Genomic DNA, 41,589 nt, shown 5'->3' with positions numbered 1-41,589 from the left:
AATTGCCCATCAGATTTTAAAAGAAGTTAAAGAAAGACTAAATTTTTTGATTAATGTAGGTCTTTCTTATCTTACTCTTAGCCGGTCAGCCAGTACACTTTCGGGAGGAGAAGCCCAAAGAATTCGTTTGGCTACACAGATTGGAGCGGGGCTGGTGGGGGTTATTTATATTTTAGATGAACCGAGTATTGGTTTGCATCAGCGGGATAATACAAAATTGTTGAATAGTCTAAAGACTCTACGTGATTTGGGAAATACATTGATTGTTGTCGAGCATGATGAGGCGACAATAAGAAATGCGGACTACATCGTTGATCTTGGTCCCGGAGCAGGAAAGCATGGTGGGGAGGTGATCTTTAGCGGGGCCTTAAAGGGACTTCTTTCTTCCAAGAATTCCCTTACGGCACAATATCTGCGGGGAGAGTTGAAGATAGAAATTAGGGAAAAACGACGTGCCTATAAGAACGTAAAATTCTTAGAGGTCTTAGGAGCAGAGGAGCACAATTTAAAGAAAATTGATGTTAAAATTCCTTTGGGTGTATTTAGTTGCGTAACTGGTGTTTCTGGATCAGGGAAAAGTACCCTTATTCACGAAATTCTCTTTCGCGCCCTCGCCCAGAGGTTCTATCATTCTAAAGAAAAACCGGGTAAATACCGGCAGATAAAAGGTATGGATTTTATAGATAAGGTGATTGTAATTGACCAGTCTCCGATTGGAAGAACGCCGCGTTCAAATCCTGCTACCTATACCGGAATCTTTACTTATATCCGTGATTTGTTTAGTTTACTTCCTGATTCACGCATGCGTGGATATAAAGCAGGAAGGTTTAGTTTCAATGTGAAAGGAGGACGTTGTGAAGGATGTCAGGGGGATGGAGTGAAGAGAATAGAGATGCATTTTCTTCCTGATATTTATATAGTGTGCGATGTTTGTAAAGGAGCGCGTTTTAATGAACAGACATTAGAGATAAAATATAAGGGAAAGTCAATTCGCGATGTTTTAGAAATGACGGTTGAGGAAGCACTGGAGCTTTTTGCTAACATCCCTAAGATAAGAAATAAACTCCAGATTCTTTACGAAGTAGGCTTGGGTTATATCCAATTGGGGCAATCGGCTACTACACTTTCTGGCGGAGAGGCACAGAGAGTAAAACTGGCGGCAGAATTAGGTAAGAAATCCACGGGAAAAACCCTCTATCTTCTGGATGAGCCAACTACCGGACTCCATTTTGCGGATATTGCTAAACTGCTGCAGGTTTTGCATAAATTAGTAGATATGGGCAATACGGTAGTAGTGATTGAACATAATCTGGATGTGATTAAAACCGCTGATTATATTATTGACCTTGGTCCAGAGGGCGGAGAAAAAGGAGGGTTTGTGGTTATTTGTGGCAGCCCCGAGGAGGTTGCTGATTGTAGCTCTTCCTATACGGGACAATATTTAAAAAAAGTTTTAGGACGTTAGAGGATTAGAATATAGTTCTAAAGGGGATTAATTTTCTTGAGAAAAATATGTTTCTGTGATAGATTAAGCAGTTAAAGATGAAGAATAAAATAATAATAATATTTATGTTCATTCTTTTTATTAACTGTCTTTCCTTTGCAGGTGAGGAAGAAGATTTTGCTTTTGCCAAGAGGACTTTTGAAGATAAATTTTATGAAGTAGCCATAAAACAGTTTGAAACATTTCTTAAAAATTATCCGGAAAGTGGCAAAATTAATCAAGTCCATCTCTTTCTTGCCCAGTGCTATTATCATCTTGATAAATTATTGCCTGCCCTTTCGGAATTAGAGTTGATTGCTAAGAAACAATTAGAAAAGGAACTTACGGAAGCGGTTTTATATTGGTTGGGTGAAGTTTATTTGAAAGGAAAAGATTTCTCTACCGCGAGGGAATATTTTCTTAAAATAATTAATAGTTTTCCCGAATCTGCCTATAAAGATTACGCCTTACATGCTCTTGCCTTGAGTCATTATGATACCGATGATGTCAAAGAAGCAATATTTTGGTGGGATAAGTTGGATACAGATTTACTTAGCGAGGAAATTGCTCAGGAAGTTTTAATGTATAAGGGAAAAGGCTATTTTAAATTGGGTAGATATGACAGTGCAAAGGAATGTTTTTTGTTTTTTATAAATCGGTTTCCGAAGGGAAGGTTTCTTGATGAGGCATATTATTATTTAGGAGAAATTTCTTTCCGTACTTTTGATTATAATGATGCTTTGGATAACTATTCTAAAGTCATACTCCGTTTTCCTCGTTCCTCTTTCTTAGAGATGGCGCGTATTGGTATTGCGTGGGTATATTTAGAAACAGGGCGTTATGAAGAAGCGGAGAAATATTTCAAAAATTTTATTGAAACGAGACAGGGAACCAGTGTTTTAGATTATGCATTTGTAGGTTTGGCGAATACGCTTGTAAAATTAAATCGTTATAATGACGCGATAGATGTATATGAAAAAATAATTAAAGAATTTCCAGAGTCATCTCATGTATTTTCTGCCCATGTGGGTAAGGCAGAATGTCTTTACAGTTTGGCACGTTATAACGAAGCGATAGATTTTTGTAAAGAGGCGATAAGAAGATTTAATCGCCAGCACGAGAAGGACGATTTTTATTACACTATGGGTTGGGCATATCGAAAATTAGGTAAATTGGATGAGGCAGTTCTAATTTTTGAAGACATTGTTCATTATTCAAATGATGAGCAACTTAAAGTTTCCTCTCTTTCTTGTTTGGGTGATATTTATTTGGAAAAAGAAGATTATGTTAAAGCTCAAGAATTTTATGATATTGTTTTGAAAGAGTATCCTGGTAGTCTATATGTAGACTATGCTCAAATGCAATTGGGGCTTATATTCTATAGGATGGAAAGATACGATGCGGCAATTATTGCATTGAGGAATCTCATTTTGAATTTTCCTTCCACTCGATTTAAGGAAGGGGCTAATTATTATTTGGCAATGTCTTATTTTAAACAAAGAGATTATGTTCGCGCAGAGGAAGAATTTGCCAAGCTTTCTAATTCAAGTGCCTATGGCGAGGAGGCGGAGATAAAGCGAGGAGTTTGTTTAATGAATAGTGGTAAATATCGGGAGGCGATTGATTGGTTTAAGAAAATTCGCAGTATTATAAGAACCGATAAACATCTTCTAGCCTTAGATTATTATAATGCTTGGGCATATTATTTTACGGGAAAGGAGAAAGAGTTTCTTAAGGCTATAGATAACATATTGAAACGTTATCCTGATTCAGATTTTTCTCCCGATATTATTTTTTGGCTAGGGGAGTACTATTACCAGAAGAAAGATTTTGTTAAAGCAGAAGAATATTTTGCCCAATTGGTTTCAAGATTCCCTCATGACGATTTGGTAGACGATGTCTATTATTGGTTAGGATGGACAAGCTATCACAAAAAAGACTTTTTGGCGAGTATTAGATATTTCGAAAAAATATTAGATAGCTGCTCTGGTAGTCCCTTTGTACCCGAGGCTTTATATAGAAAAGGGAAAATACTTTGTGAGATGCGAATGTTTAGTGAAGCGGAGGATGTATTTAGACAGTTAGAGAAAAGGTTTCCTGATACGCGGTTTTTCTATCTTGCACTTCAAGAGCAGGCTTCCTTAAAGAAAGATAAAGGAGATTTTGACAACGCTTTAATTTTGTTGCGGAAAGGGGAAACTTGTCCTTTAAAGGACTTAGCTGCATTAATTAGATTTGAAATAGCTTCCCTTCTGGAAGAGAAAAACAATTTAGACGAGGCTCTTACAGAATATCTTAAGATAGTTTACCTTGAGGGCTTGGATAATTTGGAACTTATGGAACAGACCAAAATACGCATTGCGGATATCTTGGAAAAGAAAGGTAGATGGATTGAGGCAGAAGAGATATACAACTACCTACTTAAATCAGAAAATCAGGATATCAAGAATTTGGCCCGCAAACGATTAGAGGGGGTCAGGGAGAAATTGAGGTAAGTTTTGGTTATTTGATATTTGATGATAACTTATAAAGATATAAAAGAGATTGAAAGGAGGATGAAATGGGAGGATTAGGAATGTGGGAAATAGTTCAAAAAGGTGGGCCTTTAATGTATCCTATTATCTTTTGTTCCATTCTTTCTTTAGCGGTAGTTATGGAAAGGCTTTATCATCTTTATCGGGCAAAGATTGATACGCGTGAATTTATGGATAGTATAGCGAACATTTTGCGTAGAAATCGTTTGAGAGACGCTTTGCAGAAATGCGAAGAAACTCCGGGGCCGATAGCGCATATCTTAAAAGCAGGTATCTTGAAACATGGTCGGGCGAGAGCAGAGATAAAAGAAGCGATTGAGGATGCTGCTTTGCAAGAAATACCCCGTTTAGAGAAGAATCTGGGGATTCTGGCAACGGTAGCCCATATCTCTCCTCTTTTAGGTTTATTGGGAACAGTTACAGGAATGGTAAGGTGTTTTCAGATTATTCAGGAAAAAGCTGTTTCTTTAAATCCGATAAATCCCGGTGACCTTGCTGGTGGAATATGGGAAGCACTTCTTACAACGGTAGCAGGGTTAGTGGTTGCTATTCCTACTTTTGTTGTCTATAATTATTTAGTAAGCAGGGTTGATGGTTTTGTTTTAGATATGGAGCGTTCTGCAACAGAATTGGTTAATCTCCTTACCGAGGAGGAGGGAATTAAGAATTTGGCTTCTGGGGTTGCTGGTAAAGGGGAAGTTGAATAGAAAGGAAGGGAGTGATGCGTTTTAGAAGACATTTTGAATGGGAAAAAGGTCAACGAGGAATAGATATTACGCCTCTTGTGGATGTAGTTTTTCAATTATTGATTTTTTTTCTTATAACATCTTCCTTCGTGGTTACTCAAACAGGCATAAAAATAAATCTTCCTAAAGCCATAACCAGTGAAGCACTGCAAGAGGAGACCGTGGTAATTCTTATAAACAAGAATGACTTGATATTTCTAAACGAGAAGGCGGTGACAATAAAAGAATTAGGAAACTATCTTGAGGATTTGCCACGGAAAAAAGCTATAGTCTTGAAAGCAGATAAAAAATCATCCTTAGGTAAGATAGTAGAAATTTGGGACCTCTGTCGAGAAAAGGGTATAGATAAATTAAATATAGCTACGGTCACAGAGGAAGGTAAAAATGGTTCTCACTAAGGAATTTAAAAATTCTATTATCATTTCTTTATTTATGCATATATTTATCTTTTTTATTTTCAATATTCATCTTTTTCCCCAGCGGAAGGAATTGTTTAGAAATGTAGAGGTTTCTTTCTATGGCAATTTGTTAGAAGAATATGGCAATAAAGGAAAGAAAACAAAAGAAGCGACTTCTTTATCTTTGAGAGATAAGTTAGATTCTGTTTTTGAAAAGAAGACCTCTATCCCTTGGGATAATATTGTGTATCAAAAGGATATGCGCTATATCTTTCCTGAAAAACCGTATAAAGAGATGGTGGACAAAAGAAAACATTCAGTTTTTACAGCAAATACGCAACAGGGAGATAAATTTACTTTTTTTTCTCTAAATAATAAAACCGATTCCAAATTGGATTCTTTACCTTTGATTATTAAAGATATATTATCTTCTGATTTGAGTTATCTTGTTATTCCTAAGGGAGAGAATATGACTTTTAAACTACGTTTTTTCATCTCAGAGAAAGGGTTAGTAGAGTTTGTGGAACCGCTTTTTTTCAGCGGTAATCCTGAACTGGATATTTTTGTAAGGAAGGCGGTGAAGGAATGGGTTTTTCTACCACCGGCAAATAAGAGGGGTAGATGGTATGAAATAGATTTTTGTCCGCGGATTATGGCGAGAAGGAATGATTAATATTGACTTTTCTACGGCAATTGGGTTATATTTATTAATGGTTATTTTGCTTATTGGTATTTCTTGGGTTATTTTTGAACAGAGGATTAAGACTAAAGGTTTTTTGCGCCTTTGGCCTAAAAAAAATATTTGGCATTGTTCAATATGTGCATATACATATATAGATAAAGAAACCGAAATTTCTATTTGTCCACGCTGTAAAAGTTATAACAAAAGAGAGAAAATAGAAAGGGGTGATAAATTATGATTACCGAGATAGGTATTACTGCGGGAGATATTTGGCATTACCTTGATGAACACGGACAGACTACACTTTCTACTTTAATCGCAGGGATTGATAAGTCGCGTGATTTAGTATTGATGAGTTTAGGTTGGTTGGCACGAGAAGGTCATGTTATTTTAGAAGGGGAAAGCGAATATCGCATATCTTTACGAAGATAGTTAAAGAGTGCTTCTCAAATTCTTTTTTTTTATTCTCCTAAATACGAGGTAGATTTAGGACTGCATGTTTTTCCTACCGTTAAATATAGACTTATCAAAGAATGTTTATCCGAGAAACTGGGTCTAAAAGACGAGGCATTTATTTCCCCTACCACCGCCACTAAAGAAACGGTTTGTTTGGTACATACCTCGGATTATTTTGAAAAATTGAAATTTGGGCGTTTGTCTCTTGAGGAATTGTTACGTTTGGAGATTCCTATGAATGAGGAAATATTTACCGCATCGTTAATTTGTGTAGAGGGTTCTTATTTAGCCGGCAAATATGCTTTGGGTAATAAGTTGGGTATTCATATTGGGGGTGGTTTTCATCATGCTTTTCCTGACCATGGAGAGGGTTTCTGTGTATTTAATGATATTGCTATTGCGATAAGGAAGTTACAGAAGGAAGGATTAATAAAGAAGGCAATGGTTATTGATTGTGATTTACATCAAGGAAATGGCACAGCTTATATTTTCCAAAGGGATAGTACAGTTTTTACTTTTTCTATTCATCAAGAGAACAATTACCCATTTTATAAACCCGCGGGCAGTTTAGACATAGGTTTAGATGATGGAACAGATGATGGAGGGTATCTAGCTCCTCTTAAAGAAGCAATACCGCCTATTCTTAGAAATTTTAAGCCAGAGATTATTTTTTATCAGGCGGGTGCAGACCCTTATAAAAACGACCAATTAGGAGGACTCAGATTGACCAAAGATGGATTAAGAGAACGTGATGCATTTATTTTTAATCAGGCAAAGGAAAACAATATATCAATTGCGGTTACTTTAGGTGGTGGATATGCAGTGAATATACAGGATACTGTAGGGATACATTGTAATACAATTATAGAGGCACTTAAAGCTTTTGGTTTATACTAAAAGAATGAAAGAGATGAAGAAGAGGGTCCTAGTAGCTATGAGTGGAGGAGTTGATTCTGCGGTAACAGCCTATCTTCTTAAAGGAGCCGGTTACGAAGTAATGGGAGCGACAATTAAGCTTTGGACAGAAGGGAGTTGTGGCTTTGATTCTCCAAATACCCTTGGGGCTCTTAGAGATATAGAAAGTTGTCAAGCAGTGGCGAAAAAATTGAAAATTCCTTATTATGTTTTTGATTTGGAAAATGAGTTTAAAAAATGGGTTATTGAGTATTTCCTAAAAGAATATTCTCGTGGAAGAACTCCTAATCCTTGCGTAATCTGTAATTCGCTTATAAAATGGGGTTTTTTTTTAGAAAGGGCTATGGAAATGAAAGCAGATTTTATCGCTACGGGACACTATGCTAAAATTGGTTTTAGTAGAAATAAGAAAAGATTTATTTTGAAGGAGGCAGAGGATAAAGAAAAAGACCAGTCCTATTTCTTGTTTAACCTTAGTCAGGATAAACTTTCGCGGACAATATTACCCTTGGGAAGATATAACAAATCCGAAGTCCGTAAGCTCGCAGAAGAGCTTGGGCTTTCTGTTTATAATAGAACAGAGAGCCAAGATATTTGTTTTGGTTTTCGTGACAACAAACATTTTTTCTTTTCTAATAATTTTCCGAAAATAAAGCCCGGTTTGATTTTAAATAGAAAAGGCACAGTTTTGGGGAAGCACAAAGGAATAGTTTTCTATACTGTTGGTCAACGGGAAGGATTGGGAATTGGTTGGCATGTGCCTTTATATGTGACCAAGATTGATGCTAAGAAAAATGTGGTGGTTGTAGGCGAGAGGAATGAAGTTCTGCAGAGTTGTCTTAAGGCAAAGAATTTGAACTGGGTAAGCATAGACAAGCCTAAAGATAAAATTAGAGTGGAGGCAAGAATTAGATATAGACATTTAAAAGCACATGCTACATTGTTCCCTAGGGAGGATAATTCAGTAAGAGTTGTTTTTGATACGCCACAGTTTGCAATTACTCCGGGACAGGCGGTAGTTTTTTATAAAAAAGATTTAGTCCTGGGAGGAGGATGGATTGAATAAAACCAGAAACCAGAGACCAGAAAACAGTAACGAGAAATTAGAGAAGCTCAAGAAGATTCTAGAAAAACTTGGTTCGGTAATAATTGCCTATTCAGGAGGGGTGGATTCGTCATTGTTACTTAAAGTGGCAAGGGATACTTTAGGTAAGGATAGTGTTTTGGCAGTGACTGCTTTCTCCTCTACTTATCCCAAGGTTGAATATAGGCAAGCTAAAACTTTAGCTAACCAGTTGGGAGTAGAGCATTTGATTGTTTATACAGAAGAGTTGAGAAATAAGAATTTTCGAAAGAATCTGAAAAATCGCTGTTTTTACTGTAAGCATGAATTTTTTAAAAAGTTAGCTTCTCTTTGCCAAAAAAGAGGTTTTAACAAGGTTATAGATGGAACGAATTATGAAGATAGATTTGACTATCGTCCCGGTTTGAAAGCGCGAAATAAATGGGGCGTATTTAGTCCTCTGGAAAAAGCAGGTTTAAGAAAAGAGGAGATTCGTAGGTTGGCGAAAGATTTACGTCTTCCTAACTGGAACAAACCTGCTCAGCCCTGTCTTGCTTCACGTTTTTCTTACGGCACAGAGATTAATCTTAAAAAATTGAGTATGATAGAAAGAGCTGAGGAATTTCTCCGAGGAAAAGGTTTTAGTCAGGTGAGGGTCCGTTTACATCAGGATATAGTCCGTATTGAAGTAGAAAAAGAAAAAATTTCTAGAATCTTTTCTCGAACCTTGAGAGAAGAAATTGTTAGAAAGTTTAAAAGGGTCGGATTTAAGTACATTGCTTTAGATCTTGAAGGCTATAGAATGGGTAGCATTAGTCCTGATTAATCCTGTTAGAAATTAAACCTCTTGCAAAATATTTTTATTATGGTATGATATAAAAACAAAAGTTTTAAACATCCTTAATTGGTTGGGTTGTTGATAAAAATTAAACGAAATAAGTTTAAGATTGATAATTATTTACTATTTAATAGAAGGTATGAATTATTTAATTAAACAAGCCTCTTGCTTTTAGCAATGTCAGAGGTTAAAGGAAGTATGGTTTGACGGCGTAGCTCAGTCTGGTAGAGCAAGCGGCTCATACCCGCTATGTCGGTGGTTCAAATCCACTCGCCGTCACGAAATTTATAATTAGGCACAAATTGCTGAGGTAACGATTCAAAAACTACTTTCGGTGATTTTAAGATATGCTTAAAGAGAAAATAGAGAAAACTATTTCTAAATTCAGGATGTTAAATAAGGGAGATAAAGTGCTTGTAGGAGTATCTGGAGGCCCAGACTCTGTTTGCCTGCTTTATCTACTTTATAAACTAAAGGAAAGTTTGAATTTGGGATTGCATGTTTGTCATCTTAATCATAAATTACGGGGAAAGGATTCAGATGACGATGCTTCTTTTGTAAAAGATTTTACAGAACGTTTAGGACTTCCTTTCTATGGAGGAGAGATAGATGTAAAGGAAGAGATTAGGAAAAGAGGTTGGTCAGAAGAGGAAGGAGCGCGGTTTTTACGTTACGAATTTTTTTTCCAGAATGCTGAAAATAGAGGGATAAGAAAAATTGCTGTGGGACATACCCGTGATGATCAGGTAGAAACTGTACTTATGCATTTGGTTAAAGGAGCGGGTATCTTGGGGTTAAGGGGTATTCCTCCGGTTAGGGAAGAAAAAAGTTTCTTAATCATCAGACCACTTTTTGAAATTTGGCGTGAGGAAATAATGAATTTTTTGCATCAAGAAAAAATAGGTTATCGTATTGACAAAACCAATTTTTCTTCTCTGTATTTACGCAATCGTATAAGAAATAAACTCATTCCTTATTTAATAAATGATTATAACCCTCGTATTAAAGAAATTTTAGCTAACACTGCGGAGAATCTCGGTTTAATATATGAATATATAAACAAACAGGGCAGACGAAAATTTAATTCCGTGGCGAAGGTAAGGCATGAAGAGATAATGATTATTTTAGATAAGTTTAGAAAACTTCATCCTGTTTTACAGAGAGAAATCTTTCGTTTGGTAATCAAGGAGTTAAAAGGAAATTTGAGGAGGATTAATTATCAGCACTGGAAGGAGTTTGAGGAGCTTTTTCAGAAAAGGTCTACAGGTTCAATGATCGATTTACCTCAAGGAATTTCCGTAGAGAAAGATAAGAAATCATTGATATTCTTTCTAAAAAATTGAAAGTGAGGTATAAAAATGTCTGACGGTCAGAAAACAGCAAGAAATAACAATTTTCTAAGAAGATTTTTGTGGACTTTAATACTGGTTATTTCCGCAATGTATCTATTTAACTTAGGTAAATTGTCTTTAGAGGGTCCGCCTGTAGAATTGAGTTATGGTGAATTCTATCGTATTCTTTTAGATAATCCTCATAAAAAAGAGGTTCGCTCTGCGGTAAAAACAGAAAACATTGTTAGTGGGTTTTTAACCAGTGGTAAGAAATACATTGTTCATGTTCCTGATAACGATCCGGAACTAATAAAAATTTTGCGTGAAAATGTTAATGAATTTGTCATTAAACCCCCGCGCACATTTTTTATCAACCTTCTTTATTCGCTTGGGCCTGTGCTTCTATTTATTTTCTTTCTTTGGTATTTTGGTTATCGTAATGCCCAAGCAGGCGGTTCGCGTATCTGGTCTTTTGGAAAATCTCGTGCACGGTTAATTACCGCCGACCAGAAGAGGACCACCTTTAACGATGTAGCAGGTGTAGACGAAGCAAAAGAAGAATTAAAGGAGATTATTGAATTCTTGAAAGACCCTAAGAGATTTCAAAGATTGGGCGGTAAAATTCCTAAGGGAGTACTTTTAATTGGCCCTCCGGGTACCGGAAAAACTTTACTTGCTAAGGCGGTAAGCGGAGAAGCAGGAGTTCCTTTTTTTAGTATATCAGGTTCAGATTTTGTAGAATTATTTGTGGGTGTGGGTGCAAGCAGGGTAAGAGATCTCTTTGACCAAGCTAAGCGATATGCTAAACAGAGTGGCAAGGGCTGTATTGTTTTTATTGATGAAATAGATGCTGTAGGAAGACAGCGTTTTGCGGGAATTGGAGGTGGACATGATGAAAGGGAACAGACACTTAATGCCTTATTGGTAGAAATGGATGGGTTTAATACAGAACAAGGGATAATTGTGATTGCGGCTACTAACCGTCCCGATGTTTTAGACCCTGCTTTGCTAAGGCCGGGGAGATTTGACCGAGTTATTGTTATCGACCGTCCCGATATCAAAGGTAGAGAGGAGATTCTTAAGGTTCATACACAGAACATAAAGATTGCTTCCGATGTTAATTTAAAGAATATTGCCCGGCAAACTCCTGGTTTCTCCGGAGCAGACCTTGCTAATCTCGTTAATGAAGCGGCTCTCTTGGCTGCGCGAAAAAATAAAGAAGCAGTAGATATGGCGGACCTTAATGAAGCGATTGAACGGGTGGTAGCGGGACCAGAGAAGAAATCACGGGTTATAAGTAAGGATGAAAAATTAAGGATAGCTTATCACGAGGCGGGTCATGCCTTAATTTCTTTCTTTATTGCTGGGCCAACCCGTCCTTTAAAAGTTACCATTTTACCCCGGGGTATTTCTTTGGGGCATACCATGGATTTCCCTTTGGAAGACAAATATTTACATACTAAGAAAGAACTTTTGAGACAAATAACCATCTTTTTAGGTGGGCGTGCGAGTGAAGAACTTATTTTTGAAGATATTTCTACAGGGGCAGAGAATGATTTGAAGCAGGCAACCGAAATAGCCCGGATTATGGTTACCAAATTGGGCATGAGTGAAAGATTAGGACATATAACTTTTGGAAGAGACCAGCAACAGATATTTCTTGGTCGGGATATATTTGAGGAGAAAAATTACAGCGACGCTACCGCTTTACTCATTGACCAGGAAGTAGGTAATATTATTAATACTTGCTATAATCGTGCTAAGGAAGAGTTACATAAAAACAAGGATAAACTTAAAATTTTAGCAGAGGCGCTTTTAGAAAAAGAAGTACTGGAGAAAGAAGAAGTGGAGAGATTGTTAGGAATAGAGGATAATCAAAAAGATGAAGGTAAGACTGCTTAACTTTGAGGATGAAAAAGATTTTTTGCAAAAGATGCATCTCCTGAAAGTAGATAGCATAGGCCAGAAGATTATGTCGGGGAAAGGGATTTTTTACACTTTGGAGATTAAAAATCTAAATTCTCTTTTATGTAATGTTTTAAAACAAGAAATGCTCTCTTTGGGAGGAGAGGTGGCGGTACCTCGTGGTGTAATTACAGGCAAATTGAAAAAGAGCGATTGTTTAGTTATGGGAACCCTTTTACATTATCAGAAACTTATCGATAAACTAAAAATTCAACCTTGGGGCTTAAGAGCATTAGGAGGAAAAATCGAACTCACATTAGCGAATGTTCAGAGGAGAAGATGGGATATAAAAGCAGGTCGGTTTTCTCTCTCTTTGGGTAAACGGACATACCTTATGGGAATTCTTAATCTTACCCCCGATTCTTTTAGTGATGGTGGAAGGTTCTATAGACGACCACAGGAAGCGATTGAGTTTGCTCTAAAGATGGCAGAGGAAGGAGCGGATATAATTGATGTTGGAGGAGAATCTACCCGGCCAGGCGCAAAAACCGTTTCGGAAGATGAAGAGTTGAAAAGAACTATTCCGGTTATAAAAATTTTGAGTAAAAGATTAAAAATTCCTCTTTCCATTGATACCTGTAAGGCAAAGGTAGCAAAAGAAGCAATAGAAGCAGGTGTTTCTATGGTAAATGACGTGAGTGGATTACGCGGAGATAAAAAGATGAGAGAAGTAGTGGCGCATTATAAGGTGCCGGTAGTAATTATGCATATGCGGGGAAATCCTCGAACTATGCAGAGAAATCCTGTGTACGCAGATTTAATTTCCGAGATTATTGATTATCTAGAAGCAGGTATAGATTTAGCAAGCAAGGCAGGCATTTCGGTAGATGATATTATTGTAGACCCAGGGATTGGCTTCGGTAAAACTGTAGAACATAATCTCATTATTTTGAAAAATCTTCATCAATTTAGAGTTTTGGGGCGTCCGATTATGATTGGAACTTCCCGCAAGTCATTTATTGGTAAAGTACTTAATCTTGATGTTGATAAAAGACTTTATGGAACGATCGCTAGTTGTTCTTTGGCAGTAATCAATGGAGCAAATATTTTGCGTGTTCATGATGTCGAAGAAGTAAAACAGGCGGTTAAATTAATTGATGCCGTTATAGAATCTGGAAGATGTCTAAATTAGTTTATTATTTTAGTCCATTTTTCTTAAAATCTCTCTTGGAAATATTTATCCTCTGGGTTGTTTTTTATCAAGTTTTAAATTTTATACGTAGTAGTCGAGTAGTGCAGGCACTTAAAGTGATTATAATTCTTCTGGTAATATTTTTACTTACTCAGCGTTTGGGATTAGAGGTAATTACTTGGATTATCAATAGGATTTTCGCTATTTCTGTAATTGCCTTACTTATTATTTTTCAGCCGGAATTAAGAAACGGACTCATTCGTCTAGGAGGGGGACATTTTTTAGGAATTTTCTTTCGCGAAGAAAAGAAGTGGGAAGGTTTGATTAAAGGGATATTAAAACTTTCTGAGAAAAGAATTGGGGGGTTAATTGCTATACAGCGGGATGTGAGTTTAGAGCAGTATATAGAGACAGGAATTAGACTGGAGTCTCTTGTTTCCTCTGAGATGATCGAGACTATTTTTTATCCGGGTAACCCCCTACATGATGGCGGGGTAATTATTCAGGGGCAAAGGATTGTGGCTGCGGGTTGTTTCTTTCCTGTTTCTACTAACCCTTATCTTTCTAAAACAATAGGAATGCGCCACAGAGCAGCAGTGGGGTTATCGGAAGAAAGTGATGCATTGGTTATTGTAATATCTGAAGAAAATGGTTCCATTTCCCTTGCTCAAAAAGGAATTTTGAGATTGGATATAGATGAAAAAATTTTACGAACTACTTTGAATCAGCTTTATCAATCCCGAGTTGCAAGAAAACCTTGATGACGAGAAAAATTATAGTTTTTGATAACCTGTTTGTAAAAATAATTTCTCTGCTTTTGGCAATTTTTTCTTGGCTATATATTAATAGCGAGATTTCTCAGTCTAAGAAAAAAGAGAAGGTAACTTTAATTTGGGACAAAGAACTCAACTTAGAGATTAGGGAATTACCCATTCGGGCAAATATTAAAGGTTCACCCCCTTCCGGATACATCTTTGTAGAATCTAAAGTAATGGTCAATCCTTCATATTGTAAAGTTGTAGGCAAGAAATTGTATTTAGATAGCGTTAGCCATATTGATACCGAGCCAATAGACATACGTACTTTTATAAAGACTACGGTAGTAAAGACTACCTTGCAATCACTTTCTAATATCATTGTTCCTGAAGGGGAAGTGGAAGTGACTATCCCTGTAGAGAGAGCAAGGCGATAATTATGGTTAAATTAGGAGTTAATATTGACCATATAGCAACCCTCCGTCAGGCACGGAGAGCTAAGGAACCCGATCCAGCATGGGCAGCAGTTCTTTGTGAACTCGCCGGTTGCAATAGTATAGTTGTTCACTTACGAGAAGACCGTCGACATATAAATGAACGGGATTTAAAAATCCTACGCTCTATCGTGAAATCTAAGCTTAATTTAGAGATGTCCATTGTTAAAGAGATAGTAGATATTGCTTGTGAAGTAAAGCCAGACCAGGCAACTTTAGTTCCTGAAAAAAGAGAAGAAATTACAACCGAAGGCGGATTGGATGTCGTAAAATATTTTTCTCAGATAAAAGAAGTAGTAGAGAGATTGCACAAAGAAGGAATTGTAGTAAGTCTTTTTGTTGATCCTTTAGAGTCGCAGATTAAGAAAGCAAGAGAGACGCGGGTGGAATTTGTTGAACTACATACGGGAGTGTATGCTAATGCAAAGGGCGAAATTGAGAGAGAAGAAGCTTTGACTAGGTTAATTCAAGCAACACAAGTGGCTAAAGGTTTTGGTTTAAGGGTTAATGCTGGTCATGGATTGGATTATCTCAATGTGCGTAACATAGCTAAGATCCCCGGAATCGAAGAATTAAATATTGGTCATGCAATTATTTCCCGTGCAGTTTTTGTAGGTTTAGAAAAGGCGGTTAAAGAAATGCTGGAATTATTGAAATGAAGATTGAAACAGGGATAGATTTAATAGAAACAGAGAGGATAAGGAAAGCGTTGAATAGATGGGGAGATAAATTTTTAGAGAGAGTTTTTACTTCCCGTGAAAGAGATTATGTCAGAAATAAAAAATTTTATTATGAAAATTTAGCGGCACGGTTTGCAGCCAAAGAAGCAGTATTCAAAGCATTGGGAAACTCTAAGATTAATTGGCAGGACATAGAAATTCTCAATAATGGGAAGGGAAAACCGCGAGTTTTTTTGAGTAAAAAAGCAAAAGGATTGATAGGAAAAGAAAAGATTCAGCAAATAAAAGTCAGTCTTACGCATACCAAAAATTATGCAATAGCCCAAGCAGTAGTAGTAGTAAAGTAGTAGGTAGTCACTAGGAAGAAGTATTGAGTAATGGATATAAAGAAAGAAATGGTTAAGTTTTTGCCTCAGCGAAATCAAGATACCCACAAAGGGGACTATGGACATGTTTTTGTTCTTGCAGGCTCAAAAGGGTTAACCGGAGCAGCGACATTATGTTCTCTCGCAGTTTTAAGAGTAGGAGCGGGTTTAGTTACCTTAGGAATTCCGGAGAGTCTTAATCCTATACTAGAAATAAAACTAACTGAGGTAATGACTCTACCACTTCCGGAGACAAAAGAGGCAAGTTTAGGTTTTAAAGCAAAGGATAAAATTCTTGATTTTCTTAAGAAATGCGATTGTATAATTGTTGGACCTGGGCTTTCAAGAAACAAGGAGACTCAAGAATTGGCAAGATTTTTATTAAAAAAAATTGATTTACCAATTGTATTAGATGCGGATGGTATAAATGCATTGGAAGGGTATAAAAAAATTCTTGAAGAGATAAAAAGCGATTTAATTCTTACTCCCCACATCGGAGAGTTTTCTAGACTTACAGGTATTTCGATAGAAAAAATTAAAGAAAATAAAATTTCGGTTGTAAAAAATTTTTTGAAAAGTTATAATATGACTCTTGTTTTAAAAGGATATCAAACAATCGTTGCTCAGCAAGACAAAGAAATTTACATAAATAAAACCGGCAATCCAGGGATGGCTAGCGCAGGAAGTGGGGATGTTTTGACAGGAATGATTGGAGGATTTTTAGCTCAAAAAATCTCTCCTTTTGAATCAGCGAAATTAGGTGTTTACTTACACGGATTAGCTGGAGATTTAGCAAAAAAAGAAAAAACCGACTACGGATTGATTGCTTCAGATATTTTAGAAAATATCCCTAAGGCAATAAAAAGATTGCTGGCGTAGCTCAGTAGGCAGAGCAGCGGTTTTGTAAACCGCGGGTTGGAGGTTCGATTCCTCTCGCCAGCTAAAATAGATCTTACAATTATTTTCTTTTGGGCAGGTGGCCGAGTGGACAATGGCACCAGACTGTAAATCTGGCGGCGTAGCCTTCGGAGGTTCAAATCCTTCCCTGCCCAAAAATTATTAAAAATATCAGGCTCCGTATCAAGACTACATTAGGGATAACGGATTTTTCCCAACATAGTGCGGGAGTAGTTCAGTGGTAGAACAACAGCCTTCCAAGCTGTATATGGGGGTTCGATTCCCCTCTCCCGCTTTGTGGAGTACTTTAGGAATCCCATCGGTTTTTTATTGAACCTAGAAGACCATTGAGGATTTTTGTATGAGGGTGCGACTTTAGTTGTACTGTTTTTAAGACACAAAAAAAGACAAAAAAATTACAGACTAATAAAAAAATATAAAAAAAACTTGACAAAAAAATTTAAAATTATATAATTAGAAAATTATTCTAAAGGGGGTTTGCCCTTGTAGCTCAGTAGGTAGAGCACGTCGTTGGTAACGACGGGGTCACCGGTTCGATTCCGGTCGAGGGCTTTACTAATTGCAACAATTAGAGAAGTAAAACAATTTAGCTATTTAAAAGGAGGAGGGATAATATGGCAAAAGAGAAATTTGAACGCACTAAGCCACATGTGAATGTGGGAACGATTGGACATGTAGACCATGGTAAGACAACTCTTACTTCTGCGATTACCAAAGTCCTCGAGAAACACGGTTTTGCGCAGGCGAAGAATTATGAGGAAATAGACAATGCTCCTGAGGAGAAAGAAAGGGGTTTGACTATAAATATTTCCCATGTTGAATACCAGACAAAGAATCGTCACTATGCACATATCGATTGTCCCGGCCATGCCGATTATATTAAAAATATGATCACCGGTGCAGCTCAAATGGATGGGTCAATTCTTGTAGTGTCTGCAGTCGACGGACCTATGCCCCAGACACGTGAGCATATTCTGCTTGCCCGCCAAGTGAACGTTCCCAGTATTGTTGTTTTTCTTAATAAAGTAGATGCTGTAGATGATAAGGAGTTGATAGACCTTGTGGAACTTGAGGTAAGAGAGCTTTTGACGAAATATAAATTCCCCGGCGATAAAACACCAGTAATTAGGGGTAGTGCTTTGGAAGCAATGAACTGTGGCTGTGCTAAAGATACCTGTCCCAAGTGCAAACCGATATTAGATCTTATGGAAGCAGTGGACAATTTTGTTCCCACACCAGTCCGCGATGTGGATAAACCTTTTCTAATGGCCGTAGAAGATGTTTTCTCCATCACGGGACGAGGAACAGTAGGTACGGGAAGAGTAGAAAGAGGAAAAGTGGTTTTAAATGATGAAGTAGATATTGTAGGTTTACGCCCAGAGATAAAAAAGACAGTGGTAACGGGTATCGAGATGTTTAGAAAACTTTTAGACGAGGGAATAGCAGGAGATAATGTAGGATTACTTTTGCGGGGGATAGAGAAAGAAGATTTAGAACGGGGGATGGTTATTGCCAAACCGGGTTCCATAACTCCCCATACAAAATTTAAAGCAGAGGTATATGTGTTGACCAAAGAGGAGGGAGGAAGACACACTCCTTTCTTTGAAGGTTACCGCCCGCAATTTTATTTTCGCACCACCGATGTTACAGGTGTGGCGCATTTACCGAAAGGCGTAGAGATGGTAATGCCTGGTGATAACGTAAGTATTGAGGTAGAATTAATAAAACCGGTAGCCTTGGAAAAAGAACTGCGCTTTGCTATCCGCGAAGGAGGGAGAACTGTAGGCGCAGGAGTGGTTTCGGAGGTAATTGCATAAATGCAAGAGATAATTACCTTAGCCTGTGGTGAATGCAAAGCAAGGAATTATACCACCACCAAGAATAAGAAAAATAATCCCGATCGTCTGGAATTTAGAAAATATTGTAAGTTTTGCCGGAAGCATACACTACATAAAGAAATAAAATAAAATTAGGAAAGAATTTCAAATATACAATAATAACTTAGCAGTCTAAATAAGGCCTGTAGCTCTAAGGTAGAGCAGCGGACTCCAAATCCGTTGGTTGGGGGTTCAAGTCCCTCCAGGCCTGGAAAAGGTAATTTATTTACCTGGTTTGAAAACGTAATTAATCAGGAAAAGGTAGGTTTTTTATACTTTAATTTCAGAAGAGTGTTATTTGCGTAAGTATTTATATTTGATACACTTATACGAATGAAGAAAATAAAGAGTTTTCTTCAAGAAGTCGGCACAGAACTTAGAAAAACCTCTTGGACCACCAAGGAAGAGGTTTGGGGTTCGACGATAGTAGTGGTGGTAACGGTGGGGATTTTAGCAGTTTTTATTGGAGTAGTAGATTTTCTCCTTTCCCAATTGATAAATTTTATTATCAAATAAGATGGACAAAAAATGGTATGTTGTACATACTCAAACTGGCCAAGAAGAGAGGGTGAAAACAAGTATTGAAACAAGAGTAAAACAAGAAATGTTATCTGAGATTATTGGTCAGATAGTTGTTCCTAAAGAGACAATTTCTGAAGTCCGGGGAGGCAAAAAGAAAATATCCGAGAGAAAGTTTTTCCCGGGGTATATATTTATAGAGATGGAACTAAATGAGAAAAGTTGGTATCTCTTAAAAACAACACCCGGTATTTTAGGTTTTTTAGGAAGCGGACCTCAAGCTGTGGCTTTGGATTACACAGAGATAGAAGCAATATTGAAAAAGAGTGAAGAAAGGAAAGAGAAACCGGTTCCTAAAGTCATTTTTGAAGTTGGAGAGAGTGTAAGAATTAAGGAAGGTCCGTTTATGGATTTTAATGGTACCGTAGAAGAAATATTATTAGATAAGGGTAAGGTAAAAGTTAATGTTTCTATTTTTGGACGCGCTACTCCTGTAGAATTAGAATTTTGGCAGGTGGAGAAAATATAATGCAAAAATCAAAATTTCATTTTGCATCTTTAATAATATTTGAATTTTATTATCATGGCTAAGAAAGTTAAGGCACAGATAAAATTGTATTGTCCCGCAGGACAAGCAAATCCAGCTCCTCCCATCGGACCAGCCTTGGGACAGCATGGAATAAATATCATGGAATTTTGCAAACAATTCAATGAAAAAACTAAGGGACAGGAAGGTTTAATTCTTCCTGCTTTAATTACTGTTTACGAAGACAAGTCTTTCTCTTTTATTATAAAAAGTCCTCCCTGTTCCGTGCTTTTGAAAAGAGCATGCGGTTTAGCGAAAGGTTCGGGTGTTCCTCATAAAGAGAAAGTGGGTAAGGTGACGCGTGAGCAGATTAAAGAAATTGCTCAGGCAAAATTGAAAGATTTGAATACTAATTCGCTGGAACAGGCGTTGAGAATAGTAGAGGGGACTGCACGGAGTATGGGAATTGAGGTAGTAGATGAAGAAAAGAAGTAAAAGATTTAAAGAGTCAACTAAATTTTTTGAGAAAAACAAGACCTATTCTTTGGAAGAGGCGATTAATATTCTGAAGAAAATGCCTTTAGCTAAATTTGATGAGTCAGTAGATATTTCTTTTCGTCTAGGGGTTGACTCTAAACAGAGCGACCAATTTGTACGTGGTTCGGTGCTCCTTCCTCATGGGACAGGGAAACAGGTTAAGGTTCTTGTTTTTTGTAAAGGCGAAGCAGAGAAATTAGCGAAAGAAGCAGGTGCGGATTATGTAGGAGGACAGGAATTAATAGATAAGATAAGTGGGGGGTGGTTAGATTTTGATGTGGCTGTTGCTCATCCAGAAATGATGCGGGACATTTCTCGTTTAGGTAAGATTTTGGGACCTCGGGGGTTAATGCCCAATCCCAAATCCGGAACAGTAACTACAGATTTGGTGAAAGCAATAAACGACTTCAAGAAAGGTAAAGTAGAGTTTAAAATGGATAAAACCGGAAATGTGAGTGTAAGAATAGGAAGAATATCTTTTACAGAAAATCAACTTTATGATAATGGTAAGTCTGCTATGGAAGCGATCTTAAAAGCAAAACCTGCTACTATTAAAGGACAGTATATTAAAAATGTAGTGATTTCAAGGACAATGAGTCCTGGTTTGAAAATAGACTGGACAAAATACGTTTCTTAATACTTAGAAGGCTTCTTATGGAAAAGAAATTCGGTCGGTGGTATAGAGAAAGGTTAGTGGAAGAATTAGAAATGAAATTTGACAAAAGCACTTATTTCTTTGTTGCGGAGTTGAGTAGGTTAAAAGTAAGTGATTTAGAGGAATTAAGAAAGAACTTAAAGAAGAGGTCTGCTGATTTTATGGTGGTTAAAAATTCTCTTGCTCGCCTTGCTTTCAGAAAAAAACAGATGGATTATTTTGTAGAATTGATAAATGGGCAAACAGGAGTAGTTCTTGGAGGAGATGATCCGATAATTATTTCTAAAGTTTTGGTGGATTACAGTAAGAGTTTTCCCGAATTTAAGATTAAAGGAGGATTTATTCAGGACCGAGTTGTATCATTGGGCAAGATAAAAGAGATATCACAGCTTCCTTCTCGTTCGGTATTAATGGGAAAAATCTGTGGTGGTTTTAAGGGCATTTTATTCCGTTTAGCGAATAGTTTGAGTCTGCATGTTAAACTAATGTTTATTTTAAAAGGATTACAGGAAAAAAAGAAGGAGGGATGAAAGATGGAGGAGAAAACAGAGGTAAAATTATCTGAGAAACTGGAGAACATTATGAAGTCTATTGAGCAGTTAACCGTTTTGGAATTAGCAGATTTGGTTAAGGCATTTGAAGAACGTTTTGGGGTAACCGCAGTAGCACCCGTTCAGACGGTGGGTGCTGTTTCCGGACAACCTGCTTCTGCAGGAGAGGCAGTTGAGGAAAAAACCATATTTGACGTGATTCTTGCAGAGGTTGGTGCGGACAAAATAAAGGTGATTAAAGAAATTCGTGCCATAACAAATCTGGGTTTGAAAGAAGCAAAGGATTTGGTAGATACCGCCCCTAAACCAATTAAGACGGGTGTGGGCAAGGAAGAGGCACAGAGTATTAAGAAGAAACTGGAAGAAGTGGGCGCAAAGATCGAACTTAAATAAAATCTTTTTGATTTTTAGAAAGATTAGCAAGAAATGAAAAGGATAAGTTTTTCTAAGATTTCCGATGCTGTTTCCCTTCCCGATCTGGTAGAGATACAGAAGGTATCTTATGCAAATTTTTTGCAGGCGGATGTTCCTCGAACGAAGAGAAAAGCAGTGGGATTGCAGGGGGTTTTCTTAAATACTTTTCCTATTGATGGCCCTGATGGTACATATCGTTTAGAGTTTGTGAATTATAGTATGGGTAAACCTAAGTATAGCGAGGAAGAAGCAAGAAGACGTGGTTTAACCTATGCTATACCTTTAAAGGCACGCATTAGATTAGTTACTAAAAAAGAAATAAAGGAACAGGAAGTTTATATTTGTGATTTACCACTGATGACTAATAAGGGTACTTTTGTGATTAATGGAGATGAAAGGGTTGTGGTTTCTCAGCTCCATCGTTCTCCCGGCATTTCCTTTGAAGAAACAATTCATCCTAACGGTAAAAGAATGTATTCAGGAAGGATTGTGCCTTATCATGGTTCATGGATAGAATTTGAATTTGATTTAAATGATGTTTTATATGTCATTCTTGATAGAAAAAGGAAATTTTTTGCCACAAGTTTCTTGCGCGCTTTAGGTCTTTCTACAGATGAAGAGATTCTCAAAGCTTTCTGCGGTATAGAGGATGTAAAAGTTGAGAGTCGTTCCCAGTTAAAAGAACTTACGGGTAGGATTTTAGCCGAAGATATAAAGATGCCGGATTCCGAACATGTGCTTATTCCTAAATATACACGTTTATCGAAAGAAAATCTTCTTGACCGGGACGTGGAGTTTATTCCGGCTAGAGTAAGGGTTCTAAAGAATAATGTGATGGAAATTGTTAATACCTTGAAAAGAGATTTTACGAAGAATCAGGAAGAGGCTCTCATGGATATATACCGCAAATTAAGACCTGGTTATCCTTCTTCAGCGGAAGCCGCGAAATCTATGCTTGAAAAACTATTTTTTGACCCTAAGAGATATGATTTGGAGAGGGTGGGAAGGTATTTAATTAATCGTAAGTTAAATATGGATACACCTTTAGAGAAGAGGGTTTTGGATTTAGAGACAGTCATCGCGGCGGTTAAGTATTTGCTAAATCTAAAAGAGGGTGTTGGTGACCCAGATGATATTGACCACTTGGGGAATCGGCGAGTGAGGACTGTGGGTGAGCTTTTAGAAAATCAGTTTCGTGTGGGTATGTTGCGGATGGAGAGAATAGCTCGAGAGAGGATGAATATATATGATATGGAAAATGTTATGCCCCACCACCTAATTAATTCAAAGTTAATTGCGAGTGCAGTAAGGGATTTCTTTTTGCGGAGTCAACTTTCTCAGTTTATGGATCAAACCAATCCTTTGGCAGAGTTGACTCACCGCAGAAGACTTTCTGCTCTTGGACCGGGGGGGCTTGACCGAGAACGGGCAGGTTTTGAGGTAAGAGATGTGCATTATTCTCACTATGGTAGAGTTTGTCCTGTTGAGACTCCCGAAGGTCCTAACATAGGTTTAATTGTTTCTTTAAGCACTTTTGCACGGGTTAATGAATTTGGTTTATTAGAGACTCCTTATCGTAAAGTAATAAATGGCAGGGTGACCAATAGAATAGAATATCTTACCGCAGATGTTGAAGATAAATTTATGATTGCCCAAGCAAATGCAAAATTGGATAAAGAAGGGAAATTGATAGAAGATTTGGTTTTCTGCCGTTATAAAGATAATTTCTTAAAGGTTGAACCCAAGAGGGTAGACTACATGGATGTTTCACCGAGACAATTAGTTTCTGTATCTGCTAGTCTTATCCCCTTTTTAGAACATGACGATGCTAACCGTGCTCTTATGGGTTCCAATATGCAAAGACAGGCAGTTCCTTTATTATTCCCCGAGGTGCCTTTTGTAATGACTGGAATGGAGAAGAGAGTAGCAATAGATTCAGGCACTGTTGTCTTAGCGAAAAAGGATGGCGTGGTTCGTGAAGTTCAGGCAGATCGTATCGTAGTTGGTTCAGATATTTACGAATTGAAAAAATTCTTACGTTCCAATGCAGATACCTGTGTTAACCAAAGACCGATAGTAAAAGTGGGAGACCGGGTAAAAGAGGGGGATGTAATTGCTGATGGTTCTGCTACTAAAGATGGAGAATTGGCTTTAGGAAGGAATGTCTTAGTAGCTTTCATGTCGTGGCGTGGTTACAATTTTGAGGATGCTATTTTGATAAGTGAGAAATTACTGAAAGATGATACCCTGACTTCTCTGCATATAGAAGAATTCAGTATTGAAGCAAGAGAGACAAAATTAGGTCCCGAAGAAATTACACGGGATATCCCGGGAGTGGGAGAAGAAGCTTTAAAAGATTTGGATGAGAATGGAATTATCCGGATAGGAGCAGAGGTAAAATCCGGAGATATACTTGTAGGAAAAGTTACTCCCAAAACGGAAACAGAGTTGACGCCTGAGGAAAAACTTTTAAGAGCTATCTTTGGCGAGAAAGCAGGAGATGTAAGAGATGCTTCTTTAACCGTACCCCCTGGTGTAGAAGGGACAGTGGTTGATGTCAGAATTTTCTCTCGTAAAGAAGCAAAGCCTCGTTCCAAAGAGGTGATTACCGAGGAGTTAAAGCAAATAAATGCAATAAAAGAACAGTATCAAAAACAAATAAAAGAGATAAAAGAAGAGAGAAATAAGAGATTATCTAAACTTCTTTTAGGCCAAAAACTTTCTTCTGCGCTTTTAGATATTGATACTGGCGAAACGGTTATTTCTCAAGACAAAACCATTACGAAGAAAGATTTGCATAAACTCGATAAGTGCGATTTAGATGGAATGAAGATAAAAGATAATGAGGCGCTGGAAGAAGAGTTGAGGAAAGTTATGCGTCTCTACGATGATCAGATGGAAGAGTTGATTTATGAACAGGAACGTGAAATAGATCAGATTAAGAGAGGAGATGAACTTCCTGCCGGCGTTTTGAAAAAGGTAGTTGTTTATGTAGCAAGTAAAAGAAGACTTTCTGTGGGGGATAAAATAGCAGGAAGACATGGAAATAAAGGAGTAATTGCGCGTATTCTGGCGGAAGAAGATATGCCTTTTTTACCCGATGGTACACCGGTAGAAATTGTGCTTAATCCTTTAGGAGTGCCTTCTCGTATGAATGTTGGTCAGCTTTTAGAAACTCAGTTAGGGTGGGCTGCCCGGGAGTTGGGGATCCAGGTTATTTCTCCTGTTTTTGGAGGTGCAAATGAGGAGGAGATTAAGGAACAATTACGCAAAGCTAATTTACCTGAAGATGGTAGGATTACGTTGCGTGATGGTTATACGGGAGAGGTTTTTGATAACAAGGTTACGGTCGGTTATATTTATATGATGAAACTCATTCACTTGGTAGATGAGAAGATTCATGCACGTTCTATAGGGCCTTATTCTTTAGTTACCCAACAGCCGCTGGGGGGTAAAGCACAGTTTGGAGGGCAGAGATTTGGAGAGATGGAGGTTTGGGCTTTAGAGGCTTATGGTTCTGCCTATACTTTACAGGAGCTTCTTACTGTGAAAAGTGATGATGTTGAGGGAAGGACACGGATATATGAAGCAATTGTGAAAGGAGAAAATGCTTTAAATCCAGGAACTCCCGAATCTTTTAATGTTTTGGTTAAAGAATTACAAGGATTGTGCCTTGACATAAAGAAGGAAAAGAAGAAAGCGTAGTGAAAATGGGAAACAAAACTTTGCTCAAAAGTAGTAAGGAAAAAGATAAGGAAGAAGGATTATCATTATTTGATGCCATAAGCATAAGAATTGCTTCTCCGGAGACAATTCGTTCCTGGTCTCATGGGGAGGTCAAGAAGCCAGAGACCATAAATTATCGGACTTTTAAGCCGGAGAAGGATGGGCTTTTCTGTGAACGTATCTTTGGACCCACAAAGGACTGGGAGTGTTATTGTGGTAAGTATAAAAGAATTAAATATAAAGGTGTAGTTTGTGACCGTTGTGGTGTAGAAGTTACGCGGTCGAGTGTGCGTCGGGAAAGAATGGGACATATAGAACTTGCTTCCCCTGTTTCTCATATTTGGTTCTTTAAAGTTATGCCCTCTAAATTGGGATTGATTTTAGACCTTTCTGTAAGGGAACTGGAGAAGGTTATTTACTATGAAGAATATGTGGTCATTGATCCTGGAGATACTCCTTTGCGTAAAAAAGAACTTTTAAGTGAAGAGAAGTATCAAGAGGCAAAAGGAAAGTATGGAAATAAATTTGTTGCCAAGATGGGGGCAGAGGCACTTCAAGGTTTATTGAAAGAACTGGATCTTGATAAAATGGCGCATGAATTAAGAAAGGCAATTAAGAGCACAAGAAGCGGTCAGGTAAATAAAAAAGTAGTTAAGAGTTTAAAATTTGTTGAAGCCTTTAGAAAATCGGGTAATAAACCTGAATGGATGATATTAGAAGTTATTCCGGTTATCCCTCCGGATTTAAGACCACTTGTTCCGTTAGATGGAGGAAGGTTTGCAACTTCCGACCTTAATGATTTGTATCGTCGGGTAATTAATCGCAATAATAGGTTGAAGAAGTTGATTGAGTTAAAAGCCCCGGAGATTATTATTAGAAATGAAAAACGTATGCTTCAGGAAGCAGTAGATGCTTTATTTGACAATGGAAGGCATGGTAGACCAGTAATGGGGGCAGGAAACAGGCCTCTAAAGTCACTTGCGGATATGCTTAAAGGTAAACAGGGACGTTTTCGACAGAATCTATTGGGTAAACGCGTAGATTATTCGGGGCGAAGTGTCATTGTGATTGGTCCTGAGTTAAAACTTTATCAATGTGGTCTTCCTAAAAAAATGGCTCTGGAGCTTTTTGAACCTTTTATTATTCGGAAACTGAAAGAAAAAGGGCATGTGCATACGATAAGAAGCGCACGGAAAATGGTTGAAAAGACGAAGATGGAAGTGTGGGATATTCTTGAGGAAGTAATTAAGGACCATCCGGTTTTGCTTAATCGTGCTCCCACTTTACATCGTTTAGGGATACAAGCATTTCAACCTGTTTTGGTAGAGGGCAAAGCAATTAAAATACATCCCTTAGTTTGTTCTGCATTTAATGCTGATTTCGATGGGGACCAGATGGCTGTCCATGTTCCTCTTTCTATAGAAGCTCAGATGGAAGCCAGATTGATTATGCTTGCCTCACACAATATTTTTTCTCCTGCCAATGGTGGTCCGATAGTTACTCCTTCTCAGGATATTGTTTTAGGATGCCATTATCTTACCAAAGAAAAACCAGACCAGGGTGAAGAAATTAGGTATTTTTCTTCCTCTGAAGAAGTTATTTACGCCTATGGTGACAAGGAGATTCCTTTACACGCAAAAATTAAATTAAGAGTTAATGGCAACATTGTTGAGACGACGGTAGGAAGAGTAATTTTTAATAGTGTGCTTACCCCAGGGATGGCCTTCTTCAACGAGGTAGTGGACAAGACTAGATTAAGCAAGCTTATTCAATCCTGTTATAGAAAATTTGGGCATCATGAGACAGTAATGTTTTTAGACCGGCTTAAGAATCTGGGATTTGAAATGGCTACGCTTGCTGGACTTTCTATGGCAGTAGAAGATTTGAGTATTCCTAAAAAGAAAGAAGAATTGCTTAAACATGCTAAGGAAGAAGTGGCTCATGTAGAAGAGCAATATAAAAAGGGAATAATTACTGATGGGGAGCGCTATAACAGAATCATAGATATTTGGACGCACATTACCGATACCGTTTCAGACCAGATATTTAGAGAACTGGAGCCATTTAATCCTGTTTTTATGATGGCAGATTCAGGTGCTCGTGGTTCGCGTCTCCAGATTAGACAACTTGCAGGAATGCGTGGGCTAATGGCTAAACCTTCGGGAGAAATTATAGAGTCTCCGATTACTGCCAACTTCAGAGAAGGGTTAAGCGTCTTGGAATATTTTATCTCTACACATGGAGCCAGAAAAGGTTTGGCGGACACAGCTTTAAAGACCGCAGATGCCGGGTATCTTACTCGTCGTTTAATTGATGTGGCACAGGATGTTATTGTCACGGAAGAAGATTGCAAGACCCTTAACGGTATATTTGTAGCAGCCATTATTGAGGGGGATGAGGTGGTAGTGAGTTTAAAGGAACGCATTATAGGAAGAGTTGCTTTGGATAATATAGTGGATATTATTACTGATGAGGTTATTGTGAAAGCAGAAGAAGAGATTACAGAAGAACAGGCAGAGCGTATTGAACAGTTAGGTATAGAAAAGATTCGCATTCGGTCGGTATTGACTTGTGAAACCAGACACGGTGTTTGTGCTAAATGTTATGGGAGGAATCTTGCTACTCAAAGAATAGTAGAGATGGGAGAGGCAGTGGGGATAATTGCGGCTCAATCTATTGGAGAGCCTGGTACTCAGTTAACCATGAGGACATTCCATATTGGAGGTACCGCAAGTAGAATTATAGAACAATCTTTTCTGCAAGCAAAAAATTCTGGAATTATAAAATATTCTAATCTAAGAACTGTAAAGACAAAAGGACAGATTGTCGTTCTTAACCGCAATGGTCAAGTAGTTATCAATGATGAGGCAGGAAGGGAACTTGAACGCTATTCTATACCTCAGGGTTCACTCGTAAAATTCGAAGATGGTGCGAGGGTTGAAAGGGGTGATACTTTTGTTAAATGGGATCCGTATACCTCTCCCATTTTAACCGAGGTAGGCGGCAAGATAATGTTTGAGGACATTAAAGAAGGTATTACCATGCGGGAGGAAATAGATGAAAGCACAGGACTCGTCAATAAAATAATTATTGAATATAAGGGTGATTATCATCCTCAGATACTTGTTATTAATGCAGAAAGTGAGGAGGTTTTGGCAGTTTATGCTTTACCTGCGGGTGCTCACATTGTCGTTAAAGAAGGTCAGATTGTGGAGGCGGGAACAGTTTTGGCTAAGACCCCGCGTAAGGTCGTTAAAACAAGGGATATTACCGGTGGTCTTCCTCGTGTAGCAGAGCTATTTGAGGCGAGAAGACCACATGATCCAGCAATTATTAGTGAAATAGATGGCTGGGTAGAGTTTGGTCCTGCGAAGAAGGGGCAAAGGAGGGTTATTATTCGTAGTCCATCGGGAATGAGGAAAGAATATATAATTCCTCATGGAAAACACCTTAATGTATACAAAGGAGATTGGGTTACGAGTGGACAACCGCTTACCGATGGTCCGATAGTTCCTCAGGACATATTGAGGATATGTGGAGATAAAAAATTACAAGAATATCTTCTTAACGAAATTCAAGAGGTTTATCGTCTGCAGGGAGTCAAGATAGATGATAAGCATATAGAATTGATTATTAGACAGATGTTAAGAAAAGTTGTTATCGAAGACCCTGGTGATACCGATTTCTTAATGGGACAGGAAGTGGATAAATTTGTTTTCCGTGACGAAAATGAGAGGGTAATGAAAAAAGGTTCACGTCCTGCTATTGCTACCCCCATTCTTCAAGGTATTACTAAGGCTTCCTTGACCACCGAAAGTTTTATTTCTGCAGCCAGTTTCCAAGAAACAACACGAGTTCTTACTGAAGCAGCTGCTGCAGGTAAGCGAGATGACTTAAGGGGGTTAAAGGAGAATGTAATCATGGGACATTTGGTTCCTGCAGGAACAGGTTTTCGTACTCATCAGGAATTAGAGGTAGTAAAAAAGATTGAATAGGTTTTGATAAGGAGGGGTATGCCAACTTTAAGTCAGTTATTGCGAAAGGGAAGAGAGAAAAGGAGAAAAAAATCAAAATCTCCTGCACTTAAGGGATGTCCTCAACGCAGAGGGGTGTGTGTTCAGGTGAGGACGATGACTCCTAAAAAGCCCAATTCTGCTTTACGAAAAATTGCACGGGTGCGGTTAACAACGGGGATAGAAGTTACTTCCTACATCCCTGGTGAAGGACACAATCTTCAGGAGCATTCTATTGTTTTAGTAAGAGGGGGTAGAGTTAAAGACTTGCCGGGAGTACGCTATCATATTGTGCGTGGGGCCTTAGATACAGCGGGTGTAACGGATCGTAAGAAATCGCGTTCCAAATATGGAACGAAGATGCCCAAGTAATTATTTTTTAAATAGCCGAAGAAAATTGAGGATAGAACCATGAGAAGGAGAAGAGCAGTAAAAAAAGAAACTTTACCCGACGCGGTTTATAATTCTAAGCTTGTCCAGCGTTTGATAAACCTTTTGATGTGGGAGGGTAAAAAAGCAATTGCGGAAAAAATTGTTTATTCTGCTTTAGAGATTATTTCTCAGCAATTAAAAGCCGAGCCGTTAGATATTTTACAGAAAGCAGTGGATAATGTGCGTCCGCTGCTCGAAGTAAGACCAAGGAGAGTAGGAGGAGCGACTTACCAAGTACCTATGGAGGTGAAGCCAGAGAGAGGCATTGCGCTTGCTTTACGCTGGATGCGTGATGCTGCGCGTAAGAAAAAAGGAAAACCAATGAGAGAGAAACTTGCAGAAGAAATTTTAGAAGCTTACAAAGGACAGGGATTCGCCATAAAAAAGAGAGAAGAAACCCATAAGATGGCAGAGGCAAATAAGGCCTTTGCCCATTTTCGTTGGTAATAGCAATAAAACAAAAGTGATTTTAGAAGAGAAAATTATTTACAATACAAAAAGCACAAAAAGTTCAGTTGATTTTTATAAAAATCATGAATTTTTACAGAATAGTAAAAGAGTAATGAGTAGGTTAATTTTGTTGAAGAATATCAGAAATATTGGGATTGTTGCTCATATTGATGCGGGTAAAACCACCACTACCGAACGAATTCTATTTTATACAGGAAGAATCCATCGCATAGGCGAAGTAGATGAGGGAACTGCGTCTATGGATTGGATGGAACAGGAACAAGAAAGAGGAATTACTATTACCGCTGCTTCTACTACCTGTTTCTGGAAAGATTTTCAGATAAATATAATTGACACACCGGGTCATGTAGATTTTACTGTGGAGGTGGAGCGTTCGTTAAAGGTTTTGGATGGAGCGGTAGTGGTATTCTGTGGCGTCGGTGGTGTAGAACCCCAATCGGAAACAGTGTGGCATCAAGCGGACCGTTATAAAGTTGCACGGATTGCCTATGTGAATAAGCTTGACCGCGTGGGAAGTGATTTTTTTGGTGTGGTAAAACAAATGGAAGAAAAATTAGGAGCAAAGCCTTTGGTTCTACAAATACCTATGGTCCAAGAAGATAATTTTATAGGGATAGTTGACCTCTTGGAAATGAAAGCGATTATTTATGATCTTGATCCCGAATGTGTAGAATACAGAGAGGAAAATGTTCCAGAAAATTATAAAGATGTAGTTTCATTGCAGAGGGAAAAGTTAATTGAAAGGTTAGCAGAAGTAGATGATTTAGTTATGAATAAATTTATTCACAGTGAAAAGATTACTCTTCTCGATTTAAAAGAAGGGATAAGAAGAGCGACTTTAAAGAACAAAGCAACCCCTGTTTTGTGTGGCGCCTCGTTACGGAATAGAGGAATACAGCCTTTACTGGATGCTATCTGTGACTATTTACCTTCTCCTCTTGACAGGGGGGCAATAAGTGGAAAATCTCCTTTGAATCAAGAGATTGTTGAACGGGAAGTGGACTCTGAAGGATATCTTTCAGCATTGTGTTTCAAGATTATGGTTGACCCTTATATTGGTAAACTTTCCTATTTCCGTATATATTCAGGGAAATTATATTCAGGTATGTATGTTTATAATGCAAATAAAAGAATAAGCGAAAAAATACAGAAACTTGTGCGCATGCATGCAAATAGACAAGAGATTATTGAAGAAGCCTCAGCAGGGGATATCGTGGCTTGCGTTGGACTTAAAGATACAGTTACTGGTGAAACCATATGTGACGAAGACCATCCTATTTTATTAGAAAGCATGCATTTCCCTGAACCGGTAATCTCTATGGCAATTGAACCCATTACTAAAGCCGACCAAGAGCGCCTTTCCCTGTCTTTGCATAAAATAGAAGAAGAGGATCCTACTTTCAGAGTTAGATATAATTCTGAAACCAACCAGACGATTATTTGGGGGATGGGTGAACTTCATTTGGAGATAATTCTGGAGCGTCTTGCACGTGAATTTAATGTTCAGACAAATGTAGGCAGACCGCAGGTAGCTTATAAAGAGACGATCAGAAAGAAAGTGTTATCTGAAGGCAAATTTATTCAACAGACGGGAGGAAAGGGGCAATTTGGTAAGGTTGTTATTGAAGTAGAACCAGGTGAGAAAAATTCAGGTATAGTTTTCATTAACCGTATTACGCGGGGAGTTATTCCTAAGGAATTTATTCCTGCAGTAGAAGCAGGGGTTCGAGAAGCAGCCCAGACGGGGGTCTTAGCGAATTTTCCGATTATTGATATTAAGGTTTCTTTGATTGATGGAGCATATCATGAGGTTGATTCTTCTGAATTTTCTTTTCGTATGGCAGGTTCTCTTGCTTTGAGAGAAGCCTTAAAAAAGGGTGAACCTATATTGATGGAACCCATTATGGATATTGAAGTCATTACTCCTGAGGAATACTTAGGTGAGGTTTTGGGGGATTTAAATTCTCGTCGGGCACAGATCGTTGGGCTTGGTCAGCGGGGCAATATAAAGACAATTCGTGGGTTTGTTCCGCTTGCAGAGATGTTTGGTTATGTGACGAAGATAAGGTCGCTAACGCAGGGCAGAGGTAGCTATACCATGGAACCTTCTTTTTATCAAGAGGTTCCTAAAGAGACATTAGAGAAAATACTGTCGGGAATATTCTAAATAAATATAATATAAGTGAGGATAAATGGCTGAGCATAAGATTCGGATAAAATTAAAAGCTTACGACCATCGCATTCTTGACCAATCAGCTGCAGAGATTGTAGAAAGTGCTAAAAAGACAGGAGCGAAGGTAAGAGGTCCTATTCCCTTACCAACAAAGTGGAGGGTCTATACGGTTTTACGGTCTCCGGTAATTGATAAAAAATCCAGAGAACAATTCGAGATGAAAGTTCATAAAAGAATCATCGACATTTTAGACCCTACTGCTAAGACTATGGAGGCATTACGAAAGTTAAATCTTCCCGCAGGGGTGCATGCGGAAATTAGATAATGAGAATTGTTTTTTGATAAAGCGAAAATAACGTGATAGAGCGATGGATTCTTTATTAGGGAAAAAGATTGGGATGACGCAGTTATATGATGATAAGGGAACAGTTATGCCTGTGACCGTTCTCCGTGTGGGGCCATGTTATGTTCTTCGGGTTATTAGCAATGAAAAAGATGGTTATTATGCATTACAGATTGGGTTTGAAGAGAGAAAGAACAAAGGAATTAATCGTGCAGAGTTAAAGTTTTTTGAGAAAATTGGCATAAAGCCCCAGAGATTTATTCGAGAAGTAAGAATTGATAGAGAAGAGTTAAGCAAATACAAACCCGGTGATTTGCTTGATGTAGAATTATTCAATGGTGCAATTTATGTGGATGTTCAAGGAAATTCTATTGGTAAGGGTTTTCAAGGAGGAATGAAACGTTGGAATTGGAAAGGAGGGCCTAAGACACACGGTTCAATGTCGCATCGGCGTCCGGGTTCGATCGGTTCCAGTACTGATCCCTCAAGAGTTTTTAAAGGACAACATATGCCGGGGAGAATGGGGAATAGTAGAATTACCGTGAAGAATTTAAAGGTTATTTTTCGTGACAAAGAAAAGAATCTTCTTGTGGTTAAAGGAGCGGTTCCTGGTCCAGGGAATAATTTAGTATTGGTTAGAAAGTCAAGAAAACAACCCAAGATTAAGAAATGAATACTGAAAGCAATAACTTTTTGGTTCTATACGACTTGGAAGGAAAAGAGAAAGAAAAGGTTCCTCTGAATGCGGATATTTTCGATGGAAAAGTTAATATCGACCTTCTTCATCAGATAAAGCTTATGTATGAAGCAAATCAGAGGAAGGGAACAGCTTCTACAAAGACCAGAGGCGAGGTAAAAGGTGGCAATCGTAAACCTTGGCGTCAGAAAGGAACCGGTCGTGCGAGAATGGGAAGTATAAGGTCTCCTCTTTGGAGAGGTGGGGGAAAGGTTTTTGGTCCTATTCCGCGTGACTATGCGTATCGTTTGCCCAAAAAAATCTTAAAACGCGGATTGAAAGACTGTTTAAACATGCATTGGAAAGGATCGAGTCTTAGATTAGTCGAAGATAATATTAAGTTAGAAAATCCAAAAACAAAAAATTTTGCCAAGATTTTAGAAAAGCTAAAACTAAAAGGAAGAATTCTCTTCGTATTGAAGGAAGTAACTCCGGGGATACGCTTAGCAAGCAGAAATATAGCGGGAGTAGTAGTTAAGACAGATGACGAAGTAAATGTTATGGACATTTTATATAGCGATTTGCTTATTTTGACCCCTTCCGCATTGGAAGGACTTATTTTGAGGATAAATAAATGAAGCTAGAGGCTCATGATTGCGTTTTGTTTATGCTCCAGACAGAGCAGTCTACCAGACAGGGGAAATGGAATAAGTATACCTTTGCTGTGAATCCCGAAGCAAATAAAATTCAGATTAGGCAGGCGATAGAAAAGATTTATAATGTTAAGGTAAAGGATGTAAATACTTTAGTAGTCCCTGGAAAATGGAGAAGGATAGGTCGTTCCCAGGGAAGAAAACCAGACTGGAAAAAAGCAGTGGTTACTTTAAAAGAAGGGCATAAGATAGAACAGGCATAAAAGGAGAATCGATGGGGATTAAAAAATATAAACCGGTTACTCCCACTTTAAGATGGCAGACGGTTTCTTCATTTGAGGAGATTACACGTGATGAGCCCGAACGGTCTCTCATTGAGATTTTGAAAAAAGGAGGGGGAAGGAATCAGTTTGGACATCTTACTGCGCGTCATATTGGTGGAGGGCATAAACGGTATTATCGTCTCATTGATTTTAAACGCGAAAAAATTAACATCCCTGCAGTAGTAGAATCTATTGAATACGACCCTAACCGCTCAGCACGGATTGCTCTTCTGAAATACGAAGATGGTGAAAAAAGATATATTCTTGCTCCCTTAGGGCTTAAGGTAGGAGAAAAGCTTGTTTCGGGGCCAGAAGTAGAAATAAAAATTGGCAACGCTTTACCTTTGAGAAACATTCCCGTAGGAACATTGGTGCATAATATAGAATTGATAAAAGGTAGAGGAGGTAAATTGGTAAGAGCCGCAGGAGGTTCTGCTCAAGTAATGGCGAAGGAAGGAAATTTTGCTCATGTCAAGATGCCTTCGGGTGAAATTAGGTTAATAAATCTTGACTGTTTTGCTACTATAGGACAATTGGGGAATATAGATCATAAGAACATTGCGATCGGTAAAGCAGGACGTTCACGTTGGTTAGGAAGACGTCCTCATGTCCGAGGTGCGGCAATGAATCCTATTGACCATCCTCACGGAGGAGGAGAAGGTAAGAGTGGTCAGGGAAATCCCCATCCGGTTACTCCCTGGGGTAAACCTACAAAAGGATATAAGACGAGAAGGAAAAAGAAATATTCTGATAGCTATATTGTGAAAAGGAGAAAATGATTTTCTCATCATTAATCATTCACATTAAATGAGGTAGATTAAGATGGCACGGAGTATAAAAAAAGGACCTTATGTAGATCAAAAGTTGGTTGAAAAAGTTAAGAATACTATAAAACAAGAGCATAAACCCATAAAAACTTGGTCAAGAAAATCGATGATTCTACCCGAGTTTGTAGGATATACTTTTCTTGTATATAATGGTCAGAAATTTATCCCTGTTTATGTTACAGAGCATATGGTTGGACACCGTTTAGGTGAGTTCGCTCCTACACGGACTTTTAGAAAACATGGTGGAGCAGGAACAAAGGTTGCTGCCGAGGGAGTAAAAACGGGAAAGGAATAAAGAGAAAGAGGTTTTAATGGTTTCACATGCTGTTTTGCGATATTTAAGGTTATCCCCGCGAAAGGTTCGTCAAGTAGCGGACATTGTTCGGGGTAAGGACGTAGATACTGCGGAAGCGCTACTCATTAATTTAAACAAACGACCGGCAATTTATATTTTGAAGGTACTCAAATCTGCAATAGCTAATGCAGAGTTTAAGGGATTAAAGGGAAGAAGATTATATATTTCCAAGATTACCGCCGATGGTGGTCCGGTTTTGAAGCGATATCGGGCCGCTCCTTTTGGCAGAGCAAATATGATTAGGCGTAGGACTACACATATTACCATAGAGCTTGATGAAATAAAAAGGGGGAGGAATTAGGGGATATATGGGGCAGAAGGTTCATCCTTATAGTTTTCGTTTAGGATTCTCACGAAATTGGCAGTCTCTCTGGTTTGCTAAAGGTTCTGAATTTTCCAAGTATTTAGTTGAGGATGCCAACATCCGTAAGCATATTAAACAAGCATTTCCCAGTGCTCAGGTTTCTAAAGTGGGGATTGAGAGGGTTCCGGAGCGAATAAAGGTGATTATTTATACTTCTCGTCCAGGAATTATTATCGGAAGAAGAGGGGCGGATATTGACCGTTTAAGGGAAGACCTTCAAAATATGGTGAATAAACAGGTGGATATAGAGTTAAGGGAGATAAAAAATCCTGCTTTAGATGCACAGTTAGTGGCGGAAAACATTGCTTTTCAGCTTGAGAAACGTGTGGCCTATCGAAGAGCGATTAAAAGAGCAATACAATTAGCGGTGGAAGGAGGAGCAAAAGGAATAAAGGTTGTCTGTGGAGGAAGATTAGCAGGCGCGGAAATAGCACGTAGTGAGACTTTTAAATGGGGAAAAATTCCACTACAAACGATTCGTGCGGATATTGATTATGGGAACTGTGGCGCGCTTACTACCTATGGATATATTGGGATTAAAGTATGGATATATAAAGGTGACTTTCTTAATCAAGTAGACCAAAATCAACAGTTAGAGAGTGTTAATGGATAAAGAAGATAACTAGGTGAGGCGATTATGGCATTAATGCCTAAGAGGGTTAAATACCGTAAGGCACAGCGGGGAAGACGTAAAGGAAAAGCAAGTTTAGCTCGGGAAGTAGATTTTGGCGAATTTGGTATTCAAGCTTTAGAAAACGCTTGGATAACCAATCACCAGATTGAAGCAGCCAGAATTGCCCTTACCCGCCATATAAGAAAGGGGGGTAAACTCTGGATAAGGATTTTTCCCGATAAGCCAGTAACTAAAAAACCCGCAGAAACAAGAATGGGAAAAGGGAAAGGGTTGGTTGACCATTGGGTAGCAGTAGTAAAAAGAGGTAGAATATTATTTGAAATGGAGGGATTGCCTGAGGATTTAGCTCGTGAGGCATTTGCTTTAGCTTCTCATAAGTTACCTATAAAAACTCGGTTTGTGGTAAGAAGGCACTAGTATGAAAGCAAAAGAAATAAGAGAGCTTACTACAGAAGAATTGAGAGATAAATTAGTTTCTTTGAAAGAAGAATTATTTAATTTGCGTAAAACAATTTATACTGCCAAGCTGGAGAAACCACACAGAATTAGACAGATTCGTAAGGATATAGCACGTATATTTACCATCATGAGTGAACGGGAGAAAAAATAATGGCGAAGAGAAAAAAAATTCTAATTGGTAAGGTAGTTAGTGCGAAGATGGAGAAGACAGTGGTAGTCCAAGTGGAGAGAAAAACCATTCATCCTAAATATAAAAGGGTGATTAGAAAATATTCAAAATTTAAAGCACATGATGAGAACAAAATTGCTAAAGAGGGTGATACCGTAAGAATTATAGAAACACGTCCTCTTTCTAAAGATAAACGCTGGGTATTATTAGGGGTAATTAAATAGGTTTATTAAAATGGTAAGATTGCGCACTCTTTTAGAAGTTGCAGATAATACCGGAGCAAAGAAAGTTTCCTGTATTGGAGTTTTAGGTAAAGGTAATACTAAAGTTGCTTATATAGGCGATATTATTACCTGTAATGTGAAAGAATCCACTCCCGAAGGAGTGGTTAAGAAGGGTGATGTAGTGAAAGCGGTGATTGTGAGGACTGCTTATCCTATAAGACGTTATGATGGTTCCTATGTTAGATTTGATTCTAACGCTTGTGTGATAATTGATAAGGATCTCAATCCCAAAGGAACGCGTGTCTTCGGTCCAGTGGCCAGAGAGTTACGAGATAAAAATTTTCTGAAAATTATTTCTTTAGCTCCTGAGGTTGTATAATGGAAAGAATAAAGAAAAACGATACCGTAGTGGTCATTTCGGGTAAGGATAAAGGTAAGAAAGGTAAAGTTCTCTCTGTTTTACATAAAGAAGAGAGAGCGATTGTAGAGGGCATTAATCTTATTAAACGTCATCAGCGACGAAGATCCCAGGAGATGCCTGGTGGAATTATAGAAAAAGAATCTCCAGTAATGCTTTCTAAATTAATGCTCTTTTGTAACCATTGTAATCATCCGGTGCGGGTAGGAATTACTTTACTCAAGGATGGGACGAAGGCACGATATTGTAAGAAATGTAAGGAGTTGTTATAAGATAGTCAACATTGCATATTGTGAAATTAATAATAAATAATAGGAGAAATTAATGATTCCTAGACTTTTAGAGAAATATCGCAAGGAAATAGTGCCTCTCTTGATGCGGGATTTAGGCTATAAAAATAAACTTAATGCTCCGCGTTTAGAGAAAGTGGTTATCAATATGGGAGTAGGAGAGGGAGCTCATGACATAAAAGTGCTTGAAGAAGCCATGCATTCCTTGGGATTAATTAGCGGACAGAAGCCAATTATTACCCGTGCGAGAAAATCTATTTCTAACTTTAAGATAAAAAAAGGCGATCCTGTAGGTTGTAAAGTAACTTTGAGAAAATACAAGATGTACGAATTCTTAGACCGTTTTATCAATGTGGCTTTACCGCGAATTCGTGATTTTCGTGGGGTATCTCCTGATGCTTTTGATGAACACGGTAACTACAATATTGGTCTTACTGAATATACTGTTTTTCCTGAGATAGAATATGACAAAATTCAGCATGTATTAGGAATGGATATTACCATTGCGATAAAAGCAAAGAATAAAAAAGAAAGTTTTGTTTTATTAAAATTATTAGGAATGCCTTTCAAGGAGGCAGAATAATTAATTTATGGCAAGGAAAGCGCTTATTATCAAACAGAGAAGGACTCCACGTTTTAGAGTAAGAAGGTATAATCGTTGCCAACTCTGTGGTAGGGTGAGAGGATATTTGAGAGATTTTGGTATTTGCAGAATATGTTTTCGTGAGATGGCTTCACGTGGAGAAATTCCCGGCGTCAAGAAGGCAAGTTGGTAAAAAAGAAGGAGTAAAAATGTCCATAGACTTAAGGTCTCAAGTTTTTACTACCATAAGGAATGCTATAAAGGAAAGAAAGGAAAATTTGGATGTACGGAAATCTAAGCTTATTCTCGAGATTGTTAAGATTCTCAAGAAAGAAGGTTATATCAATGATTTCCGTGAGATAGATGATAAAAAACAGGGTATCATTCGTATCTATCTAAAATATGGACCAGATAAGAAATGTGTCCTTAATAATATTCAGCAAGTTTCCAAACCCGGAAGGCGAGTTTATGTAAGAAAAGACGATAATATGAAAGTTCTTGGTGGTTTCGGCATGGCTATAATTTCTACTTCCCGCGGTATAATTACTGACCGTGAAGCAAAAAAGTTGAAATTGGGAGGGGAGTATATCTGCAAAGTGTGGTGAGGTAAAGAGGTGAGTGATGTCTAAATTAGGAAAACGTCCCATATTAATTCCCAATGACATAAAAGTCAGTTTAAAGGAAGGAGCAGTTGAGATAGAAGGCTCTAAAGGAAAGAAAAGTTATATTCTTCCTCCGGGTATAAAAGCAGTTCTTAAGGAGAGCAAATTATTTATTACACGTTTAGGTGACGATAAAGAGTATCGAGCTTTTCATGGTCTGGCTAGGGCAGAATTGGCTAATATTATAAAAGGTATAAGAGAAGGATTTATTAAAGAATTGGAGATTGTAGGAGTAGGATATCGCGCTCAAGTTGCGGGAAAGAATCTGGTGTTAAATTTAGGTTTTTCTCATCCAGTTAATTTTCCCATTCCCGAAGGCATAGTAGTTGAAACTCCCAAACCTACGCAGATAATCATAAAAGGCATTGATAAACAAAAAGTAGGTGAGGTGGCTGCGGAAATAAGAGCTGTTTTAAAACCCGAACCTTACAAGGGAAAAGGGATAAGGTATGCAGGTGAATATGTGAGGAAGAAGGCAGGTAAGGCGGTTGCCTAAGAAAAAATTTTGTGCAAAATGGATAAAAAGGAATTAGGAAGACAAAGAAGGCATAAGAGAATACGCAAAAAGATATTTGGAACTCCGGAAAGACCGCGTTTGGTAATTCATCGAACCCATAAAAATCTTATTGCTCAATTGATAGATGACATTAATGGAAAAGTTATTTTGGGGATTTCCACCTTGAATAAAGAATTGCGTTTACGTGCCGATAGGTTAGGTAATATAAAGGGCGCAGAGATTTTGGGAAGTGTATTAGCGGATAAAGCGAAAGAGAAAGGAGTTAATAAGGTAGTTTTTGATAGAGGAGGATATCTCTATCACGGTATAGTAAAAATATTTGCCGAAGCAGTTAGAAAAGGAGGTATTGAGTTCTAGCTATGAATGAAAAAGAGATGCTTGATAAAAAGATAGATGTTCCAGAGACAGAGTTTCAGGAAAGAGTAGTTAAAATAAATCGGGTGTCAAAAGTTCATAAAGGGGGTAAAAAACTTTCCTTCAATGCCTTAGTGGTGGTAGGTAATGGCAAGGGGAAAATAGGGGTTGGTTTTGGTAAGGCAAATGAAGTTGCGGATGCTATTCGCAAATCAATAAATAATGCACATAAGAATATTTTTACGGTTAACCTTAAAGGAGAGACTATCTCCCACGAGGTTTATGGACATTTTGGAGCTGCAGATGTTGTTCTTAAGCCTGCAGGTCCAGGAACTGGTGTGATTGCCGGGAGTTCTGTGAGGCCCATCTGTGAATTGGCGGGGATTAGGAATATACTGGCCAAATCTTTAGGTTCAGAGAATGCTATGAATATTGCTAAAGCGACAGTTATTGCTTTGAAAAAGTTAAAACCTTATCAGCAAGAAAACCAAGGAGAAAAATGAAACTGCATGAGATAAGACCTCGGATGAGTAGAAAAAGTAAAAAGCGTGTTGGCAGAGGTCCGGGTTCTGGTCACGGCAAGACTTCGGGAAGAGGGCATAAAGGACAGAAGGCGAGGACAGGTTTTGAACTTCGTCCAGGGTTCGAAGGAGGACAAATGCCCCTTATAAGAAGAATTCCCAAGCGGGGGTTTGTGAATAAATTTTCCAAGATTTTCCAAGTAGTAAACCTTGGGGACCTAAACAAAAAGTTTAGCAAAGATGAGGTAATAACTCCCGAAGTTCTGAAAGAAAGATGTCTCATCAACAAGCTCAGTTTGCCGGTAAAAATTTTAGGGAAAGGGGATTTGGAAAAACCATTGGTCATTCATGCCCATCGGTTCAGCCGTCAGGCTTTAGAAAAGATAAAAAAGATAGGTGCAAGTTTTGAACTTATAAATTTATAGGTTAGGATAATATGTTAGAAGCGTTTGTTAATGCATTAAAGATATCAGATTTGAGAAAGCGTATTTTATTTACTTTAGGAGCGCTGGTAGTTTATCGCATCGGATGCTATATTCCAACACCGGGAATAGATGGCAAAGCGTTG

52 protein-coding genes and 6 tRNA genes (1 of these 58 only partly in view) are annotated in these 41,589 nt (G+C 38.1%); all 58 read left to right on the top strand.

Going from position 1 to position 41,589, the window contains the following annotated elements:
• On the top strand, positions 1 to 1,465 hold a 1,465-nt coding region (gene uvrA / locus NC818_02105), incomplete at its 5' end, for an excinuclease ABC subunit UvrA (GenBank protein MCM8783558.1).
• 77 nt (positions 1,466 to 1,542) lie between these two features.
• The gene (locus tag NC818_02100; protein MCM8783557.1) at positions 1,543 to 3,978 is read left to right on the top strand and encodes a tetratricopeptide repeat protein; all 2,436 of its coding nucleotides are present in this window, start codon (positions 1,543 to 1,545) and stop codon (positions 3,976 to 3,978) included.
• A gap of 65 nt (positions 3,979 to 4,043) precedes the next feature.
• Positions 4,044 to 4,724, top strand: coding sequence for a MotA/TolQ/ExbB proton channel family protein (locus tag NC818_02095; GenBank protein ID MCM8783556.1), 681 nt, complete (start codon positions 4,044 to 4,046; stop codon positions 4,722 to 4,724).
• A 14-nt stretch (positions 4,725 to 4,738) separates the two neighbouring features.
• Positions 4,739 to 5,161, top strand: a complete 423-nt coding sequence (locus tag NC818_02090; GenBank protein ID MCM8783555.1) for a biopolymer transporter ExbD — start codon at positions 4,739 to 4,741, stop codon at positions 5,159 to 5,161.
• Entirely contained in the window at positions 5,148 to 5,834 is a 687-nt protein-coding gene (locus NC818_02085; GenBank protein ID MCM8783554.1) for a hypothetical protein, read from the top strand. Before NC818_02090 ends, NC818_02085 begins: the two co-directional genes overlap by 14 nt.
• On the top strand, positions 5,827 to 6,081 hold the full coding sequence (locus NC818_02080) for a hypothetical protein (GenBank protein ID MCM8783553.1): 255 nt from the start codon (positions 5,827 to 5,829) through the stop codon (positions 6,079 to 6,081). The genes NC818_02085 and NC818_02080 overlap by 8 nt, the downstream gene beginning before the upstream one ends.
• On the top strand, positions 6,078 to 6,275 hold the full coding sequence (locus NC818_02075; protein MCM8783552.1) for a winged helix-turn-helix domain-containing protein: 198 nt from the start codon (positions 6,078 to 6,080) through the stop codon (positions 6,273 to 6,275). Before NC818_02080 ends, NC818_02075 begins: the two co-directional genes overlap by 4 nt.
• 117 nt (positions 6,276 to 6,392) lie before the next feature.
• Positions 6,393 to 7,196 carry a histone deacetylase gene (locus NC818_02070; GenBank protein MCM8783551.1) on the top strand — a complete coding sequence of 268 codons (804 nt, stop codon included), beginning with the start codon at positions 6,393 to 6,395 and terminating at the stop codon, positions 7,194 to 7,196.
• Positions 7,197 to 7,209: 13 nt separating this feature from the next.
• Positions 7,210 to 8,280, top strand: a complete 1,071-nt coding sequence (gene mnmA / locus NC818_02065) for a tRNA 2-thiouridine(34) synthase MnmA (GenBank protein ID MCM8783550.1) — start codon at positions 7,210 to 7,212, stop codon at positions 8,278 to 8,280.
• Complete coding sequence (larE, locus tag NC818_02060; protein MCM8783549.1) at positions 8,273 to 9,103, top strand: ATP-dependent sacrificial sulfur transferase LarE; 831 nt, start codon at positions 8,273 to 8,275, stop codon at positions 9,101 to 9,103. The genes mnmA and larE overlap by 8 nt, the downstream gene beginning before the upstream one ends.
• 217 nt (positions 9,104 to 9,320) lie before the next feature.
• Positions 9,321 to 9,394, top strand: a tRNA-Met gene (locus tag NC818_02055).
• A 68-nt stretch (positions 9,395 to 9,462) separates the two neighbouring features.
• Entirely contained in the window at positions 9,463 to 10,458 is a 996-nt protein-coding gene (tilS, locus tag NC818_02050) for a tRNA lysidine(34) synthetase TilS (GenBank protein MCM8783548.1), read from the top strand.
• Positions 10,459 to 10,473: 15 nt separating this feature from the next.
• Complete coding sequence (gene ftsH / locus NC818_02045; protein ID MCM8783547.1) at positions 10,474 to 12,348, top strand: ATP-dependent zinc metalloprotease FtsH; 1,875 nt, start codon at positions 10,474 to 10,476, stop codon at positions 12,346 to 12,348.
• Entirely contained in the window at positions 12,329 to 13,543 is a 1,215-nt protein-coding gene (gene folP / locus NC818_02040) for a dihydropteroate synthase (GenBank protein ID MCM8783546.1), read from the top strand. Before ftsH ends, folP begins: the two co-directional genes overlap by 20 nt.
• Positions 13,531 to 14,304, top strand: coding sequence for a diadenylate cyclase CdaA (gene cdaA / locus NC818_02035; GenBank protein MCM8783545.1), 774 nt, complete (start codon positions 13,531 to 13,533; stop codon positions 14,302 to 14,304). The genes folP and cdaA overlap by 13 nt, the downstream gene beginning before the upstream one ends.
• Entirely contained in the window at positions 14,304 to 14,735 is a 432-nt protein-coding gene (locus NC818_02030) for a YbbR-like domain-containing protein (protein MCM8783544.1), read from the top strand. The genes cdaA and NC818_02030 overlap by 1 nt, the downstream gene beginning before the upstream one ends.
• A 2-nt stretch (positions 14,736 to 14,737) precedes the next feature.
• A complete protein-coding gene (locus tag NC818_02025) occupies positions 14,738 to 15,451 on the top strand; it encodes a pyridoxine 5'-phosphate synthase (protein ID MCM8783543.1) in 714 nt (237 codons plus the stop codon).
• On the top strand, positions 15,448 to 15,819 hold the full coding sequence (acpS, locus tag NC818_02020) for a holo-ACP synthase (protein MCM8783542.1): 372 nt from the start codon (positions 15,448 to 15,450) through the stop codon (positions 15,817 to 15,819). Before NC818_02025 ends, acpS begins: the two co-directional genes overlap by 4 nt.
• Positions 15,820 to 15,849: 30 nt before the next feature.
• A complete protein-coding gene (locus tag NC818_02015; GenBank protein ID MCM8783541.1) occupies positions 15,850 to 16,716 on the top strand; it encodes an NAD(P)H-hydrate dehydratase in 867 nt (288 codons plus the stop codon).
• Positions 16,707 to 16,779: transfer RNA gene (locus NC818_02010), tRNA-Thr, on the top strand. Before NC818_02015 ends, NC818_02010 begins: the two co-directional genes overlap by 10 nt.
• A gap of 28 nt (positions 16,780 to 16,807) precedes the next feature.
• A tRNA-Tyr gene (locus tag NC818_02005) sits at positions 16,808 to 16,889 on the top strand.
• A 69-nt stretch (positions 16,890 to 16,958) separates the two neighbouring features.
• Positions 16,959 to 17,029, top strand: a tRNA-Gly gene (locus NC818_02000).
• 205 nt (positions 17,030 to 17,234) lie between these two features.
• A tRNA-Thr gene (locus tag NC818_01995) sits at positions 17,235 to 17,307 on the top strand.
• 62 nt (positions 17,308 to 17,369) lie between these two features.
• Positions 17,370 to 18,572, top strand: coding sequence for an elongation factor Tu (tuf, locus tag NC818_01990; GenBank protein MCM8783540.1), 1,203 nt, complete (start codon positions 17,370 to 17,372; stop codon positions 18,570 to 18,572).
• Positions 18,573 to 18,722 (top strand): 50S ribosomal protein L33, encoded by a 150-nt coding sequence (rpmG, locus tag NC818_01985; protein MCM8783539.1) that lies wholly within the window; start codon positions 18,573 to 18,575, stop codon positions 18,720 to 18,722. It begins immediately after the preceding gene.
• A gap of 49 nt (positions 18,723 to 18,771) precedes the next feature.
• Positions 18,772 to 18,843, top strand: a tRNA-Trp gene (locus NC818_01980).
• Between the two features lie 122 nt (positions 18,844 to 18,965).
• Positions 18,966 to 19,148 carry a preprotein translocase subunit SecE gene (gene secE, locus NC818_01975; GenBank protein ID MCM8783538.1) on the top strand — a complete coding sequence of 61 codons (183 nt, stop codon included), beginning with the start codon at positions 18,966 to 18,968 and terminating at the stop codon, positions 19,146 to 19,148.
• A 1-nt stretch (position 19,149) separates the two neighbouring features.
• Complete coding sequence (gene nusG, locus NC818_01970) at positions 19,150 to 19,680, top strand: transcription termination/antitermination protein NusG (protein MCM8783537.1); 531 nt, start codon at positions 19,150 to 19,152, stop codon at positions 19,678 to 19,680.
• A 54-nt stretch (positions 19,681 to 19,734) separates the two neighbouring features.
• Positions 19,735 to 20,172, top strand: a complete 438-nt coding sequence (gene rplK, locus NC818_01965) for a 50S ribosomal protein L11 (protein ID MCM8783536.1) — start codon at positions 19,735 to 19,737, stop codon at positions 20,170 to 20,172.
• Positions 20,156 to 20,851 carry a 50S ribosomal protein L1 gene (gene rplA / locus NC818_01960; GenBank protein ID MCM8783535.1) on the top strand — a complete coding sequence of 232 codons (696 nt, stop codon included), beginning with the start codon at positions 20,156 to 20,158 and terminating at the stop codon, positions 20,849 to 20,851. Before rplK ends, rplA begins: the two co-directional genes overlap by 17 nt.
• Before the next feature lie 17 nt (positions 20,852 to 20,868).
• The gene (rplJ, locus tag NC818_01955; GenBank protein MCM8783534.1) at positions 20,869 to 21,399 is read left to right on the top strand and encodes a 50S ribosomal protein L10; all 531 of its coding nucleotides are present in this window, start codon (positions 20,869 to 20,871) and stop codon (positions 21,397 to 21,399) included.
• Positions 21,400 to 21,402: 3 nt separating this feature from the next.
• Positions 21,403 to 21,813, top strand: a complete 411-nt coding sequence (gene rplL / locus NC818_01950) for a 50S ribosomal protein L7/L12 (protein ID MCM8783533.1) — start codon at positions 21,403 to 21,405, stop codon at positions 21,811 to 21,813.
• Positions 21,814 to 21,846: 33 nt separating this feature from the next.
• A complete protein-coding gene (gene rpoB / locus NC818_01945) occupies positions 21,847 to 25,539 on the top strand; it encodes a DNA-directed RNA polymerase subunit beta (protein ID MCM8783532.1) in 3,693 nt (1,230 codons plus the stop codon).
• Positions 25,540 to 25,544: 5 nt separating this feature from the next.
• On the top strand, positions 25,545 to 29,555 hold the full coding sequence (rpoC, locus tag NC818_01940; protein MCM8783531.1) for a DNA-directed RNA polymerase subunit beta': 4,011 nt from the start codon (positions 25,545 to 25,547) through the stop codon (positions 29,553 to 29,555).
• A gap of 18 nt (positions 29,556 to 29,573) precedes the next feature.
• Complete coding sequence (rpsL, locus tag NC818_01935; protein MCM8783530.1) at positions 29,574 to 29,945, top strand: 30S ribosomal protein S12; 372 nt, start codon at positions 29,574 to 29,576, stop codon at positions 29,943 to 29,945.
• Between the two features lie 39 nt (positions 29,946 to 29,984).
• On the top strand, positions 29,985 to 30,452 hold the full coding sequence (gene rpsG, locus NC818_01930) for a 30S ribosomal protein S7 (GenBank protein MCM8783529.1): 468 nt from the start codon (positions 29,985 to 29,987) through the stop codon (positions 30,450 to 30,452).
• A gap of 115 nt (positions 30,453 to 30,567) precedes the next feature.
• Positions 30,568 to 32,643: an elongation factor G gene (fusA, locus tag NC818_01925; protein ID MCM8783528.1), complete on the top strand. Its 2,076-nt coding sequence runs from the start codon at positions 30,568 to 30,570 to the stop codon at positions 32,641 to 32,643.
• Positions 32,644 to 32,668: 25 nt separating this feature from the next.
• Complete coding sequence (gene rpsJ, locus NC818_01920; protein MCM8783527.1) at positions 32,669 to 32,974, top strand: 30S ribosomal protein S10; 306 nt, start codon at positions 32,669 to 32,671, stop codon at positions 32,972 to 32,974.
• Positions 32,975 to 33,017: 43 nt separating this feature from the next.
• Positions 33,018 to 33,665, top strand: a complete 648-nt coding sequence (gene rplC, locus NC818_01915; protein MCM8783526.1) for a 50S ribosomal protein L3 — start codon at positions 33,018 to 33,020, stop codon at positions 33,663 to 33,665.
• The gene (gene rplD / locus NC818_01910) at positions 33,662 to 34,306 is read left to right on the top strand and encodes a 50S ribosomal protein L4 (GenBank protein ID MCM8783525.1); all 645 of its coding nucleotides are present in this window, start codon (positions 33,662 to 33,664) and stop codon (positions 34,304 to 34,306) included. Before rplC ends, rplD begins: the two co-directional genes overlap by 4 nt.
• The gene (gene rplW, locus NC818_01905; GenBank protein ID MCM8783524.1) at positions 34,303 to 34,584 is read left to right on the top strand and encodes a 50S ribosomal protein L23; all 282 of its coding nucleotides are present in this window, start codon (positions 34,303 to 34,305) and stop codon (positions 34,582 to 34,584) included. Before rplD ends, rplW begins: the two co-directional genes overlap by 4 nt.
• Positions 34,585 to 34,595: 11 nt before the next feature.
• A complete protein-coding gene (rplB, locus tag NC818_01900) occupies positions 34,596 to 35,423 on the top strand; it encodes a 50S ribosomal protein L2 (GenBank protein ID MCM8783523.1) in 828 nt (275 codons plus the stop codon).
• Positions 35,424 to 35,466: 43 nt separating this feature from the next.
• Complete coding sequence (gene rpsS / locus NC818_01895; GenBank protein ID MCM8783522.1) at positions 35,467 to 35,766, top strand: 30S ribosomal protein S19; 300 nt, start codon at positions 35,467 to 35,469, stop codon at positions 35,764 to 35,766.
• Between the two features lie 16 nt (positions 35,767 to 35,782).
• The gene (rplV, locus tag NC818_01890; protein ID MCM8783521.1) at positions 35,783 to 36,127 is read left to right on the top strand and encodes a 50S ribosomal protein L22; all 345 of its coding nucleotides are present in this window, start codon (positions 35,783 to 35,785) and stop codon (positions 36,125 to 36,127) included.
• A 7-nt stretch (positions 36,128 to 36,134) separates the two neighbouring features.
• On the top strand, positions 36,135 to 36,803 hold the full coding sequence (gene rpsC, locus NC818_01885; GenBank protein ID MCM8783520.1) for a 30S ribosomal protein S3: 669 nt from the start codon (positions 36,135 to 36,137) through the stop codon (positions 36,801 to 36,803).
• A 24-nt stretch (positions 36,804 to 36,827) separates the two neighbouring features.
• The gene (gene rplP, locus NC818_01880) at positions 36,828 to 37,241 is read left to right on the top strand and encodes a 50S ribosomal protein L16 (GenBank protein MCM8783519.1); all 414 of its coding nucleotides are present in this window, start codon (positions 36,828 to 36,830) and stop codon (positions 37,239 to 37,241) included.
• A 1-nt stretch (position 37,242) separates the two neighbouring features.
• A complete protein-coding gene (gene rpmC / locus NC818_01875) occupies positions 37,243 to 37,434 on the top strand; it encodes a 50S ribosomal protein L29 (protein ID MCM8783518.1) in 192 nt (63 codons plus the stop codon).
• The gene (gene rpsQ / locus NC818_01870; protein MCM8783517.1) at positions 37,431 to 37,676 is read left to right on the top strand and encodes a 30S ribosomal protein S17; all 246 of its coding nucleotides are present in this window, start codon (positions 37,431 to 37,433) and stop codon (positions 37,674 to 37,676) included. Before rpmC ends, rpsQ begins: the two co-directional genes overlap by 4 nt.
• Positions 37,677 to 37,686: 10 nt before the next feature.
• On the top strand, positions 37,687 to 38,055 hold the full coding sequence (gene rplN, locus NC818_01865) for a 50S ribosomal protein L14 (protein ID MCM8783516.1): 369 nt from the start codon (positions 37,687 to 37,689) through the stop codon (positions 38,053 to 38,055).
• The gene (gene rplX / locus NC818_01860) at positions 38,055 to 38,366 is read left to right on the top strand and encodes a 50S ribosomal protein L24 (protein MCM8783515.1); all 312 of its coding nucleotides are present in this window, start codon (positions 38,055 to 38,057) and stop codon (positions 38,364 to 38,366) included. Before rplN ends, rplX begins: the two co-directional genes overlap by 1 nt.
• 52 nt (positions 38,367 to 38,418) lie before the next feature.
• Positions 38,419 to 38,967 carry a 50S ribosomal protein L5 gene (gene rplE / locus NC818_01855; GenBank protein ID MCM8783514.1) on the top strand — a complete coding sequence of 183 codons (549 nt, stop codon included), beginning with the start codon at positions 38,419 to 38,421 and terminating at the stop codon, positions 38,965 to 38,967.
• Positions 38,968 to 38,974: 7 nt separating this feature from the next.
• Positions 38,975 to 39,160, top strand: coding sequence for a type Z 30S ribosomal protein S14 (locus NC818_01850; GenBank protein MCM8783513.1), 186 nt, complete (start codon positions 38,975 to 38,977; stop codon positions 39,158 to 39,160).
• 16 nt (positions 39,161 to 39,176) lie between these two features.
• On the top strand, positions 39,177 to 39,572 hold the full coding sequence (gene rpsH, locus NC818_01845) for a 30S ribosomal protein S8 (GenBank protein MCM8783512.1): 396 nt from the start codon (positions 39,177 to 39,179) through the stop codon (positions 39,570 to 39,572).
• A gap of 16 nt (positions 39,573 to 39,588) precedes the next feature.
• Complete coding sequence (rplF, locus tag NC818_01840; GenBank protein MCM8783511.1) at positions 39,589 to 40,125, top strand: 50S ribosomal protein L6; 537 nt, start codon at positions 39,589 to 39,591, stop codon at positions 40,123 to 40,125.
• Positions 40,126 to 40,143: 18 nt separating this feature from the next.
• Positions 40,144 to 40,503, top strand: a complete 360-nt coding sequence (gene rplR / locus NC818_01835) for a 50S ribosomal protein L18 (GenBank protein MCM8783510.1) — start codon at positions 40,144 to 40,146, stop codon at positions 40,501 to 40,503.
• 17 nt (positions 40,504 to 40,520) lie between these two features.
• Positions 40,521 to 41,003, top strand: a complete 483-nt coding sequence (rpsE, locus tag NC818_01830; GenBank protein ID MCM8783509.1) for a 30S ribosomal protein S5 — start codon at positions 40,521 to 40,523, stop codon at positions 41,001 to 41,003.
• On the top strand, positions 41,000 to 41,446 hold the full coding sequence (gene rplO / locus NC818_01825) for a 50S ribosomal protein L15 (protein MCM8783508.1): 447 nt from the start codon (positions 41,000 to 41,002) through the stop codon (positions 41,444 to 41,446). Before rpsE ends, rplO begins: the two co-directional genes overlap by 4 nt.
• 11 nt (positions 41,447 to 41,457) lie before the next feature.
• A protein-coding gene (gene secY / locus NC818_01820; protein ID MCM8783507.1) for a preprotein translocase subunit SecY crosses the window boundary here: on the top strand, positions 41,458 to 41,589 show its 5' end (the start). It continues 1,212 nt past the right edge of the window; 132 of the gene's 1,344 nt are visible here — the first part of the coding sequence; the start codon lies at positions 41,458 to 41,460; its stop codon lies beyond the right edge, outside the window.

The sequence above is a fragment of the Candidatus Omnitrophota bacterium genome, from assembly GCA_023819145.1.
Classification (GTDB): domain Bacteria; phylum Omnitrophota; class Gorgyraeia; order DTHP01; family DTHP01; genus JBFWKV01.
This window is presented reverse-complemented; position numbering and strand designations above follow the sequence as displayed.

Coding starts and splice junctions, on each gene's coding strand:
- NC818_01850 (MCM8783513.1), top strand. CDS start 38,975: ATGGCAAGGAAAGCGCTTATTATCAAACAGAGAAGGACTCCACGTTTT.
- NC818_02080 (MCM8783553.1), top strand. CDS start 5,827: ATGATTAATATTGACTTTTCTACGGCAATTGGGTTATATTTATTAATG.
- NC818_02030 (MCM8783544.1), top strand. CDS start 14,304: ATGACGAGAAAAATTATAGTTTTTGATAACCTGTTTGTAAAAATAATT.
- rplR (MCM8783510.1), top strand. CDS start 40,144: ATGGATAAAAAGGAATTAGGAAGACAAAGAAGGCATAAGAGAATACGC.
- NC818_02090 (MCM8783555.1), top strand. CDS start 4,739: ATGCGTTTTAGAAGACATTTTGAATGGGAAAAAGGTCAACGAGGAATA.
- rpmC (MCM8783518.1), top strand. CDS start 37,243: ATGAAAGCAAAAGAAATAAGAGAGCTTACTACAGAAGAATTGAGAGAT.
- rpsC (MCM8783520.1), top strand. CDS start 36,135: ATGGGGCAGAAGGTTCATCCTTATAGTTTTCGTTTAGGATTCTCACGA.
- folP (MCM8783546.1), top strand. CDS start 12,329: ATGAAGGTAAGACTGCTTAACTTTGAGGATGAAAAAGATTTTTTGCAA.
- rplA (MCM8783535.1), top strand. CDS start 20,156: ATGAAGAAAAGAAGTAAAAGATTTAAAGAGTCAACTAAATTTTTTGAG.
- rpoB (MCM8783532.1), top strand. CDS start 21,847: ATGAAAAGGATAAGTTTTTCTAAGATTTCCGATGCTGTTTCCCTTCCC.
- cdaA (MCM8783545.1), top strand. CDS start 13,531: ATGTCTAAATTAGTTTATTATTTTAGTCCATTTTTCTTAAAATCTCTC.
- rplN (MCM8783516.1), top strand. CDS start 37,687: ATGGTAAGATTGCGCACTCTTTTAGAAGTTGCAGATAATACCGGAGCA.
- rplK (MCM8783536.1), top strand. CDS start 19,735: ATGGCTAAGAAAGTTAAGGCACAGATAAAATTGTATTGTCCCGCAGGA.
- rplV (MCM8783521.1), top strand. CDS start 35,783: ATGGTTTCACATGCTGTTTTGCGATATTTAAGGTTATCCCCGCGAAAG.
- rplP (MCM8783519.1), top strand. CDS start 36,828: ATGGCATTAATGCCTAAGAGGGTTAAATACCGTAAGGCACAGCGGGGA.
- ftsH (MCM8783547.1), top strand. CDS start 10,474: ATGTCTGACGGTCAGAAAACAGCAAGAAATAACAATTTTCTAAGAAGA.
- rpsS (MCM8783522.1), top strand. CDS start 35,467: ATGGCACGGAGTATAAAAAAAGGACCTTATGTAGATCAAAAGTTGGTT.
- rplW (MCM8783524.1), top strand. CDS start 34,303: ATGAAGCTAGAGGCTCATGATTGCGTTTTGTTTATGCTCCAGACAGAG.
- tuf (MCM8783540.1), top strand. CDS start 17,370: ATGGCAAAAGAGAAATTTGAACGCACTAAGCCACATGTGAATGTGGGA.
- NC818_02075 (MCM8783552.1), top strand. CDS start 6,078: ATGATTACCGAGATAGGTATTACTGCGGGAGATATTTGGCATTACCTT.
- rpsL (MCM8783530.1), top strand. CDS start 29,574: ATGCCAACTTTAAGTCAGTTATTGCGAAAGGGAAGAGAGAAAAGGAGA.
- NC818_02025 (MCM8783543.1), top strand. CDS start 14,738: ATGGTTAAATTAGGAGTTAATATTGACCATATAGCAACCCTCCGTCAG.
- acpS (MCM8783542.1), top strand. CDS start 15,448: ATGAAGATTGAAACAGGGATAGATTTAATAGAAACAGAGAGGATAAGG.
- rplC (MCM8783526.1), top strand. CDS start 33,018: ATGGATTCTTTATTAGGGAAAAAGATTGGGATGACGCAGTTATATGAT.
- rpmG (MCM8783539.1), top strand. CDS start 18,573: ATGCAAGAGATAATTACCTTAGCCTGTGGTGAATGCAAAGCAAGGAAT.
- rplF (MCM8783511.1), top strand. CDS start 39,589: ATGTCTAAATTAGGAAAACGTCCCATATTAATTCCCAATGACATAAAA.
- rplD (MCM8783525.1), top strand. CDS start 33,662: ATGAATACTGAAAGCAATAACTTTTTGGTTCTATACGACTTGGAAGGA.
- rplE (MCM8783514.1), top strand. CDS start 38,419: ATGATTCCTAGACTTTTAGAGAAATATCGCAAGGAAATAGTGCCTCTC.
- NC818_02085 (MCM8783554.1), top strand. CDS start 5,148: ATGGTTCTCACTAAGGAATTTAAAAATTCTATTATCATTTCTTTATTT.
- NC818_02100 (MCM8783557.1), top strand. CDS start 1,543: ATGAAGAATAAAATAATAATAATATTTATGTTCATTCTTTTTATTAAC.
- rpsJ (MCM8783527.1), top strand. CDS start 32,669: ATGGCTGAGCATAAGATTCGGATAAAATTAAAAGCTTACGACCATCGC.
- rplL (MCM8783533.1), top strand. CDS start 21,403: ATGGAGGAGAAAACAGAGGTAAAATTATCTGAGAAACTGGAGAACATT.
- fusA (MCM8783528.1), top strand. CDS start 30,568: ATGAGTAGGTTAATTTTGTTGAAGAATATCAGAAATATTGGGATTGTT.
- rplX (MCM8783515.1), top strand. CDS start 38,055: ATGGAAAGAATAAAGAAAAACGATACCGTAGTGGTCATTTCGGGTAAG.
- rplO (MCM8783508.1), top strand. CDS start 41,000: ATGAAACTGCATGAGATAAGACCTCGGATGAGTAGAAAAAGTAAAAAG.
- rplJ (MCM8783534.1), top strand. CDS start 20,869: ATGGAAAAGAAATTCGGTCGGTGGTATAGAGAAAGGTTAGTGGAAGAA.
- NC818_02095 (MCM8783556.1), top strand. CDS start 4,044: ATGGGAGGATTAGGAATGTGGGAAATAGTTCAAAAAGGTGGGCCTTTA.
- NC818_02015 (MCM8783541.1), top strand. CDS start 15,850: ATGGATATAAAGAAAGAAATGGTTAAGTTTTTGCCTCAGCGAAATCAA.
- nusG (MCM8783537.1), top strand. CDS start 19,150: ATGGACAAAAAATGGTATGTTGTACATACTCAAACTGGCCAAGAAGAG.
- rpoC (MCM8783531.1), top strand. CDS start 25,545: ATGGGAAACAAAACTTTGCTCAAAAGTAGTAAGGAAAAAGATAAGGAA.
- secE (MCM8783538.1), top strand. CDS start 18,966: ATGAAGAAAATAAAGAGTTTTCTTCAAGAAGTCGGCACAGAACTTAGA.
- rpsH (MCM8783512.1), top strand. CDS start 39,177: ATGTCCATAGACTTAAGGTCTCAAGTTTTTACTACCATAAGGAATGCT.
- rpsE (MCM8783509.1), top strand. CDS start 40,521: ATGCTTGATAAAAAGATAGATGTTCCAGAGACAGAGTTTCAGGAAAGA.
- tilS (MCM8783548.1), top strand. CDS start 9,463: ATGCTTAAAGAGAAAATAGAGAAAACTATTTCTAAATTCAGGATGTTA.
- rpsG (MCM8783529.1), top strand. CDS start 29,985: ATGAGAAGGAGAAGAGCAGTAAAAAAAGAAACTTTACCCGACGCGGTT.
- mnmA (MCM8783550.1), top strand. CDS start 7,210: ATGAAGAAGAGGGTCCTAGTAGCTATGAGTGGAGGAGTTGATTCTGCG.
- rplB (MCM8783523.1), top strand. CDS start 34,596: ATGGGGATTAAAAAATATAAACCGGTTACTCCCACTTTAAGATGGCAG.